The following is a 57671-nucleotide window of genomic DNA, read 5'->3' on the forward strand; positions in this document are numbered from 1 at the left end:
GTTCTTCCTTTCTCGCGATAATCCGTTTGATGAACTAAGTTGGCCAAATCAATCATGAGGTTCATTGTGGGGGTAGGGACACCTGCAATGCGGCCAAATTCTGCCAGTGGCACCAAGCTCATGGGGACATCTTCAGAAATATACCTGGCAAAGGGATCTTTAGGTGCTTCAATGCCTCGGTAGCTTTCTTGTTTTTGCACGGCTTCATAAATAGACGTTCCACTCATATGGGGAATTTCGTATACGTCTTCCAGCCATTCAATGCATGTCATGGTTTTTACGCCCAGAGTATCTGCTATGGCGACTCGTTCCGCGTCTATTTTCTCCAAGACGTTGCTGACGCAAGGTGTAATGCCGTCCATGTAGTATTCGAAAAGCTCTTTCCCTTCTATTCGAGCGATATTCAGCAGAGCAGGGGTTGGGTGGAAAATGGCGCCAATGTTGAGGAAGCTTGTTTCAAGTACATTCTCAGCGGCAATGAACTGGGGGAAGTAAGGTTTCAGTTCCTCAAGTATCTCTGGTGTTTTATAAGCAGGCAGGGCGGCAAGTGCCATCTCTTTTTTTACTTTGTAAATGGTTGCTTCCGCCAAACCTGTTTTGCGGCAGGCATAGATGAGAGATTGAGTTTCTGCCACAACAAAATTAGCGTTGGGATAAGTGCTTTTGACAGTCATGTAAAATTCTATGGCTCCAGCTGTACGTCCGGGGTTTAAGATTATTTTTTGTCCAGATGTTAAATAAGGGGCCATCTTTTGGGCAAGTTCTCTGTGTGCAAAGGCTGGAGTTACTATTAAAATAACATTGCATCCATCGATGGCTTCTTCAATGTGGGTTGTTATGGTTTTAAATTCAGCAAAGCCAGTGGATGAAACACCTTTTAACATAACCCCGCCAGCTTTTTTAACATCTTCTATAGCGGCTGGAAATTTGTCAAAGATATTGACGTGGCACCCTTTTAAAGACAGGAAAGCACCCATGCTTAATCCACCATTTCCAGCACCAAGTACAGCGACCTTATTCAAGAAAATTCACCTCGTCTTTAGATACAAGTTTTTTCTTTTTTGTAATTAATTGATATAAAAGAATAGTTGATAACAGAACCAGGCCGAAAAGATCACCAATCAAGCCGGGATCTATGAGGAGTATTGCTGCTACTCCAGATACAAGTCGTAAGGGAAGAGAAAGAGACCCTATAAGGTAGCCTTCCAGGCAAGCGGAAAGAGCTACAACACCTATTGTGGCAGTAACAGTAGCGACGGTAGCTGCTCCAATTGTTGTATCGAGTAATAATATTCTGGGAGACAGGGCGAAGATGAAGGGCAAAATAAAGGCTGAAGAAGAAAGTTTCAGGCCTTGCAGAGCTGTTTTTACAGAGTCAGCTTTTGCAATAGCTGCTGCGAGGTAGGAACTCAGAGCTACAGGAGGCGTAACAGATGCCATGCATCCGAAGTAGAAGATGAAAAGGTGAGCGGCCACTATTGGAACGTTCATTTTTACGAGGGCAGGGGCTACCATGGATCCTAAAATAATGTAAAGTGCTGTAGTAGGCATGCCCATTCCCATAATAATAGATGCCACCATTGTCAGGATAAGGGCCGGGTAAAGTTGCCCTCGTGACAATACGATAATGAAATCGGCGAATTTGAGGCCTAAGCCTGTTAAAGTGACGGTTCCTACAATAAGGCCTGCTACGGCGCAAGCTGCAATAACACTGAGAGATCCTCGTGCTCCTAGGTCAAGAGCTCGCAGGAAAGATGTAAGAGTGAGTCGTGTGGATTTTCTGAAAGAGCTGGTTATGATAACGATCAGCACCGCTGTGACAGATGCTTTTATAGGCGAATATCCGGCTAAGAGCATATAGACGATGCTGAGGGGAGCTAACAAGAGAAAGGCTCCATCTTTAAAGACTTTTGAGAAAACGGGAAGTTCGCTTTTGTTCATCCCATGAAGCCCGAGTTTTGCAGCTTCCATGTCCACCATAATAAAAACGGCAACATAGTATAAAATAGCGGGAATAGCGGCATGGACGATAAGCTGACCGTAAGGAACTCCTGTCATTTCGGCCATAATAAAAGCAGCAGCCCCCATAATGGGAGGCATAATTTGTCCGCCTGTAGAGGCTGAGGCCTCAACTCCTCCAGCGAACTCAGGCGTGTATCCTACGCTTTTCATAAGGGGTATGGTGAATGTTCCTGTCCCAGCTACATTTGCAAAGGAACTGCCAGAAATAGTCCCCATAAGGCCGCTTGCGACTACTGCTGCTTTAGCTGGCCCTCCGCGAAAACGTCCTGTAATTGAAAATGCCAGGTCTATAAAGGCCTGAGCTCCGCCTGTTTCTGTAAGGAAAGAGCCGAGAAGGATGAAGATGAATACAAACGTTGCTGTAACGTATATGGCGACGCCGTAAATTCCTTCGCTTGTTAAGAACATGTGTTCTATAACCCGGCTTACCTCATACTGACGGTGTCCTAATGTGCCAGGTATAAGATGCCCCAAGAAAGCGTAGAGGAGGAAGGCCACAGCTACTATAACGAGGGGCCATCCCATGGTTCGGCGGGTTGCTTCTAAGACAAGCACGATCATAATGGCTCCTATAACAATATCTCTTGTAAACGGGTCTCCCATGCGGAATACGATGTTCATATAGTCTAAGCAAAGGTAGGCACCTACAGCTATACTGAAAATGATAGCGGCAATGTCCCAAAGCGGAACTTTATTTTTTTGCTTGTCTGTTGCAGGGAAAATTAAAAAAGTTAGTGCCAGTGCGAAGGCTAGATGTATAGCTCTGTGTTGGAACTGGGGCAGCATGTGAACCCCTGAAGAATACATGTGATATAAAGACATGCATATAGCTAAGATGCTGCAAAGTTTAGCCGCGATGCCTGTGAGGTTTCTCTTTTTTTCAAATTTTTCGTTCAGAGCTTTTAACTTTTCTTCAGGAGTAAGATCTTCCTGTGTTTTTTTCTTGAAAAACATCGGATTCACCTCGTCTCAGATACTGAAGATACGTTATTTTTTCAACGGATATATCCATGCGTTCCATGTCGTTAAAGTACTTATATAAAGGTATTTCCCTTCGTCCGCTATCTAGGAACAGGCGAGGTTCAGCTATATAGCTTATTCTGAAAGGAAGAAAATCTAAGGGGATGTCGAGACCTGAGAGAACTAAAAAGTTATCCTTGAAGTGAATAGTCTCGGTACACGTAGAAGGGACCCCCCATCCCAAATCTTGTAACTTTGTTGCTACCACATGGATACGACCATCTTTGTGCACTTGGTAATACTCGTAAGCAGGTGTTAAATGGACTGAGTGTCGAATACTTGTGGCAAAAGAGTATCCTGAAGGTATTTTGTGTGTGTATAGAATCTGACCTGTCTCGTAGTTTCTTATGTCCAAAAGGAAAACAGGACAAAAGAAAAGAAAATAGATTAAGAGTGCTGTGTTTGAAAAAAAGAGGCTCACAAAGATGATTCTTTTCCTCATGTTTTCACCGCCTATTGAGGAGAGGGGTGCCTTTAGGCACCCCTCTCTTGAGTTATTTTTGATTACTCAATAACCCAACCAGTTACGTCTACTCCTTTTTCGGTGTAATATTTTGCGGCGCCGGAATGAAGGGGGATAGACATGGCGCTGAGGGCGGTTTCAAACCTGATCATCTTCCCTTGGGCGTGAGAGTCGGCAATGATATCTAGGTGATCAAAGAACGCCTTGGTAATTTGATATACGACCTCTTCGCTAATGTCTTTGCGGACAATAAGAAGGGCGGGGCTGGCTACAGCTGGAATATCGTTATCGACACCACGGTATGTTCCTCCTGGAATAGTGATCATCGTGAGATATGAGCGATCTTTTAAAAAGTTTTGCATAACATTTGCATCAAGGGTAAGCAGGTTGATATCAAGGGTTGTAGAGGCATCTACTACTGCTGAAGTAGGGATTCCTGAACCAATGATGGCACAGTCAATAAGGCGGTCTTTTAATGCGGTAATAGCCTCGCCAAAGTTTAAAAACTGAGGATTAAACTTGTCATAGCTTAGACCGTGAGCTTCAAGAACCATTTTTGCTGTTCGTTCTGTTCCGCTTCCAGGGGCTCCTACTGCGACTTTTTTGCCGGCTAAGTCATTAACGCTTTTTAGATTCGAATCTTTTAGAACAACGAACTGGAATATTTCTGGATAGAGGCATGCAATACCGCGAATGTTATCGACAGGTTCTTTTTCGAAGGGGGCTTGGCCACTGTAAGCGCCGTAACTTGTATTGGAAGCCCCCATTATCATTTCGACTTTCCCTTCACGGATCATTTTCAGGTTTGCTACTGAAGCACCTGTTGACTCGGATGTAACCTCTATGTCAGGTACATATTTAGTAATAATTGAAGCAATAGCTGATCCGATAGGGTAATATGTTCCTGCTGTTCCTCCTGTCGCAAGAGAGTACCGTTCTACTGCCATAACTGAAGATGACATTCCAAGAACAAAAAACAACGTGAGAAAAACAATAGCAGCCTTTACGTGCGTTCTCATGCTTGTTCCCCCTTATAGTATGATATTGTTACTTTAAAACTGCACATACATTTCGATAAATATAATCAGCCCGCCGACATACAATGCGATGTTGCTACTTTCAACTTCCAAAGAAGTCAATATATTTTTAAACCTAATCGTCTTGATATACTGATTTGTCAATCTTTTGATATTTATATATGTCAAAATAATTGAAATTGATATTTTGAAATTCAGACGATACAAACTATAATTTTAGAAGGGTAGAAAGTCAACCCAATATACTGTTTATTTATTCAAGTATGCATTATCCAATAAGGAGGAACATTATGCACAATAGGAAGCAAAAAGTTTCTGTTGTGGGAGAAAACATAAAAAAGGATTTATTTGAATATATGCAGGAGGCGAGCCAAAGTTTTCCTTCTCAGCAAAAAGCTGTTTGTGACTACATTCTTGCCCATTATCAACAAACAGCTTTTATGAAGGCGGAGGATATTGCTCTTGCTACAAAAACGAGTACTGCCACGGTTCTTCGTACGGCGGGAAGTTTGGGGTTTAAGAGCTATACAGCCTTAAAAGAGGCGCTTCAGCAGGTTCTTTTCGCTTCAACGACGCCGCCACCTCTCGACAGACTTCGGGAAAATATAGCAGGGAATTCGGAACTAAATGTGCTTGAACAAGTTATAAAAGACAACATTCAGAGTTTGCAGGGATTATATAGCCAACATTTGGCAGAGAGTTTTCCTCAAGCAATTCGGATTATGCGGAAAGCGTCAAGAATATATATTTTAGGGTTACGTTCAACCCGTGGCCTTGCCGTATATCTTCATGCCCTTCTTCACCAGTTGTTTAGAAACATGTATCTTGCCGATGCCTCGGGATCTGATAATTTATTTGATGAATTATATGACATGACTCAAGATGACGTTTTGATCGCTTTAATGGCGGGGAGCCCTCACTATACGAAACGGACTATTAATGCCGTGAAATATGCTCATGAACGCTCTATCCCTATTATATTGATCACAAACAGCCTTTCGAATGTGGCCGTTCCTTTGGCATCTGCCGTCCTCTTAGCCCCGCAGAATACAAGTCATTATTCTACGGTAACTCTTGTAACGATTATTGATGCCCTTGTTTTTCAACTCGGTCGTGTCAAGGCAGAGGACGCCCGTCCAAAGCTGGAAAATCTAGGTGATCTGTTGTTAAGAAATGATATTTCAGTTTAGCGAAAAGCGGAATTTAAAAATCACAGGCAGAAAGAGCTTGTATTTTGTTGAAAACTTCTTCTATTTCTTCGCGTGAATATTTTTCTGGTTTCCACATTTCAACTCCTCGTATGGTGTCTTCTAGAGTACAAGGAGTTTTGTTTTTCATCACATATAACACAGTTCCTATTAACTCAACATTAGGAAAACTGTGATCACCTTCTAGAAGACGTTCACGAAAGATATCTAATTGTTTTTTTATAGACTGAATATCTTTTAAAGAATCAAAGTCATCATCCCTAAATCTCTCCCCTTTACGATAAGAGGAATTTTGTATATCTATTTCATCAAACATTTCAAGGGTATCAGCGTCTTCCATGATAGCGGAAGAAAAAGGTCCATATTTATATCCTGCAAAGCAATATCCCGTATCTATATCTTGAGTGTTTAGGAAATAGATAGCTTTTTGCACAAGTATCTTTTGTGCTTCCATTCCGTTTTCGTTAAAATAATGAATAACAAATTTCAAAAGAAGTTTCCCCATCTATCGTCCCTCCTTAATTCCTTAAGTTGAGGTCTCTTCATAGCTCTATTGTCTAAGAAGCGTTTTTATATCTTGTTCTTTACTGGAATTTGAATAAATACGCCACAAGAGCGGCGTTGTTTCGGAAAAAGCTTTAAAAATAGGCGAATACTCAGCCAGAGGAAGAACAAGATTTTCTCCTGACCTGGATATGACGTGAAAATCTTCCTCATCCTTTTCATCTGTATTTTGGTTTGAGGAAAGTTTATGAATTTTGAGGTTCTTCTGTTTCACAAAATAATCGTTGTTGAGCTTAAAACCTTCCTTGCGAAGTTTTTCAAGGGACACCCAATATTCCTTTTGCTTTTCTTTATCTGAAGAGAGTCCTTCTTTAACCATCTTAAGGTGGTTATTACGTTTCAGACAAGAAACCCAAAAGTTACTTGCATCATTATTGAGCTCGCACAGGATGGAATAGTCATCGAAAGTAACGAACCAATCCATATCCAGAAAGTCTATTTCTTCTGAATAGCTTTTATTAATGGTAACATGATTTTTAAAGTTCGCAAAAGATCCTTTATTGTTCTCTTTTTTATATGCAATATATTGTTCCAGAGCAATATCATACCCCATCCTCGTTCTGTGGAAAGGTACCTGTAAATTATAGTGATACCGAGCAAGAATAAACTCTTCTAATATAGGTATATTGTCAATTACAATGTTAAATGCCAGGGAAGGCATTGTTGTACGTATTTTTATTGACGAAAGATATCGATTATAGTCGTAAACTCCATACTTTACGCCGCAATAGTAAGAGTCCCTTCGTAAATAATCGGCTCTATCGGCGTCAAAATGCCCAGAGATAATGCTCTTTAATATATTGTCTTTTGAATTGGGGATTTCTTGGGGATCTGCTTTGATTAAGTTGGCAACTCGAGAGGGGTTTACGTTGTTTTCTTTAATAAATTCTGATATCTCGACATGTTTTTTGATAATATACCTTCCAATGTTTTCATGTCGAGCTTTATCGAGTAATATTTCTTCGCTGGCGTGAGAAAATGGCAGATGACCAATGTCGTGAAGTAACGCAGCAAAACGAAGAGTTTTTAAAGCACATAATAACGTTTCAGAATTATCCCACTCTAATTTTTTTAGTTCATCCCTGTTATTTTTAGCCATGTCATTGTACAGACAAGTAAAAATATCAGTAGCCGCTTGAACAACCCCAATGGAGTGTTGGAAGCGAGAATGTTCTGCTCCCGGGTATACATATTTTGTAAGTGCTAGTTGATGTATGCGTCGTAGTCGCTGAAAAATAGGAGTGTCTATAATCTTTGTCTCATCTTCAGATAACTCTATATAACCATACAAGGGGTCTCGAAAACGATGCTTAAGTTCTAGTGCCCGTAATGCTTCATAAATCACTGTTTCTGCCTCCTTGCTTCGCTCTTTACATGTATATGCGCAAAATACACTTTAAGTATACTATTAAATTAAAATTGATGTTATTTGAATAGCGCAATAATGGCCCTATAATGCTGTATTTTTTATTGAGCAACAGTAGGATGAAATAAAACATTGAAAAGGTCATCAGTTTTCGGTAAAAGTAAAGTCTCCCAAGCTAAATACTCTCCGTGGCTACGAGGAGAAACGAGGGTGCATGGAATGACTCAGAGGAAGCGAAGCTGAGTGGTGTGTTCTTTGTAACAACCCCTTCACAGTACTTTTATGTATTATTTACAAAGATGTAACCATACGTAAACTCCTTTTCTGTAAGGTATTAAGCAAAGAATATCTACATTGAGGGGGTATTATGTTGCGTAAGTTTTTTTCTCGTAAACTGGCAGTTGTTGCTTTGACGTTACTTTTAGGGCTAATCGGGGGAGTTAATAGTGCAAGTGCCCAAGCTCCGCGCTATGTTTTTTATTTTATTGGTGATGGAATGGGCGCAGCACAGCGTCAGGCGGCAGAATATTATTTGAGGGCTGAAACTGGAGTAAAAGATATAAAACTTAGAATGAATCAGTTCCCAGTGGCAGGTATCAACACGACTTATTCCGCAGATTCCTTGGTAACAGATTCTGCCGCGGCCGGAACAGCATTAGCGGCAGGGTATAAGACGAATAATGGCATTATTGCTCAACTTCCAGATGGCACGAATGTGAAAAGTTTGGTGGAGGCAGCGGAGGAGAATGGGATGGGAACAGGTCTTATAACAACAACGCGAATAACTCATGCGACTCCTGCTGTTTTTGCTTCCCATAACTCAAATCGTGATGCTGAAAATGAAATAGCCCTTGACTATCTTGATAGCGGAGTGGATTTTTTTGCTGGCGGAGGATATCGCCATTTTGTTCCCCAAAACTGGGAAGGCGGGAAATCAAAGAGGAAAGATGATCTTAACATTGCGGAAAAGTTTAAAGGCCAAGGGTATCATGTTTTCCTGACAGAAAAAGATACTCAAAAATTTAGAAACTATAAACCAAGTGGGCAGGAAAAAGTCTTTGCGGCCTTCACGTACAGCCACTTTCCCTATGAGCTTGATAGAGAGGATAACCACACTCCAAGTTTGGCAGAACTGACGGCGAAAGGGATTGAAGTGTTAGAAAAATATAAAGAAGGTTTCTTTTTAATGGTAGAGGGCGGCAGAATAGACCATGCCTGTCACGCCCATGATCCAGCGGGGTCTATCCACGACACGTTAGCATTTGATCAGGCAATAGACGAAGCGTACTCTTTTTACCGGAAATATCCCGATGAAACGTTGATAGTTGTTGTAGCAGATCATGAAACAGGCGGTTTTGGGCTTGGGTTTGGTGATAATTATTTTTTGAAAATGGATCAGCTTTTTAAGGCAAAGGTTACGACGGCGGATGTATTAAATGAGGGTGTGGGGAAATATGATAAAGATAGGAAGAAGTTCTTTGATTTTATTGCCACCAACCTTGGTTTAGATAACTTATCCCTTGATGAGAAAATAAAAATTGAACAGGCAATGGATCTCATAGACGGCTCTCAGAAAGATGCAATTGCAACGTATGCGGGGTATGATTCCGTGGCTATCACAGTAACTCACATTATGTCTGAGCGGGCAAATATGTTCTGGACCACCTATGCCCACTCTGGGACAACAGTGCCTCTTTCAGCCATTGGAGTTGGCGCCGAAGCTCTTGGCGGATTTAAAGATAATACAGAAGTAGCAAAAACCTTATTCTCCATTTTGGAATTCAAACCTACTAAAGTGGCATCTACCCATCCGATCAGTTTGCCTAAAGTTATTAATTATTAAAATATAGGCTTTGAAGATATAGCCGGGGCTTGTCCCTGGCTATATCTTCATTAATACTAGAATGGAGTGTATAAATAGTGAAGAAAATAAAAACTTCATTACTTTGGGGCGTTTTGTTTCTCGTTCTTATGGGATTTTGGATATATGAAAACAACAGAAATAGTAACTTTGTTCGGGCGGTGGTTTTAAGTACAGATAACAGCGATGTGATGCAGTCTGGAATAGCAAGGATAGGGAGCCAGGAATTGCTTTTGAAGGTTGTTGATGGGAAGTTTAAGGGACAAGATGTTGTTGGGTATAACAACTTGCTGGGAAACTTGGATATAGATGCCTTTTACACGCCGGGAGATACAGTAGTTGCTGCATTAAGGGAAGACCATGGGAAAGTTATTGACGCAAAAGCTGTTGATCTCTACAGGCAAAGCTGGGAATTTATTCTTTTTGGTTTTTTTGTTTTTTTGCTCATTATTTATGCTGGGAATACAGGGCTAAGGGCAATCTTTTCTTTTATAGCTAGTTTATGGATTATATGGAAAAATCTTATTCCAGGGCTTTTGGCTGGAGAAAATCCGTTGCTTTTGTCGAGTGGTATCTTGTTTATGCTGTCGGCCATTATTATTTTTTCTGTTGCAGGGTTTACGCGAAAAGGGTTGTCTGCTTTCTTGGGAACAGCGGTGGGATTATTTGTCACTATTGGAATTACAGCCTTTTTTGGCGATAAACTTGGGTTGCTCGGAACAACTCTCCCTTATTCTTCCACACTTTTATTTAGTGGAAATATTGGGCTGAATATGAAGCAAATTTTTTGTGCTGCTATTGTAATAGGCGCTTCTGGAGCAGCTATAGATATAGGTATGGATATTGCTTCTGCCATGGCAGAAGTAAAGAGTAAGAAACCTGAAATAATGTGCCGAGAACTCATTCAGTCAGGATTTAATGTAGGGCGTGCTGTTATCGGAACTATGACAACTACTTTTTGAATAAAAAGCCCTGCTATTGCACAATTTGAGACCTGGCACCATAATGAAATAGAGGTGATGCTCTATGAATTTCGACCCCTATCGTTATCAATATCCTTCCCGTAGAAATGTTGTCTATGGTTCTAAGGGGGTGGTGGCTACGTCTCATCCTTTAGCGGCCCAGGCAGGCCTTGAGATTTTGAAGCAAGGCGGCAACGCCGTTGATGCAGCTATAGCTACTGCGGCGGCTTTGACTGTAGTAGAACCTACTAGTAATGGCCTTGGCAGCGATAATTTTGCCATTATTTGGAAAGATGGGAAGCTCCATGGTATCAATGGAAGCGGTCGATCCCCTCAATCTTTTGATTTGGAAGCTTTTCGAGGGAAACATTGGCAGACTGTTCCAGACTTCGGGTGGGCTTCAGCTACAGTTCCTGCCGCTCCTAAAACATGGGCCGTTCTTGCGAAGTCCATGGGGAATCTGCCCTTAACTGTGTCTATGGCACCCGCTATTTCGTATGCTCAGGATGGTCATGCAGTAGCAGTAACTACTGCTTTTAATTGGAATAGGGCTTTTGAAAAGTACCGCAAAATTTTAAGTGGGAAAGAGTTTGCCTCGTGGTTTAAGACGTTTTCTCCTGCTGGTCGGGCTCCAAGGCCTGGGGAACGATGGATTTGCCCTGATCAGGCCTACACGTTAAAAATGATTGCTCAGACTGATGCAGAGGCTTTTTATAGGGGTGAAATTGCGGAGAAAATTGTAGCCTTTGCTCAGCAGACAGGTGGTTTTTATACGGCAGAGGATTTGGCTGCGGTGGAGCCGGAGTGGGTTGATCCTATTTCTGTGAACTATAGAGGTTATGATGTATGGGAAATTCCCCCAAATGGACAGGGCATTATTGTATTAATGGCTTTAAATATTCTAAAGGGTTTTGATTTTACTCACCGTGATGACCCCGAAACATATCATAAGCAAATTGAAGCTATAAAATTAGCATTTGCCGATGGGTTCCGATATGTGGCAGACCAACGCTATAGCCGTGTTCCTGTCTCTGAAATGATTTCAGAAGAATATGGAGCCTCACGTCGAGAGTTGGTAACAGATAAAGCTCGTATGCCAGAAGCTGGGCGGCCCGAGGCATGTGGTACGGTCTACCTTTGTACGGCTGACGGTGATGGGAATATGGTCTCCTTTATTCAAAGCAACTATGCTGGTTTCGGTTCAGGTATTGTTATTCCCGGAACAGGCATTGCCTTAAATAACCGTGCGAGGGGATTTTCTTTAGACCCTCACCATCCTAATGTGCTGGCCCCGGGGAAACGTCCATACCACACTATTATTCCTGGATTTTTAACAAAAGATGGGAAACCTGTAGGTCCTTTTGGCGTGATGGGTGCATTTATGCAGCCACAAGGCCATGTGCAGGTTCTTATGAACACTATAGATTTCAGTATGAACCCCCAAGAAGCCCTTGATGCTCCAAGGTGGCAGTGGATAGAGGATCTGGTAGTGGAGGTAGAGCCAGGTTTCCCTTCATGGGCAGCACAAAAGCTTCAACGGATGGGGCATCATGTACGTTGCGCTTTAGACTCGAATAGCTTCGGGAGAGGTCAGATGATCTTGCGAACGGAATACGGTACTTTTGTTGGAGCCACAGAACCCCGCACTGATGGATGTGTTGCTGCGTGGTAGCAGTATATGATTTTATAGCTTTATATGTGAGATACCCCCTTCTTTTTGTCCCTTCAATAGTTTAGTTATGGTAAGGTAGATCTTTTTATTATAAAAATAGACCTATTGATATTTTTTTATAAAAAGTCTACTATTAGTATAGGTTGTGTTAAAGGATTTTTGCTATAAAGGAGTTAAAAACCAGTGTTGTTTGAAGTTTAGGCAGGTTTGTAAAGGGGGGAGTGATATGGACAACCAGGTGATAGGTTATAACATTCGACTTTGGCGAAAACAGAAGCAGTTGACTCAGGCACAACTTGCAGATATTGCGAGCATTTCGGTACAAGCTATAAAAAAAATAGAGTCAGGTCAGACGATGCCGAGATCGAATACTCTTCGTTCGATTTCTAAGGCTTTAAATGTGAAGATTCATGAACTCATTCGTCCTGTTCCGGAACTTCAAGCTATTCGATTCCGCTCGTGCAGAATGAAAAACTCAGTTCGAGAGTTTGTTATTGCAGATATTGCTCGTCGCCTTGAAGACTACACGTTCCTCGAGAAAATTCTTGATCGGTCAATTCCTTCTCATGTGGGGGAATTACGAACTCTTTGTTCGAAGAGCGACCTTTCTGGTAGTGCGGAAAGAGTTAGAGATACCTTAGGTTTTCAATTAGAATTTCCTATTCTAGATATACGAAACTATCTTGAAGCGGCAGGAATTAAAGTATTGACGATAGAATTCTCTGTGGATAATTTTTTTGGATTATCTATAGGGGAGGAAGATGGTGGCCCGGCAATTGTAGTCAATGTCAGCAAAAATATTACTGTGGAGAGACAGATATTTAGCTCTGTGCATGAACTAGCCCATCTATTGCTGCACCCAGCAGCTTATAATATCCTTCTTTTGGAAGAAAAGAAGAGTGAGGAAGCAGAGGCTGACGAATTCGCCGGGTATTTTTTGATGCCTGATGCTGCTTTTAGAGAGGCATGGGAAGATTCTGCAGGGCTGTTAGGTTTGGAGCGAGTACTGAAGGTTAAAAGTTTGTTTGGTGTTAGTTATAAGACTGTTTTATACCGCCTTATAAAATTAGGCGTTACGGATCAGTCAGTATGGAAGAATTTCTCATTACTTTTTGAGTCTAAATTTAAAAGAAAGCTTGGTTATTGCGAAGAGCCTTTTGCTCTCAATCCTTTCCTTTTTTCTGGAGAGAGACTTCAAGGTTTAGTGCGAGAAGCGTTGGAAAAAGATGAGATATCTTTAGATCGGGGAGCAGAGATATTACGGATTTCCTTTGAAGAAATGCGAGATCTCTGCCGTAGTTGGAAGGCTGTTATATGAAGCCAAAGATAAAATCTCTTCGGCTTCTTATTCTTGATGCATGTGTTTTGATTGATTTTTTGAAAGTAGAACCTTCTTTATTGGTGGATATTTCGCAATGTATTGGCTCGTTGCATGTAGTTTCTTTTGTCCTTGATGAGGTGCCGCTTATTGCTTCAGATGAGGAAGCAGCAAGATTAGGGTTGAAGGTTATTAATCCTGAAGTTGACGATATATACGGAGCATTAGATAAATCTGGAAGAACGTCTTTTCAGGATGAGTTATGTTGCTTAACGGCTAAGAGGCAAGGTTTTGTCTGTGTTACTAACGATAAAGCACTTCGCAGACGATGTAAAGAAGAAGGAGTGTCTGTGTTACGAGGTTTGAGGCTTCTCATAGAGCTTTATCGAGCAGGAGGGATTGGGAAAAGGAAGGTTCTTCAAATTGCTGAGAATATAAAAGAAAATAATCCTTATCATATAACAAGAGAAATAATGAAAGATTTCGAGGAAGAAATCGAAGATATATAGAAAATTGCGACAGGTTTTGATTTATGAAATACTTGATATGCCCCTGATGGTGCCCCATATAAATATTTTCAAAATTCAGTATAATTATGAGTGGTTAGAAAAAAACTCTAGCTTTGGAGGGATATTATGACACGTTTTTGGATCGTGATTTCTTTTTACCTAGCGATTTACGGTGTCATGACGTGGTATGTCCTGTCTTTTACGGCTAGAATTTTTTCTCTGAGAGGGTGGGGAGTTTTAGTCCTCTCTCTTTGGGGTGCTTTTATGGTGGCTTGCCCTCTTATATTACGTCTTGGCGAAAAGATTGGCGGGAGCATTTTGCGTCATGCCCTGGCGTGGGTAGGGTATGTATGGATGGGTTTTATATTCCTTTCTTTTTGCGGCTTGTTAGGGCTTATTTTGCTTCGTCTTATTTTGTGGTTTGCTCGGTATCCTCTGAGTGATTGGGGAATCCGATGGATTGGAATAGGGATAATTTTTCTATCCATTGGAACCTGTTGGTGGGCCTATAGAGAGGCTCTCGATATTCATCCTCGCCATATTGTAATAGAGAGCGATAAACTACCGCCAGAGTGGCCTGTTCTCAAGATTGTTCACATCTCTGATATTCATTTAGGCCTACTTGTTCGGGAGAAACGATTATCGAAGATAATAGATCTTGCGATAGGTGAAGATCCTCACGTAGTGGTTTCTACAGGAGATATTGTAGATGGGCAGATGAACGGAAGAGTGGGGGATATAGAGATTTTCCATCGCCTGTCTCCTCCGTTGGGGAAGTTCGGAGTTATTGGCAATCACGAGGTCTATGCGGGATTAAAACAGTCTGTGGCTTTTACGGAAGAGGCAGGTTTTCGCCTTCTTCGAAATGAATGGGTGGACGTTGGACCTGTTATATTGGTGGGAGTGAATGACCCTGCTGTATCTATGGTTGAAGAAGTGCATGCGACGGAATATAAATTATTGGCAGAAATACCCCGTGACAAGTTTTGTGTGCTTTTGAAACATCAACCTCTTGTGCGTGAAGAGACCTTGGGCTTTTACGATCTACAGCTTTCTGGTCACGTACATGGAGGGCAGATTTGGCCTTTCAATCTTATTACAACATTGATTTATCCTATGACATCTGGTCTTCATGAACTCCCGAGGGGCAATATGCTAGTAGTGACAACTGGGGCTGGAACATGGGGGCCTCCCATGCGTCTTTTTGCCACCCCTGAAATTACCGTTATTCATATACAAAAAAAGTAGAGGCCCCTGGGGGAGAGGCCTCTGCAGAAAAGGGAGATTATTTGACTCATAGGGCACACACAACAGGAGGATTGGTACTTGATACCGTTGCGATGCTGTGTGACTATATATTAGTAGAAACGTGCCAATGAGACCCCGTCACTTTTACGGGAATATAAATAGGGGAAATTACGTATTTATTGAGTGAAGGGTATAATTTATGACATAAGGAGTATGTTTTTACCTCAGAGTAAGGACGTGACATAATGAACTCTTCAGTGAAAGTGCCTTCCAAAATTCTTGGTGTCCTTGGTGGAATGGGGCCGGCTGCTACAGCGGAATTTTTGCGGCTTTTAGCCATAAAGGCTCCGGCGAGAAGTGATCAGGAACATCCGAAGCTCTATGTTCTGTCGAATCCGCAGATTCCAGACCGCAGTAGTGCTATTTTAGGTAGGGGAGAAGATCCTACGCCCTTTTTGAAAGAGGGGTTGCTCTCGTTGGTTCAATGGGGTGCTCAAGTTCTGACTGTCCCTTGCAACACCGCTCATTTTTTTATCGACACATTTCGAAAAGAATTGCCAGTGCCTTTGATTCATATTGTAGAGACTACAGTGGGCCTAGCTGCTGAACGGAGCTCTGAAGGAGCATGGTTGCTGGCCACCAGTGGCACTAAACAGAGCGGTATGTACGAGCGTTATGCAGAAAAAGTAGGGTATCCTTTCTTTTTCCCTACTGACGAAGATCAGAAAAAGGTTCAGGAAAGCATTGTTTTAGTAAAAGCAAATCGCCTCCGCGAGGGAGGGGTATTGCTGCAAGGGGTTGTGGAGAGGCTATGGAAGGAGAGACATGTTCCTATTGTAGCTGCATGTACTGAGTTGCCCCTGGCCTATGACGCTTCTGATCTGCCTGAAGAGGGAATGATTTCAAGCCTCGGAGCTTTAACAGAGGCCTGTTTGCGAGAGCTTTATAGCGAGAATAAATAGATAGTCGATTTCGATAAAAAATGAAAAAGAAGCCCCTGACACAGGCGTGTTGGGGGCTTCCCTTGCAGAAATTTCTTTCCCAATCATAAACAATGGTAATGATAGGAGCCTAGTCTTTGTTGTGTTTTCCTAACCCCTTGCTTTCTCTCTCTTTATTTAGGGATCCGGACTTTAACTGTTTTGAGAGGATTTACAACTTGGCTGATGTGCAGATCGCAGGCAATGCTTGCAAACATATACGCCCGTTCCCACGTCATTCCTCTCTTTTCGCAAATGAGGGTCACAGCTTCGTCTAGCGCTATGCGAGTGGCCTCTTCCAAAGTTTGGGCGCTGGCCAGAACAAAGTAGGCATCTTTATTTTCTAATAGGGGGGTGATGAGCCTCCTGCCCTTTTCCAGTTCTACAGTGAGGGTCACTTCCCCTCTAATTTCTACTCCCGTTCCACAGACTTCTCCATCCCCCATAATGGCATGGAGGTCGCCGAGAGCAAGTTTTCCTCCGGGGACATATACTGGAAGCCGTAAAGTAGCCCCCTCAGTCATCTGAATAGTGTCTAGATTCCCGCCATGTGTGCCAGGGATACCACAGGCTATTTCTCCTTCTGCGGGAGCTACTCCAATAACGCCTATCATGGGGCGAAGAGGTAGTTCCAGACCGCAGAAGTGCCCTTTCCCCTTTTGAATAGAGACGATTTCTGTATGGCTTCCTGTAACTTTATCTCCCAGAGGCCCCCATCCAGGGAAGAGTTCCACTACTCCTTGCGTGTCCAGTTCTATCTTTTCTATTCGGATTACAAGCACATCTCCAGGTTCTGCCCCCTCTATCCATATGGGGCCGGTAGCTGGATTGACAATGGAGTAGTCAAAGTCAGAGGAAAGGCGGTGTTCCGGCAGTGTAATCTTATGGCTGAAACAGTCTTCTGTTTCAAATACAATTCGGTCACCAGGCTGAACGTGCTTTACGGCTTCATGAGAGTTCGACATGGCATAGATGACCTGATCTCTTTTAATATGATGTTCCATATCTTTTATTGCCCTCCTTTTTTAGGGGGATTGAGTATGTTCCATACTTCTCGACCGTTCATAAGGCCTCGAGGCTTGAAGATCATAATGATCACTAAAAGCACTGCCATTAAAACGTTTACGAGGCCAAAAACAGGCGGAATAGAGAGCCCCATACATGTAAAACCTTCCTGGAGCGGAGCTAATAGCTCTGTTCCGATAGTAAGAATAGCTGTCCCGATAAGAGGGCCTGAGATAGTTCCAATGCCCCCTATAGCGAGCATGGCCACTAACTGGAAAACATAGACAAGACTAAAAGCCTTGGGGTTCATGGTGAGGACAAGATGTACCCATAAAGCGGCACCAATGCCCGTAATGAAACTTCCAATGGCGAAAGACATTATTTTATATCGTACTACGGGAACACCCATGACGCTCGCGAGTTCCTGATCCTTTGATATGGCAATTAATCCACGACCGAAACGAGAGTTGACGAGGCGATGGGTGGCGTAAATAACCACAAGAAGGATACCATAGGCCCACCATATGTTGGTGAAGGCGGGAATATTTCGAAGCCCCATGTCTCCGTGAGTAATCCCGCGCAGATTTTCTGCCAAGTTCCCCATAACGATATTAATTCCCATAGAAGCGAGAATAAAATACTGTCCTTCGAGACGGAAAGCGGGGAGTAATAATATAACGCTGGCTATAACCGCTAAAATTCCTGCGATGAGAAGGGCCAGGGGAAAGGCTACCTGAATTTGTTCCAGCCAAAGAGGAAGGTGAAGCACTGCTTTTTTATAGGCTGGAGGCAGAGTCAGGATAGCTGTGGCATAGCCGGCTACCATCATGGTTCCGCCGAATCCGAGAGAGAATATGTTTGTATAGCCATTAGTGATGTTGACCCCTAGAGCAACGATACAGGTAACGGCCAGTAAAATAACTAGTCGAAGGTAGTATCCCCTCAGAAATGTGTTGGCGAGGAGGAGAAGGATGCCGAGAAGGATCAACGAACCGAGGATAGTTGTAGTTTTCTTATTCATGTCTTCGCCCCCTACTCTATCTTAATGTTAGGTCTAAAGAGACCAGATGGTTTGATGAAGAGAATCAAAAAGAGAAGTGCCCACACAAAGAGTGGACGTATCGCTGACCATGCAGGAGGAAGAAAGGCAACGAAAAGCACCTCTCCGAGGCCTATAATGTACCCTGCGATAGCGGCTCCAGGTATGTTGCCGATGCCTCCCAGAACTGCGGCTATAAAACCGTTGAGACCGATAATATACCCCATGCTCGGATTCACAATTCCAAAGCTGATTCCATAGGATACTGCCGATATGCCCGCAAGCCCTGATCCGATAATGAAAGCCAAAAGCACCAATGTCGCGCTATTGACGCCTACAAGCATTGCTGCGTTGGGGTCATAGGCGATAGCTCGCATGGCTGTCCCGACCTTGGTATATTTTATAAAGAGAGTGACAGAGATCAGGAGTATGCCGGTTATGGCGAGGATCCAGAGGTCTTTCACATTGAGGAACAATCCGCTTTTCGTGACGATAATACCCTCAAGAAATTCTGGGGTGGGAAAGGCTCTCCGTCCATCGCCGAAGATCATAACGAAGATATTTCGAAGTCCGAGAGATGCTCCGAAAGAGGCAATGAAGACGGTGAGGACCTCGGGGCTTTTTTTCAAACAGGGGCCGTAAACCAGCTTTTCGATGAGGAGTCCGGCTAGTACGGCTCCCCCTATGGCTCCTATGAGCCCTGTCCAGAAGGAGGCGGCAGCATTCATAATCAAAAGATAGGAGCAGAAAGCTCCGATCATGAATATCTCTCCATGGGCAAAGTTTATAAGCCCCAAGATTCCGTATATCATAGTGTAGCCAATGGCTAGAAGGGCTAAAATACTGCCATAGGAAAGGCCGTTAATAAGCTGCTGAAAAAAGTAGAGCACACCCATAATGTTATCTCACCCCCAGATAGGTTTCTTCTACGTAGGAATCTTTTGCAAGGCTGGCGCTATCGCCAGATAAGTGTATTTGCCCGCTTTCCATAACATAGGCCCGGGAGGATATTTCGAGGGCGAGTCGTACATTTTGCTCCACAAGCAGGATTGATGATCCCTGCTGGCTGATTTCCTCTATCTTTTCGTAGATCTGATCCACTACAACTGGTGCAAGGCCGAGGGATGGCTCGTCGAGAAGAAGCAGTTGGGGTCTGGTCATAACCGCTCTTCCTATAGCCAGCATTTGTTGTTCCCCTCCGCTGAGAGATTCTGCCAGCTGATCTCGCCGGTCCCAGAGTTTGGGAAACAGTTGGTAGACCCATTCCAGCTGTTCTTGATACAACGCCTTTTCTTTGAGAAGGTACCCTCCCATTTTTAGATTTTCATAGACAGAGAGGTTCCCGAAAATATTACGGCCTTCAGGGGAACATCCGATGCCGAGAGGTACTATCTTATAGGGAGGTAAAGATGTGATGTCTTTGCCTTTGTAGAGAATAGTACCTTTTGTTACGGAAAGTTCACCGGTAATACATCGAATGGTCGTAGTTTTTCCTGCCCCGTTAGGTCCTACAAGGGCTACAACCTCTCCTTCTTTTACCTCCAGGTTAATGTCGTGAAGGACTTCGGCCTTTCCATAGCCTGCAATAATGTGATTGAGCTTTAACATGCTGCTTCCCCCTTCTTTTCGGCACAGACAGCCTGCTTTTTCCAAGCTTTTTGCCCGAGATAGGCAGTGATAACCTTCTCGTTGTTTTGAACTTCAGAGGGGGTTCCTTGAGCAATGAGAGCACCTTGGTTCATTACAATGATCCGCTCACTAATTCCCATAACCACTTTCATGTTGTGTTCTACAATAATAATGCCCATTGGGGATTCCGAATGAATCATGCGGATAATGCGAATTATTTCGTCGGCCTCAGCAGGGTTAAGACCGGCAGCTGGCTCGTCAAGAAGAAGCACTTTGGGCTCGAAGAGGAGAGCTCGGGCCAATTCTGCCTTCTTTTGAATACCGTAAGGCAGGTCGTCTATGACAGTGGCGGCATATTGGTCCATATTCAACAGCCCAAGGACGTGATGTATTTTCTCTTCTATTCGCTTTTCCTCTTTTTTATATTTTGAAGTGAAGAAAAAAGCGTCTTTGAAGCTATAGCGCAAAGAGAGATGAAAGGCGATTTTCATATTCTCCAGAAGGGATAGTCCCTTCATGAGCCGAAGGTTTTGAAAAGTGCGCACGATGCCTTTGGCCGTAATGCGGTGAGGTGGATTGTTGGTTATATTTTCTCCATCGAGTTCTACTGTCCCCGATGTAACTTTCAGGACTCCGGTAAGAAGGTTGAATACTGTGGTTTTACCGGCTCCGTTGGGACCGATGAGGCCTAAAAGCTCCCCCTGCTCAAGTTGGAAGCTTAGACTGTCCACAGCTCGAAGTCCGCCAAAGCTTTTTGTCAAATTTTGAACGTTCAGCATACCATCAGCTCCAGACGTATTATGAATAGGCAGAGGCTGTGTTCCAGCCTCTGCCAGAGATGTTTTTATAGATCTTCCGGGTAGATGATGTCTTTATAGACTCTCTGTCCGCCCTTGAACTCTTTAAAGACGACTGGTTTCAGAGGAACTCTCGGATACTTCACCATTTGGGGATCTGGATACGAAATGGGCATGGTGGTTTTTACGAACTTGTGGCTTTGAATTGTATCTCTCAAAGCTACTCTCTGTTCTTCAAGAGACATGGAATCCCATTTTTCTTTCCCGATGGTTTCAATGGATTCCAGCATAATATTGACGGCGTCGAAACCGAGGCACTCAAAAGCGCCGGGCTCGTTGTTGTATTCCGCTCTGTAAGCCTCCACAAATTTCTTGGCATTTTCCGTAAGAGGATATTCTGCTGCAAAGTGGGTAGAGACAATGGCACCCTCTATAGAGGGTCCACCTACCTCTACAACGCTCTGGTCGTCAGCACCGTCGGTAAGAACTATAGGAAGCTTGATGCCGAGTTTTTCTGCCTGTTTTGCGATAATAGGCCCATCTTGTGGGAATGGGGGTGTAATAACGATGCCTTCAATCTTTTCTTTCTCTATGACTGTTTTTAGGCGAGTGAGCTGGGCCGTAAAGTTTACGTCGCCAGTTTGATAGATTTCCTGATGTGCAATCGCCGCGTCATCTTTGGTGTAGGCTTTGAAAGCATCCATAAAGAAATTTGAGAGGTCGGTACTATAAGCGCTGGCATTGTCCCAAATAACAGCTACTTTTTTCCATCCCAGGGTATGGGCGCAATATTTAGCTACAGCTTGCCCCTGATAGTTATCTCCAAAGGGAGTCATGAAGATAAAATCTCCAATGCTGGGAATAGTTGGCGTTGTAGCCGTACCGTCAAGGAACACGGTTTTCCCTTCTTGGAAAATGGGGCCGGCAGCAGATACAAGAGAGTCATCGGTCAGTCCACACGCAGCTATTACTTTGCTCTCTTCCACCAAACGGATAGCGGCATTTGAAATAACCGTGGTGTCGCTCTGTCCGTCAATGTTTTTGAGCTCTAGTTTATGACCGATAACACCTCCTTGCTCGTTAGCAAGTTTTACAGCAAGCTGAGTTCCGCGAAGGCCGGCTTGCCCCAAGGGAGCTGCAATCCCTACCTGGCTCCATATAGAGCCAATGACAATGGGACCTTCCTCTGCACTGGCTATAGTTGCCGATGCGACAAAAAACGTGAGAACAAAGAATAGCGACAAAATCTTGCGAATGTTTCTTCCCTTCATACTGAATGCACCTCCATGAGAGTATGTGTGTATAGCTTATGACATAGCTTTTGCTGACGTCGCCCAGCAAAACTTTTTATTGGTAAACAGAAAAATAATTTAGAGTGCTTACATACGAGAAACTTTTGTTATGAAACAACACAGTAAAACTCGTAATTTATTAGAAAGACTCTTTAACGTTATAAAGTAAAAACAGGAACTATCGGGTTGATGTTGACAGAGAGACACACGTGCTTGTTGTGCACGTGCATGTGGTAGTGTGAGTAGTAGTTGTTGAAAGAGAGAGCTGGATAAATGAAGTTGTTGCTAATTTGAAAGAGGAAAAACAATCTTGGGAAACCAGTAGAGGGTGAACACAAAAATTCCACAGCTTCTTCTGTAGCGATTTCTGCTGCGAAAACACGCTTAACATGCTGGGAAAGGCTATATCCGCTGCTTGTAAAAGACAGAACCAGCGCTGCATTGAAAAAACCTCGCTTTCAAAATGAAGTTATATTGAGAATAAGAGTCAAAAACATAAAAAATAAATTCCCAACTTTTAAATATACATACAGTATAAATAAGGAAGACGTTTTGTCAAATTTAAACACTTTCGTTTGCGAAGCATATGCTTCTTGAAGTTTCTAGAAAGAGTTTTTATTGTGGTTCTTATGGTAGAATGAAAAAACATTTTGGCAGAGTAGGCGACTTTGCGTTAAGTGCTTAGGGATGGGACGTTGCCCTGAGACGAAAAGCTTTCACCAGCTTGCGGTAGGCCGCCGCGTTCGCTGTCACATCGATACGTTACTCCTTTGATGTGGCAGACCTGCCCGTAAAGGAGGCGTTTGCTTTTGAAAAAACAGCAAGGTAATTTGTTTAAGTATCACTCTTCAACTCGTGAGATTGTCTATATCTCTCTCCTCGTAGCTTTGAATATTGTACTAACCCGTATTGCGAGTATTCGAGTTCCCATGGCTGGTGTGGAAATGGTGCGAATCGGTTTTGGCGCGTTGCCTGTTGTCTTTGCTGGAATCTATATGGGACCTCGTGCCGGAGGGATTGTAGGGGCACTGGGGGACGCTATTGGATTCTGGATCAATCCTATGGGGCCGTATATGCCCCATTTCACTCTCACAGCAGCACTTACAGGAATTATCCCGCCTCTGGTCTTGAAGTGTTTTAATACCAAGGGAGACTACACCTTCTGGCAGCTTCTTGTGGGGATGGCTGTGGGGCAGACCATCACGGCGGTGTTGTTGGTTCCCTATTTTATGCAGTCTCTTTATGGAGTGCCAATGATAGTTACTATGATTCCTCGTATCCAAACTCAGGTGATTCAGGTCCCCCTTTATGCTTTTTTGGTGAAGAGTATAGCGAGAAGAGTGTCTATTGCCTTTGGTTAAAAAATGAAGGCTTGAGACAAGGAGTCAGTTAAAAAAACGTCCATTTGATCGTGAAAAGAGCCGTTTTAAAAAACGGCTCTTTTTTTGTGGGAAAGTGGATGCATTATACGAACCCAAATATATTTAATGTTTAAAAGAAAGATGATATACAATAGTTGTAAAATTTAAACCTTTTGGGGGGAGGGGAAATAATATTGACCATTCGAAAAAAACTGTTAGGCGTCAGTATTTGTGTCCTTATTCTCTTTTCCATGGCGCTGTTTGTCGTGAACAGAAGAAGTGAGCGTTTTTTTGTTCGTTACCTTGAAGCATCTGGTATGGAGATCATCGCGGCTGATGCTCAAATTGTGGGATCTTTTTTTGAGAAATACGAGAATTTTATGGATGCGGCAGCCTCTGCTGCAGAGCAATCTTATCGCCTTGATTCTATTTTAAAGCCTGCTTTGGAAGAGATGACGAAGAAAATGGCAAAGGATGGAGTTATGGCGGTGTATTTGGGGACGGAAGATGACGGGCGTTTTATTGTAGGTGGCGATTGGGTTCCGCCAGATGGGTGGGATCCTCGCGAAAGGCCGTGGTACAAGCAGGCATTGGAAGAAAAAAATACTATTTTTACCCGCCCATACATTGATTCTATCACTGGCAATGTAGTGACTACAGCGGCAACTCCAGTCTATGAGGGACCTAAATTAATCGGGGTTGTTGGATGTGATGTCGACATTTCTACTTTAAGTGATTTTGTTGCTGGCTTGAAAATTGCGGGGGAGGGGTCGGGTTTTCTCTTAACCCCTGAAGGATTGGTGATGGCAAGTTTTCATAAAGAAGATGTTATGAAGGCCAATATGGCGACTCATCTTCAATTTCCCCAATCTCTTCGAGATATAGCCAATCGCATGATTAACGGGAGCTCTGGAATGGATAAGTTTATACAGGATGGAGTGGAGCAGTACGCATTTTTTGCCCCCACCCGCCATGGTTTTTCATTGGGCATTACCTTCCCCACATCGACGATAAAAACTCAAGTCGGAGCTATTACTCGTCAGCTACTTTATATTGCTGGCGGTATTTTTTTGCTTCTTTTGCTTGTTTTAAGGTGGATTTCTGTGGGGATCAACCGTTCTGTAGATATGTTGACATCTGATGTAAAGAAATTAGGTCAGAAAAACCTGGCTATTCGGTGCCTCACAAAAGGGAATGATGAGATGAGCATGATTGCCATGGAGTTAAACAAGATGGTGGACTCGTTGGGGAATGCTATGACTATAGGTCGCCGCCAGGCTCGACAAACTTTAGATAGTTCACAGACTCTTGGTGCCCTTTCCGAGGAGACATCTGCTTCCATGGAAGAAGTGAAAGCTTCTGTAGATGAGGCAGAGCAAGCCATTCACTCTATCCTTCAGGCGGCTACTTCCGTTTCAAAAGTGGTTCACTCTTCGGAAGAGACAGCTCAAGATGTGGCAAAAGAAACCCAACAGATAGCGTCGTTGACAGAACAGGCGGCATCTCTTACTGAAAAAGTGAGAGGGTTAAGTTCTTCTGTTGTGCAAAATATAGATAATGCAGTGCATCAGGCAAGGGTGAATGGTGAAGCTTCACGTCAGTTATTAGATTCTATTGGCAAAGTAAAAATTTTTGTGGAAACTATCACTAAAATTGCTGATCAGACAAACCTTTTAGCGTTGAATGCTGCTATAGAAGCGGCTAGAGCAGGGGAGGCCGGTCGTGGGTTCGCTGTTGTGGCTGAAGAGGTCCGAAAACTCGCAGAAGAATCTGCAGAGGCGGCTCAGCAAGTTCGCTCCATTACCGATGTAATAGTGGCTGATACTGGCAGGACAAATGATGCTGCAGAAGCGATGGTGGGCATTCTTCAAGAGGCATCTCAGCGTATAGAGGGAACCCAGACAGCTGTAGGGGAGACAAGCGCTATGCTGCCTCAGATTAACGAAGCAGTGCAGAATATAGTGACATTGTCTCACGGCCAGGCAACAGAGGCCCAAAATCTAAGGCAGAGTACTGACGAATCTACCCGGCGTATCCAGGAACTGCTGGAAACTGTCCATCAGATCAGTCAAGCCTTTGAAGATACAGCTCGGGCAGGGGAACAATTGGCTGTAGAAGCTCAGAAGTTGTCTTCTCAGGCAGAAGAGACTCAGAACATTATGGAAGAATTTAAATTGGAAGATCAGAAGGGGCTTATGGTTCAAGCGTAGGTATTGTTTAAAATGCCCGCGCAGTCTCTGCAATGAAGTCTCGGTATGCGTATGCCCCAAGCGCAGGTTCCGTTTAAGATATCCTGCGTGGTTGCCGCAACGAGGGCTCTACATACGTATGGTTCGAGCGCACGTGCTGTTTAGAAATGTCTCTGAGCCTTGTCTCCTCTAATAGACAAGGCTCAGAGATTTTTATATGCTTAATTTTTTTGAGTGGGGAGCTTTATTTCAAATAGTGTTTTTTCTCCATTCGCCGTGACGAGAGCTATATTTCCTCCATGGGCTGTAAGAATTCTTTTGGCAATAGCTAATCCAAGACCATACCCACCAGAGCCCCATTGTCCTCTAGCTCTGTGAGAGTCGCCACGGCGAAATCGTTCGAAGATGAAAGCGGCAGTTTCCTGGGAAATTCCAATGCCGTTATCTTCTATCTGAAGAATCCACCATCCTTCTTGATGGGAAAGAGAGACAGAGATCTCCCCTCCTTTTTCTGTCCCGAATTTCTCTCGAACATATTTTATAGCGTTATCAAGAATGTTTCGGATGGCTCGAGAGAGATCCTGTGCTCGCCCCATTATCAACGCCCTTTCGGGGAGATCTGTTTGTATGGAGATATATTCGGCTAATGGATGATTTCGGCCTTCTTCTGTGAGAGATTGAAGGAGGCGAGAAAGGTCCAATTCTTCCTCCTTTTCTGAGGGGGGCTCGCTTTCCAGCCGAGAGAGGAGGAGCAGATCGTCCACAAGGCTGGTCATGCGCTCCTGTTGATGAATAATGGAATCGAGATAGCGTCCTATTTCTTCGTTTTGTTCGTACTCTTCCTGTAAAAATTCAGCGGTAGCACGAATAGTGGTAAGGGGGGTCTGAAGCTCATGTCCCGCATCGGCAATAAAATCTCGTCGAGCCTGCTCAAGTCGAATTTCCTCTGTAAGGTCGGCAATAACCAGGAGCGGACCACTGCCAGTTTGACGAGCATAAATGCTTAAATGGCGGCCTTCTTGTTCGGGCATTTCTGCTTTAATTGTCTGTTCTTTTCCTTCTTTTGCCTCTTGGAGCAGGGGGTACAGTTCCGCCAACGTGAGAAAACGTTCTATAGGTTGGCCTGGAGTCATAGTGGTTCTGATCCCCAGCAATGTTTGGGCTATAGTGTTGGAATAGCGAAGCCGGTTGTCATTATCGAGGAGAATGACTCCTACAGGCAAGGCTGCGATAATACGAGAAAGAGTGTCTCTCTCTTTCCCAAGGTCTTCCAGAGCGTTTTTTAGACGAGACGACATTGTTTGCAGAGATTCGGAAAGACGTTGAAGTTCCGGATCTGCCATGAGAGGAAAACGGACATCTTTGTCCTCTGAAATAGTATGTGCTGTTGCAATAATACGTTCCAGAGGAGTGAAAAAACGTCGGACGATCCAGAAACCAACCATAATAATCAGAAAGGCAATGATGATAATATACGAGAGAAATTGCAGTTTGGCCTGAAAAATTGTTTCTTTGAGGGTTGTAAGAGGATAGGCCATGCGTATGAAGTATGTTTTGTCGTTGAAGAAAAATTTTCGTGCCAGATAGACCATATAGGCCTTGAGAGAATGGCTGTAACGAGTGGTGCTGCCTAGCCCCTCTTTAGTTGCCTGACGTATTTCCGGTCTTCCTTTATGGTTATCAAGGGTTTCCGCATCTGTTGCGCTATCGAGGATTACCCGCCCATCCTGGTTGATAATAGAGATGCGGCTTCCGAAAATATCCGACCACTGTTGAAGGTTTCGTTGAAAGGCGGAGTATCCGTTATCTTCTATTACTTGTGTTATGGCGGCGGTATGTCTCGACAGCCTGTCTATGGCATCAGAAATAAGCCGCTCTTTCATAATGCTCGAAACAAGAAACCAGCTTATTATGAAAGCCAAAACGGTGACGAGGGTAAGCACCGCGGTTACTTTTCCCTTGAGGGTGTTCATGATTGTTTCTCCCAGGTGAGGCGATAGCCGCGGCTTCGAAGGGTCTGTATAGTGAGGGCGGGTTCTCTTCCGTCCTCGATTTTTTTACGAAGTCGTGAAATATGGACGTCTACAGTTCGCGTATCTCCTCCATAGAGGTTCCAAATCCGGCCGAGCATTTCGTCTCTGGAGACAGTGCGTCCAAAACGCCGGGCCAAGAGTTCGAGGATACGAAATTCTGTGGGGCTGAGGTCGAGAAGTGACTGCCGCAAGATTGCTGTCTGACTTTCGAAATCAAGAATCAAATCTCCTTCCTCCACTCTTTGTCGGCTCTCATCTGCTATTTGGACACGGCGCAAAATGGCCCCCACTCGAGCTGTTAATTCAGCAAGGGAAAAAGGCTTTTTAATATAATCATCTGCCCCGAGGTCTAGACCTTCCACTACGTCTGTTTCCTCTCGACGGGCGGTGAGCATAATAATGGGGATAGAGGCCGTTTCTTTGTTGCTTTTCAGACGACGACAGACTTCCCACCCATCCATTCGAGGAAGCATGAGGTCAAGGATAATAAGATCTGGCTTGGCTGTAAAAGCCATATCAAGAGCCGTATCTCCGTCTGCGGCATTAAGGGTGTCATATCCACGGCGTTTTAAGGCTTGAGAAACTATTTCTTGAATTCCTTTCTCATCATCTACTACAAGAATACGCTGTCCATTCACCCTTATCGCTCCTTTGGCCTGCGGTATGTGGAGGCTTTAACGGTCTTCCCGGTAATAATGTAAATGACCCGTTCTGCTATATTCGTAATGTGATCTCCTGCTCGCTCCAGAGTTCTCGCCACGTTGAGAAGTAGCGTTGCCTGCTCTATACGTTGGGGGCGTTCCATCATGAGCAGAAGTAATTCGCGCATAATCTGTTTTTCAAGGTCGTCAATAAGGTCGTCTAAAGGGAAAACGCGAATAGCCGTAGCTTCGTTTTTAGATTCCAAGGCTTCTAAGGTCTTTTCCAACATTTCAGAGAGAATGTCTACCATTCGGGGGATATCGATGAGAGGCTTCATAAGCTCTTTATCGGCTACTTCAATGGCGGCTTTTGCGATGTTGGTGGCATAATCTCCTACTCTTTCCAGGTCTACCGCCATGTGCATAATGGAAGAAACAGCACGTAAATCTTCTCCGAGTGGCTGAAAACGAGCAGTGAATTGCATGCAAGCCATATCAAGTTCTGCTGCGAGATCATCTATTGCGTCATCTCGGTTAATAATTTCGCGAGCCACGGCTGCGTTCTGATTCTTTAGAGCCCAAACAGATCTGGTGAGAGATTCTTCAGACATTTTCCCCAGTCGAGTGAGCATTCGTATAAGTTCTGTAAGATCCGTTTCGAGTTGTCTTCTTGTATTGATTTGATCCATAGACTTGTCACTTCCTTCCAGAAAAGATCAGATTCCTTTTAGCCGAATCGACCGGTGATGTAGTCTTCTGTGCGTTTATCCTCTGGCGATGTGAAGAGTTTGGGGGTCTTCCCGTATTCTACAAGATCCCCTGTAAGAAAAAATGCAGTGTAATCCGATATTCGAGCGGCTTGCTGCATATTATGCGTCACAATAATGACAGTGTATCTTTCTTTGAGGGTTCGTACAAGTTCCTCGATACGGGCTGTGGCCATGGGATCGAGAGCGCTTGTGGGTTCGTCCATGAGGAGAACGTCAGGTTCTGTGGCAATGGCCCGGGCAATGCAGAGACGCTGTTGTTGGCCTCCAGAAAGGCCGAGTCCAGATGTTTTTAATTTGTCTTTTACCTCAGCCCAGAGAGCGGCTCCGCGAAGACTTTGTTCTACTATTTCGTCAAGATGATCTCTGTTTTTTACTCCATGGATGCGAGGACCGTAAGCCACATTATCGTAAATAGACATGGGGAAAGGGTTAGGTTTCTGAAACACCATTCCTACCCGGCGTCGAAGAGCTATGACGTCAGTGTCGCCTGAGTATATATTGGTATTATCCAGATAGATTTGTCCCTCAATTCTAGCTTCGGCTATAAAATCGTTCATTCGATTGAGGCAGCGAAGGAAGCTGCTTTTCCCGCATCCAGAGGGGCCGATAAGGGCTGTAACGGTCTTCCCATATATTTCCATATTGATATTTTTTAAAACTTTATAGTCACCGTAGTAAAGGTTTAAATCTGAAACAATAAGTTGAGGTCTATTCATGGATACCGACTCCTTGTCCATAAACTATTGCCCCCTTTGTCTGAGGCGGGCTCGCATCATGACTCCCACAGCACTCATTCCGAGAACAAGGGCTAAGAGGACAAGCACTGTTCCGTACTGGATGGGGCGAGTGAGTGTAATATCTGTCCCTTCTGTAGCGAGAACCATAATGTGATAAGGCAGAGCCATGACTTCATCGAAAAGACTTTGGGCCACGTTAGGCGTGAAATAGGCGGCTCCGGTAAAAATAATGGGAGCTGTTTCTCCGGCGACCCGCCCAATACTGAGTATGGCCCCTGTAATAATTGTGGACGAAGCAGCTGGGAAAACAACCTTTCTGATGGTTTGCCACTTAGTGGCCCCGAGAGCGTATGAAGCTTCTCGGAAGTCTTTGGGTACTGCCTGAAAGGCTTGTTCTGACGCAGTAACAATAAGAGGCAAGGCCAAGCATCCAAGAGTGAGGCCTGCTGAGAGCAATGATGAGCCGAAACCTAGAAGAATAACGAAGAGAGAGAGGCCGAAGAGGCCAAAAACAACAGATGGAACTCCAGCGAGGGAACGGATAGCCAGACGAATCAGAAATGTAAATTTATTTTTCTTCGAGTATTCCGATAGATAAAGGCCTGTTGCGATTCCTACCGGCAGAGCAAAAAGCATAGAGACAACCACTAACTGTAACGTGCCTATAAGGGGGGTACTGATGCCTCCTCGAGTCATATTTTCCCTTGGGGGTTCCGTTATAAACTCCCAGGAGAGGGCCTGAACTCCATTTACAAAAATAAAAGCAATGATGGAGAGAAGTAAAATTACCATAGTCGTAATGGAACTCCAGAGAAGAAGAGTCATGAATGTGTTGGAGAGTTTTCGACGATTCATGAAGCCTGCACCTTCCTCTTATTCTCTATCCAGCTCGAGAGAATATTAATGGCCAGCGTGATACACAATAAAATAAGGCCGGCAAAAAAAAGAGCATGGTAGTGCGGTGAACCCACAGGAGTTTCTCCCATTTCTGCGGCTATTGTGGATGTGAGGGGCCTTACGGGGTCAAAAAGTGATAGGGGGACAAGAGCTGCTCCTCCAGCGGCCATGAGAACTACCATGGTTTCACCCATGCCTCTCATAATGCCTAAAAGACATGCTGATAGAATGCCGGGAAGGGCTGCGGGAAAAACCACTTTGCTGATAGTTTCCCAACGGGTGGCTCCTAATGCGAAAGAAGCATCTCGAAGTTCTTTTGGAACTGCGGAAAGGGCTTCTTCCGCAAGTGACCCTACAATAGGGATAATGAGGATCCCCAATAAGAGAGAGGCATTGAAAAGGTTAAGACCGGAAAGGATATTGAACCGTTCCTGAAGCCACGGAGCTATAACCACCATACCCAGAAAGCCCAAAATAATGGATGGAAGGAAACCAAGAAGCTCAAGGATGGGTTTTAGAAAAGAACGGGCTCTCTGCGAGGCTATTTCTGAAATAAAAATGGCGATAAAAAGACTTATAGGGAGAGCCAACACGGATGAAAGAATAGTAACGGTGATAGTCCCTACAATGAGAGATAGCATACCTAAGGCTGGGGGAGTTTCTGTGGGATACCAGTCTGTTCCCGTAAGAATTCCTTTGAGTGAGACTGATTTTAATACAGGAAGTCCTTCCTTGATCAGGAAGAACAGAATAAATAGCATAATAAAAATGCCTATAGAGGAGACGACGGCTATAACCATAAAAGGTATATTTTCTTTTTTCATGTACATCACATATCCTCTTTTTCTATAAGTAGTAGTGTCCATGTTTCCTTTCCTAACACATGTTTCTCGTTTTCTCTCTTAATCATTAATCAGTAGAACAAATACGCTCCTTCCTCCCTATACTTTAGCGAGCAGGAATTCGCCCATGGGAGGATGGGCGAATTCCTTGAAGGGGGGCTTCTAGGTTCTGGTAGCCCGGTTCCTAGGAGGTTGTTTCGCTATTGCTGATTTTGCGCTTTATTTAGTATCGAAGGGGGACAAATCCCGATTCGGCGACGATTTTCTGCCCCTCGCTGCTGAGTACGAAGTTGATGAAGTTGAGTGAGGCTCCTTCTGGCCAGCCGCGAGTGAACATGTAGAGGTACCTTGAGATGGGGTAGGTTCCGTCAAGAGCGTTTTCTATTGTCCCGGCTATTTCGTTAACGCGTATACTCCTTACCGAGTTGTTGAGATATCCAAGGCCGATATATCCAATGGCGTTTGGGTTTTTAGCTACAGTCTGCACCATTGCTCCGTTTGAAGCGACGACAAGGGCTCTTTTGTCCACTCTCTCCTTGTGAAGCACTTTCTCTTCCCATGTTTCGTAGGTTCCGGAACTCGTGTCCCGGCTTACGACGGCAATAGGCTTATCTGGTCCGCCGAGTTCCTTCCAGTTCTTGATGTCTCCCGTATATATTTTTTTCAGCTGTTCAATAGTAAAGTTTTCTAGCGGGTTTGAGGGGTGAACGATAGGTATGAGCGCATCCATAGCTATGGCGAAAGGTACAGGATAGGCTCCTTTTTCTACAGCGGCCTTTACTTCTTCATTTTTAATGAATCTGGAGGAGTTTGCTACGTCAGTAGTGCCATCAATAATGGCTTTGATGCCGTTTCCACTCCCTCCACCTGAGACCGTTATGCTTACGTCAGGATGACTTGACATGTATTTCTCCGCTGCGGATTGGGCGATGGGAAGAACAGTGGTAGAACCTTTGAGCACTAGCTCTGTTGCGAAAGCGACACCGCTCATGAAAAACGCGGTTAAAAGTCCTATGACGACACCTGCTTTTTTCATTTTCAGAAGACCTCCTTATGTTCTCGTCAAGATTTTGTTTTGACAGTTCATAGTATAGAGGCCTGATGTAACAGAGGTATTTCATCATTGTAACAAGAATGTAAAAGTGAAACGCCATATAAATTTCTCGAGTAGACGCGATAAAACTTATCAAGAGCCAGCTTGAGCCCCGATACAGATGGCTAGGATAAAGAACGCTAGCTTTGAACAGGAGCGCTCGGCAAAAGATTATGTAGGGGCGCTTGGGTGGAGTATGGCAAGAGGATACATTAAAGAGCAAGAAGAGAAGATGAAGGGGAAATAAACCCATATATTACGTTTATACTTTCACTTTCCTTTAAAAGCAAGAGGATACACTTCATCTTATTGCTTTTTAGGGAAGAACATGGCTTAATATAAAGAAGTAATTGCGGTTCGCATTACGGTTAGGTTATCCGGAATGCGGAATAGGAGGATGTCTGCATGGGAAATATCCGTGGATTAAAATTAGGATGCAATGATTCTGTTGCAGCTCTAACGGAGGATGGAGCAAAGGGGGATACCCTACGCCTTTTGGATGGTTTTCAAATAGAGTTGAAAGAAAATATTCCTGCAGGTCATAAGGTAGCTTTAACACAAATAGAATCGGGCGAGACAGTATTTAAATATGGCTGTTCTATAGGGCGAGCCATACAAAGGATTTATAAAGGTGGATGGATTCATACGCATAACCTTACCTCCGCCCTGGAAGTTGAATGGACGCCTCAATGGAAATATTGCTCCCCGTCATTGAAGACGAAAATTCCCCAACGATCCTTTATGGGGTATCGGCGAGGGAAATATGGAGTGGGCATACGAAATGAGCTATGGGTTATTCCCACTGTCAGCTGTATCAATGATTTGCTTCGAACCCTTATTCCTCGCTATAGTCCGGCTCCATGGATAGAAAACGTAAGAGTATTAGCACATCCCTATGGTTGCTCCCAGTTAGGCGACGATTTTGAATATACGCTTCGAGCCCTCTCCAGCTTGGCTTTTAATCCAAATGCCGCTGGTGTTTTATTTGTAGGCATGGGGTGTGAGAATCTCCAGATTTCCTACCTTAAAGAGCGTATGTCACATCACCCAAATGTGGCATATACCGTACTTCAAGATGAAGCTGATGACGAAAGGGCCCTTTTTCCCAGGCTTGATTTCCTCGCTGAAAACTCTGTTCGTACGCGAGCAGAATGCCCTCTTTCCGATCTTGTAGTAGGGGTGAAATGCGGGGGAAGCGATGCTTTTTCGAGCCTTACGGCGAACCCACTTGTAGGTCTTTTCACTGATTACCTCTCTTTCTGGGGGGGAACAACTTTAGCTACAGAAATTCCCGAAATGTTTGGGGCCGAAGAAGCAATTACATCTCGTATCGAGGAAGAATCAGTGTTTAACAGTTTTGTAGAGATGATCCATTGGTTTAAAAATTATTTTACTTCTTACAACCAACCTGTATACGAAAATCCTTCTCCAGGAAATAAAGTTGGTGGCATTACGACCCTCGAAGAAAAATCTTTGGGGGCTGTGGAAAAAACAGGGTCAGGACCTGTCACTGATGTTTTATGGTATGGCGAGAGAGCGACACGCCCAGGAGTTGCTATTGTTTTTAGCCCTGGGAACGATCCTGTTTCCGTAACATCTCTCGCCATAAGTGGTGCTGTTTTAACCCTTTTTACAACAGGTCGTGGAACTCCTTACAGTTCTGTGATTCCTTCCATAAAAATAGCGACAAATACCGCTCTCTACGAAAAAAAACACCGTTGGATTGATTTTAATGCAGGAAATCTCATCGAAGGCGAAGGTTGGGATAATGCGCTTTCTCGCCTTGTTACCATGGTGATTGACGTTGCCAATGGCCGATCTACTTGTAACGAACGTCTCAAAGTTGGGGAGATTGGTTTATTTAAAAACGGAGTCATTCTTTAAAAGAATACTCGAGAAGAAGGGGGATGGGGGAGGGGGAGAAAACGGCAATAGGTGTACTCGGTGACGTATGGGTTACGTTGGTGCATATTTAATACCGTTTAAGGAGGCTGTTTGGAGTGAATACGAAGCGTTTTATGCGTATAGCTATGCTGGCAACAATTTTAACGGTGGCTTTTTCAGGTTTTGCATTGGCGGCAACGACTCTCAAAATTGCCAACTACTTTCCTGTAGATCATCCAGCCAACCAAGTTCTTAATGATGTGTTTAAAGCGCAGATAGAAAGCAAGAGCAACGGGTCTCTTAAAGTCCAGATTTTCCCTAATAGCCAGCTCGGTGCAGAGCAGGAGTTTGTAGAGGGAGTTCAGTTGGGAACCATTGAGATGGCTCTGACAGGCAATCTTTGGGAGAATACGGTGGATCTTTTTAAATTACTTCAGCTCCCGTATATGTTTAACAGCTATGAGCATGCTGATGCTGTTTTTAATGGCCCTATAGGGGAGAAGATTTACGAAAGTCTTAAACCTCTGGGAGTTAAAATTCTTGGCGCTTTCCCGAGAGGATTCAGAGTTGTTTCTAATAATAAACAACCTATCAATTCCATTAAAGATTGTAAGGGTATTAAAATGCGGGTATGGCAGGGTGAAGTTATTATTAAACTAATGCAGGGCTTTGGGTTCAGCACAGTTGTTATGCCCATGAGCGAGGTCTTTACGGCTTTGCAGCAGGGAGTTGTACATGGACAGGATAACCCCTTGATGACCTCTTATTTCTCTGGCTGGTATGATGTGCAAAAGTATGTTGCTATGACCAACCATATTTTCGGTTTCCAGTATTTTGTTGTTAACCAAAAGGTTTGGGACAAACTTTCCGTAGAGGAACAGTCTATCGTTATGGATGCTACCAAAGCTTCCATTGCAGAAATTACCCGTCTAACGAAAGAACAGGAGAAAGATGTTCTTCAGAAGACTATCGACAAGGGCCTTGAAGTTACATACCCCGATTTGAAACCTTTTGTCGAAAGCGCCCAGCCTATTATTGCTAATTACATAAAAAGCTGTCCCGAGGCAGAACCTTTTGTTAATGAGATTCGAGAGATCGGGAAGCAATTCGAGAAATAGAATGCATCTGTTTTTTTAGCAGGGGGAGGCCTAAAGGGGCCTTCCCTTGCCATGAAATAAAGATCAAAGCCCGTGGTTTGAATTATTAGGTGAGAGGAGCTTGTTCTCATATGAAAAAAATGGCCATGGCTCTGTACGAGCTCATGTACCGTATTGCTGATGGACTTGCGATTACGATGCTAGTTGTTATGGTGTTATCTGTGTTTACGAACGTAATTTTCAGGTTCTTTTATATGGCTTTCCCGTGGGTGGATGAAGTCAGTCGTTTGGCTTTTGTGTGGATGTCTTTTATGGCGATAGCTTCGGGGTTGAGAATTGGTCTTCATCCAGCCTTCGATGCTTTATCGGAGCGATGTCAAGGCGTTAACGGAAAAATTTTACAGACGGCTATAGATGTCCTTATCGTTGTTTTTTTGCTTTTTCTTCTTAAGGGGGGCATTGATTATGTCTCTAAAGTCTATGTGCAAAAAACGTCAATACTGGTTATTTCTGTAGCGTGGCAATATGCAGCAGTACCGGTAGCCACTATTATGATGCTGTTAGAGATGGCCCGTCAGCTTGTTTGTATATGGGCGCCTGAAGAATTGGAGGAAGCCTAAGATGGGAGTGCTATTGGCTTTTCTTGGATCGTTGATGGGATTTACCATTGTTGGTGTTCCCATTGGTTTCGGTATTGGTTTAGCCGCGTTAATTCTGATGCTTGTTACTGGAACTTTGGAACCTATGGTTTTGGCTCGTCGGATGATAACTGGGGTTGATGTTTATACTCTTTTGGCTATCCCTTTCTTTATGTTGGCTGGGGAGATTATGAACAAAGCAGGTTTGGTTCACGATATCCTTATGTTCGCTAACGCCCTTGTTGGCCGCGTTCGTGGCGGATTGGCCTATGTTAATGTTATAGCGAGTATGCTTTTCGCAGGTATTAGCGGTTCCGCAGTTGCTGATGCGGCAGCCTTAGGGTCTCTTGAAATGCCTATGATGGAAAATGGAGGGTACGATAAGAACTTCTCCGCAGCTATTACAGCAGCATCATCAGTGATCGGCCCCATTATTCCGCCAAGTGTTCCCATGATTATCTTAGGGTCTATCGCGCAGATTTCCATCGCTAAGCTTTTCCTTGGCGGGGCTATTCCTGGAATACTGATTGGTATAGCTCTTTTGTTTGTATCGTACGTGATATCGAAGAAACGGAACTACCCACTCAGCGAAAAAGTTGGATTCAAGGAGTTTTTAGGAGTCTTTAAAAAGACTATTTGGGCATTGATTCTCCCCGTTATTATTCTTGGGGGGATTCTTGGGGGGATTTTTACTGCTACAGAGGCTGGCGCTGTGGCTGTAATTTATGCTGTGATTGTGTCTTATTTTCAGTATGACGTTAAGTGGTCGGCATATCCTGAAATTTTAAAGAGTGCTGCTTTGAATACTGGCGTTGTTATGCTGGTTTGTGCTTCTGCTATGGCTTTGACATGGTTTTTGGCTGTAGCTCAAGTTCCACAGCTCCTTACGAATGTTATTATGAATATAACTGAGAATAAGATGATGTTTTTGCTGATTCTCAATATCCTCCTCTTTTTGGTGGGGATGGTTATTGACCTCACTCCGGCCCTGTTTTTACTTGTTCCTATTCTCTTGCCCGTATGCCGGTCATATGGGATTGATGATATCCATTTTGGGATCATCATGGTAACAAACTTGTGCGTAGGGCTTATTACTCCTCCTGTCGGAACTGTTTTATATGTTACGAACTCTATTTCAAAAATTTCTTTAGGCGATCTCGTAAAATCTCTGTGGCCAATGTACATTGCTCTTTTTGTAGTGGTGTTGCTGGTAACGTACATTCCACAGTTAGTTTTATGGTTGCCTTCTTTTATGTAGTGGGAAGGTGAGAGAGGTGACGGTGTATGGCACAGAAAGATAAAGTGCTTGTATTGCAAAAGGCAATTTCAATTTTAGAAGATCTTTCGGACCGTAGTGAGCCAGCAGGTCTTACTGAAATTGCGAAAGCAACAGGGCTATCAAAAACAACAGCATATCGAATTCTTTCTACTCTGCAGGATAGCAATGTCCTTTTAAAAAACTCTCATGGGCGTTATCAAATAGGTCCGGTTGTGGTGAAGTGGTCAGCTGCCTATAATCGTCGGTCTGGGTTGCTTGAGATGTCGAGAGATGTTTTGGAAGGGATGCGAGACTATTCTGGAGAGACCATACACCTTTTTGTCTTTGAAAATGGTCGAGCCTACTATCTTGAAAAGCTTGAAAGCCCCAGCCCGTTAGTGATGCGTTCGCAGGTAGGAGTAGAGTTGCCTCTCTATAGTACAGCTGGCGGAAAGGCGATTCTCTTTGCCCTCCCCTCTAATCAACTTGATGACTATTTAGCAAAAAATGTTTTAGAGAGACGCACTCCGAATACAATAACAGATCCAGACAGACTTAAAGAGTTTCTAAAGCAATATAAATCTCTAGGATATAGCGAGGAGATACAAGAAAACGAGGAGGGCATTCGTTGTGTAGCAGCTCCGGTTGTAGATGGGAATGGATATCCTATTGGAGCTGTAAGCGTATCGGCACCTGCCTATCGATTCGATGATAAAAAAGCATCGGTAGTGGGACGAAAGCTGGCACAGGAAACGGCGAAGATTTCTTTGCGTATTAGTCGACGACATATGGAAGGAAACAAGGAGGCATAGCAAGTGGAGTATCTTCGAAAATATGAAGTCCTTTCTGCGGTTCAGGAACAGGGGATCGTAGGCATTATTCGTACAGAAAGTGTGGAAAAGGGAATAGAGATGGCAGATGCCATGTTTCATGGCGGCCTTAAGGCTATAGAAGTTTCTATGACGTTTCCAGGAGCTCTTGACATTATGCGTACAGCTGTAGAACGGCACAGAGATAATGACTGTTTTATTGGAGCTGGTACTGTGGTGGATGAAGCCACGGCTCGAATGTGTGTTGTAAATGGTGCCGAGTTTATAGTTTCTCAAAGTTTACATCAAGAGGTGGTTCAAACCTGTAATCGGTATGGCCTTCCAGCAATACCGGGCATTGGAACAGTTACAGAGCTCATGCGGGCTCTAGAGCTTGGTGTAGATGTAGTGAAAGCATTCCCAGGAAGTGTATTGGGGCCAAAATTTATCAAGGCAGTTCATGGCCCTGTTCCCTATGCTCATATCATGCCCGTAGGGGGAGTGTCTCTTGATAATTTGGAAGAATGGTTTAAAGCTGGAGCTTTTGCTGTTGGGCTTGGTAGCGCTTTAACAAAACCAGCGGGATCAGACGGAAGCTACGAAGCTGTTTGCGAGGCTACAGAAAAAGTTTTGAAAGAGATTGCCCGGATTCGAGGTTCTATGAAATAAGAAAGGAATGGTTTGTTATGGCGAAGTTTATTACATTTGGTGAAATTATGCTGCGGCTCACCCCGCCAGATCACGAAAAAATTTTACAGACGCCTCGCTTTGTTGCCACCTTTGGTGGTGCGGAGGCTAATGTAGCTGTGGCTCTTTCAAATTACGGAGAGGATGCGGCTTTTGTTACAGCTGTCCCAAAGAATCCTCTTGGAGATGGAGTGATGCATGAACTTCGCAGCTTCGGAGTGGACACTCGTTTTATACGTAGAAGCGGGGAAAGACTTGGGCTTTATTTTACGGAGACGGGGTCGTGTATGAGACCTTCAAAGGTTATTTATGATCGTTCTCATTCTGCCATTGCAGAGGTGAAACCTGGAGATTTTGATTGGGATGAGATTCTTGAAGAAGCTGCATGGTTTCACGTAACAGGCATTACTCCTGCTATTGCTGAGGGGACAGCAGCAGTAACCCTTGAAGCGCTGAAAAAATGCAAGGAGAAGGGAATTACTGTTTCTTGCGACTTGAACTATCGAAAAAAACTTTGGAAGTGGGGCAAGAAACCCCTTGAAGTTATGCCCGAACTTATGAAATATGTAGACGTGGTTATTGCCAATGAAGAGGATTGCCAGAAATGCCTGGGGATAGAGGCAGATATTGATGTAACTTCTGGCTCTCTTGATGTAGCTACATATAGAGCGTTGAGCCAGAAAATGCTCACCCTCTTCCCTGGAGTGAAATATTTAGCGGTGAGTCTTCGTGAAAGTATAAGCGCTGATTGGAATAATTGGTCGGCTCTTTTAGCTGAGCGCGGGGAAGTGTATGTAAGCCGCAAATATGAGATTCGCCACATTGTAGATCGTATTGGAGGAGGAGACTCTTTTGGTTCCGGCCTTATCTATGGCTTGAACCACTTTGATACGCCTCAGGAAGCTCTGGAGTTTGCTGTAGCGGCATCAGCATTAAAGCATACGATCTATGGCGATTTCAATCGCGTTTCTGTTGATGATGTTATGACTCTCGCCGGCGGAGATGCTAGCGGCCGTGTTCAGCGTTAGAGACTGTAAAGGAATCTCATTATGAGCCATATAGCGAAGTTCGAGCTCTTTAAAGTTCCTCCGCGTTGGCTTTTTCTTAAGATAACGACAGATGATGGCGTGACAGGCTGGGGCGAACCAGTAGTGGAAGGTCGAGCTTCTACTGTAGCTGCCGCCGTTCGTGAAATGGAAGAGTATCTTATTGGTCGCGATCCTACAGAGATAGAAGATATTTGGCAAGTTCTTTATCGTGGCGGATTCTATCGGGGCGGTCCTATTCTTATGAGCGCTATTTCTGGTATTGAGCAAGCGCTGTGGGATATTACCGGGAAAATATATGGTCTTCCCGTTCATAAGATACTTGGTGGGGCTGTTCGTCAAAAGGTACGAGTTTATTCTTGGATAGGAGGAGATCGTCCTTCAGATGTGGCAGCTCAAGCCCGAGAACGATATCAGGCTGGGATGACGGCTATAAAAATGAACGCCACAGAAGAGATGGGATGGATCGATAGTTATAAAAAGGTGGAAGAGGTTTTAGCCAGAGTTCAGGCCATACGAGATGTCCTTGGCTATAAAATTGATATAGCCCTTGATTTTCACGGCCGTGTCCATAAAGCCATGGCCAGGGTGCTTATGAAAGAACTGGAGCCCTATCATCTCATGTTTGTGGAAGAACCAGTGCTTATCGAGAACCGTGAAGCATTGATAGAGCTCCGCCGCCATGCTTCTATGCCTATAGCTACGGGGGAACGTAATTTCGGTCGGTGGGATTTCAAAACGCTGCTTGCCGATGGCGCCGTAGATATTATTCAACCCGATGTAAGCCATGCTGGCGGAATTCTGGAAGTAAAGAAAATCGCCGCTATGGCAGAGGCTTATGATGTAGCAGTAGCCCCTCATTGCCCTTTAGGACCTATTGCTCTGGCAGCGTGTCTGCAAGTGGATTATTGTACTCCTAATGCTTTTATTCAGGAGCAAAGCCTCAACATTCACTATAACGTAGGAGCGGATCTTCTTGACTATCTGGAGAATCCGCAGCTTTTCGATTATAAGGATGGTTTTGTAGGGGTATTAACAGAGCCTGGATTGGGTATTTCTATTGATGAGGATGTGGTGCGACAGCGCTCAGATGAAAGGTTGTGCTGGAAGAATCCGGTATGGAGAATGGAAGATGGTTCCATTGCTGAGTGGTAATGTGAGCATCAGTGGCACTCTCCTCTCGATTCCCTCGCTCTTCTTGTCAAAAAGGACGGGTGTTGAGTAGCAAGCCAGGTTATGTGTAAATTCAGCCTCATACTTTCGAGTTCTTAAGTTAAGTAGCTACGAGGATCAAACGTGAATGCTTTTGCTAGAGATACGAAAAGGGGGTTGCCTTTTAAAGGCAACCCCCTTTTTTAGTCTGCCACTCTGTGAAAAAGTTTTTAGAAGGCAGGAACGACTCCACCGTTATATTTAGAGAGTATGAAGTCTTTGACTTTATCTGACTTTAAATGCTTTAAAAGTATTTGAAATTTGGGGTTATCTTTATCTTTTTCCCGAACGGCAATAATATTGGCGTAAGGGGATTCTGATCCTTCAAGAAGTATTGCGTCTTCCGTTGGTTTAAATCCAGCTTCTATGGCATAGTTCCCATTGATAACAGCACCGTCCACATCTGGAAGAATTCGAGGTAATTGGGCTGCTTCGATAGGTTTGAATTTAAGTTTCCTGGGGTTTTCCACTACATCTCGTTCTGTAGCCTCTAGTCCTGCTTTGTCAGAGAGGGTGATAAGACCGTTGGCTTGAAGAAGAAGAAGGGCACGACCACCGTTAACACTGTCGCTTGGAATAGCTATAAGGGCCCCTTCTTTCAGTTCATCAACAGTCTTTATTTTTTGAGAGTAGAGACCGAGGGGTTCTACGTGGATACCGCCTAAAGAGGCCAATTTAGTGCCGTGACTTCCATTGAAATTTTCGAGGTAGGGGAAATGCTGGAAAAAATTGGCATCAATCTCTCCGTCATCTAGAGAGAGGTTCGGTTTTACGTAATCAGTAAATTCAATGATTTCGAGAGTAACATTTTCTTGTGCCAGATCGTCTTTAATGACCTGCAATATTTCTGCATGGGGTACTGGAGAAGCTCCGATTTTAATAATTTCTTGAGCCAAGCTTGCAGAAGGTACTAAGGATATACAAAATAACGCAAAAATAGTAATAAAACGTGCTGATCTCTTCATTTTCAAACCTCCATTTTAAGAATAGTTACTTCTGGTACTTCTTATGCTTTTTTATCCCCTAGCGGTTCCTTGATAGATATAGAGCGGTTCTATTCCCCGCAGCTTGAACTATCTGCACAAATAATATGATGACAACTACTGCGGCTATAAGTACGTCTGTTTGAAAGCGGTGGAAGCCGTAACGAATAGCTAGATCTCCCAAACCGCCACCTCCGATGGCTCCTGCCATGGCTGAATAGCCAACAATGTTAATAATGGTAAGGGTCTCTCCCAACACAAGACCGGGCAGGGCTTCAGGTATCATGACCTTGAACACAATGTCTTTGGGGCTTGTCCCCATGGCTACAGCAGCTTCAATAAGTCCTTTGTCCACCTCCTTTAAAGAGCTTTCTACCACTCGTCCTACGAAGGGAGCGGCTCCGATAGAAAGCGGAACAATTGATGCTGTTGTTCCAATAGTTGTTCCCACAATCAATCGGGATAGAGGAAACAAAACAATCATGAGGATAATGAAGGGAAACGATCGACATACGTTTACGATCCCATTCAAAACCCCATAAAGCGGTTCATTTTCGAGAAGCCCCCCTTTTTCTGTAACTACAAGAGCTATCCCCAACGGGAATCCGAGGAGCGTAGCAAAAAAAGTAGAGAATAAAACCATATACAAGGTTTCTAACGTAGGTGTAGCAAGTAAGTTAAGGAGCGAAATCCATTTATCCATTCCAAATCACATCCACTTCCACATTTTGTGCTCGTATGTAGGAAAGGGCAGAGTTTATCTGCTCGGGGTTGCCGGCAAGTTGAACTGTTAAATTACCAATACGACTACTATGAAGATGGTCGATTTCGCCGGCAAGTATGTTAATTTCTGCGCCGCTTTTTTTTATAGCTTGAGAAATTACAGGTTTTTCAGCCATATGACCGTTAAAAGAGAAGGTAACAATGGGGCACCCAGCCTCTCTTGGAAACTTCTCGTGGGAATATGTGGTGCGAGGTAAATGAGAAAGAAACTCTCGGGCTGTTGCCGATTGAGGCCGCATAAAAACGTCTTTAACAGGGCCTATTTCCACAACTTCCCCTTTTTCAAGCACTGCTACGCGATGGCATATCTGACGAATAACTCCCATCTCATGAGTTACCAAGACAATCGTAATTCCCATTTTGCTGTTAATCTCTTCAAGGAGAGAGAGGATAGACTGAGTTGTTTTGGGATCAAGGGCGCTTGTGGCCTCATCGCAAAGAAGTACCCGAGGGTTATTGGCTAAAGCCCGTGCGATGGCAACTCGTTGTTTTTGCCCGCCACTTAACTGAGAGGGGTAGCTTTGGGCCTTGTCTGTAAGGCCTACTAGCTCGAGCATTTCATATACTCTCTTTTCCATAGATTGGCGAGACCATTTCCCTATTTCAAGGGGGAAGGCTACATTTTGAAAAACGGTCCGAGAGGTGAGGAGGTTAAAATGCTGAAAAATCATGCCAATATGTTTGCGAAGAGCTCGTAGTTCCGATGTGGAAAGAGAGGTAATATCTGTTTCATCGATAAAAATTTTACCGCTAGATGGATCTTCCAGGCGATTAAGAGTTCGGAGAAGAGTTGATTTCCCGGCCCCGCTTAACCCTATAATTCCAAAAATTTCTCCAGACTTGATCTCAAAACTAATATTATTTAGGGCTTTAAACTCGCCATTTTCAGAAATAAAACTTTTTCCTAAGTTCTGTATGTTGATCATCGCTTTTCACCTGCCTTTAAAATTTTAAGAAATTTAAGCCATAAAAAAGGCCGGACCTTCACAATGAAGGCCCGGCCTGATTTATGGTCAACAAACAGCGCTAAACTGCGCCGACCACACCAGGAGGGCCGCCGCACATGCACATCATCATGCTATTCATAGCTATTACCATGATTATATTCATGCTATTCCCTCCTTATTTCTTAAAGGTGTGATGCGCAAATTGTGGCATATGATATATGAAATATGGTGCTGTGTCAACCTCAAGGGTCACCGAATACCTCCAAATGACAATGTGCCACCCCATGTTTTTCCAAGATGTGAGAATAACGATTAGATTACTCTATGAGTTAGCGCTTAAAAACAACAAGAATTTTTCTTATTTCTCTACCAGATGGAGGGCAAATCCAGATATTTGTTTGTCCAGGTAGATTGCTTTAAGTTTGCCATCCTTCCTTTTTGCCGTTTCTGGAAGGGTATGAATGCCTTGTCGTTCAAGATATGCGATTGCACGTTCTATAAAGTTTGTGCTAATAGCTATATGCCCTTTTTCACCGAGATATGGTTCTTTCATAAATTCAAAGCTCGTTCCAGAAAAAATGGAGCTGTTGCCATTTTTTACAGGGAAGTGGAACATCTGTTCGAAAGTTGACGCTTCCTTGAGGGCTTTTTCTTCGCTGATCTCATTAATCCCTATGTGGGCAAGAGAAAAGTTCAGCATGGACAAAACAGTCTGTTGTACTAACTTTGCAATTTCAGTAAAGGCGCCAGCAGCTAGAAGGTCGCTTTTTACCATCCAACTACCACCACAAGCGTGGACAGAGGGAAGAGACAGATAGCTATTGAAGTTTTCAGCATTGACTCCACCTGTAGGAATAAACTTTACACCTTTATAAGGGCCGGACAGGGCCTTGATCATCGCTACCCCTCCAGATGCTTCTGCAGGGAAAAACTTAAGTATAGATACGCCTCGTTCTAAACCCATTTCTATTTGCGAGGGAGAATTGACTCCAGGCGTAATTGGAATTTCATGCTCTATGCAGTAGTCTACCACTTCAGGATTAAAGCCAGGAGAAACGATGAAGGCTGCCCCTGCACCTACCGCTTTTTTTACCTGCTCTACAGAAAGAACAGTGCCAGCTCCTACAAGGAGTTTAGGCAAGTCGCTTGAGAGCCTTCGAATTGATTCTTCTGCAGCGTCAGTTCGAAATGTAACTTCAGCTACAGGAAGTCCTCCTTGGAGTAACGCTTCTCCAAGGGGCACAGCCTTTTCCGGGCTGTCTATTTTAATAACAGGGACAAGGCCGCATAGCCCAATATGTTCGAGCACTTTATTCATTGCTTACGTCACTTCTTTCTTTATCAGGTTCAATCGAGGGCATGATCCCCTTCTCAAGGGTGCGTACTCCAGAGAAGAGGATCCCCTTGTTTTTATCGTTGGGTAACAGGCGTAAGCTTGTACTCTTTGGCAAAATCTTCAAGCATGGCAAATGTAGCATCGTCAAGCTCTACACCTTCCTGAAGAGAGGTGCGCCGTCGTGCCGCTTCTTTTTGTCCGTGAGTATAAATTTGTTTTTCTCCAGGGAGAGGGGTGCTGTTCCGAAGAGCTCTTAGAATGTCTCCCACGTAGGTTTTGATGGGCTCGGGATCTCCGAAGAGATCAAGACGGAAAGCCGAGAAGAAGTGTCCAACATTGGCATCGGGCTTTATGAAAATGTCTCGGGTCCAACTTCCCATAGAGAGGGGCGCACAAAGCAGTTCTACCAGAAGTCCGAGGCCATATCCCTTATGCCCGCCCATTTCTTCTGTGGAGCCACCTAAATATATCTGCCCACCTAAAGGGGTGGCTGGATCAGCGAGAAGTTTGTTTGCTTCCTTGGCGCAGGTGATAGGTCGTCCTTCTTCATCAAGAATCCATCCCTCTGGGAGGTCTTTATTTCTATGTTTATAGACTGATATCTTCCCTCGGGCTGCAGTAGTGGTAGCCATATCTAGAAGGAATGGGTCTTCTTCATCAGATGGAATTGCAACTGCGATGGGGTTTGTGCCAAGCATACGCTGCCGTCCGAGAGCAGGTACCGAGCAACGGATGGTGTTTGTAAAAGCTCCTCCTACAAAACCTTCTTTTGCGGCTTGTTCTGCCCAAAGACCGGCCATGCCGAAGTGATTGGAATTACGAACGGCTACGTAACAAGTTCCATTTTTACGAGTTTTTTCGAGACATATATCCATGGCAAATTTGGAAATATGAGAGCCTATACCGTAATGACCGTCAATAACAGCGGAAATAGGAGTCTCGTGAACAACTTCTGGTTGGGCTTCAGGGTGTACGTGGCCGCTCCCTAACTCGTTCCTGTAGACTTTCAGGCGGGTTACACCGTGAGAAGGAACACCTCGTGCGTCGGCTTCGGTCAAAACTTTTGCGGTAATTTCTGCCTTGTTTCGGGGATATCCTATCTTTTCTAATACATCGGCAGAAAAACTACGTAGGGCTTCATACCCTACACGTTGAAATGTAGAAGACATTTTAAGCCACCTCTCCTTCTTATTTTATAAAATTCATTAATGTAAAGCTCCTTTTTCTAAAACTTCTGAGGACATAACACATGTATATAAAGGGAGAAAGAGAAAGAAGTCAAGGTTTTTTATCCGTTTAACGGACCGCTGGTTCGCATATTGGATAAATATTCTTTGTAATCAAAGATTTCTAGGGATTCCAATGTATTAAAAAATATTTTTGCTGGATTTCCCTTTTTCATTCTTAAATAGCGCAACAAGTGATGAATGATGCATTTCCATTCTATGAATGGAGAAATAGGACGCAACTGTCTCTAAAAAGAGACAGTTGCTATGTGTTATTACAACCAACATTTTCCGGAAATGCTGGTTTATGCTGGTATTTTACCATATATTTACTTTGTGAAGAGATGTTGTTTTTTAACTGTCATAGTGGTATGATACAGCGTGCCAAAAAATGATTGACCTTTTATAAAAGGGCGGGGATAGAGTGAATTTATTATTAGATACAACGAGTGACATCCCGTTAAATCAGCAGATTAAAGTTCAATTAAGATATTTGATTTTAAGTGGAGAGTTGTCTCCTGGTATGCAAATTCCCAGTGTAAGAGAGCTCGCTGCTTTTTTGAAAACGAATAGGAATACGGTCGCAAAGGCTTATAGGGAGTTGGAAGAAGAGGGGTATCTTGATATTCGTCAAGCTGCAGGTACTTATGTGGCTCAAAACCTTGATATACCTCCTCGTAAAGAGACGAAAGAGTTTGTATCCGTCTTAAAAAAAGCAATGCAGCAAGCATCAGAGTTGGGTTTTAGTTCTGAAGAGTTCGTGAATATGGCCCAAATGCTTATGCTGAAAGAGAAAAATAGCGGGTCTAATGTAAAAGCTCTTTTTGTAGAATGTAATCCCTTTGCCCTTGAACAATATGTAAAAGATTTAACAAATGCTCTCGCCATTACGGTGGAAGGGGTCTTGCTAGACAGCCTGGTAGAAAAACGAGTTGAAGAGAGTTTTTTGGATTCTTTTGATGTGATCATTACTACGGCTGGACACTACCCGGAAGTGAAGAGAGTTTTAGGCAGTCGCCAGAACATTTATGGCATCAACCTCGGCCCATATTTGAAGGTGGTGGAACAACTTCTGGAATGCCCTAAAGATATGAGGATCGGCGTGATATGTATGTCTCCTCGTGGTGGGAGTGAAGGTTTGAAGTCATCTCTTCTGAATCTGGGCATTAAGGGAGATCTTATTACCGAAGGGTACTCTAGTGATGATGATATTAGACGGGTTGCGGCTGTCTCAGATATTCTTGTCGTCTCTAAATTTGCGCTTATGCATAAGAAAGATGTCTTTGAAAGGATGGGGAAGCGAGTTATTGAATATGAGAATGTGCTTTCCGAGTCCTCTATAGAGATTTTACGAAAGATTATAGAAAAGATCGTAAGTCATAAGAGTTGGGCTTAAGGAGGTCTGTTCATGCGTGCCATCCATATTGATCGAGATACGAAGAAACTCATAGCTGTGCTTAATCCTGGTTCTACGTCAACAAAGGTGGCACTGTATTCTGATAGGGAATGTCTTTTGGAGCGTTCAGTTTCTCATTCCCCAGAAGAATTGGCAGCAGATGTCTTTGCTCAAGTACGTGTAAGACGACAGGTTGTAGAGGAGCTATTTGCAGAGGTAGGGGTGTCAGCTAAGGATATATCTGCAGTAGCAGCAAGAGGTGGTCGGCTTCGCCCTATCCCCTCAGGGGTTTATAGGATGAATGGCCAAATGATAGAGGATAGTCTTAATGGGACATCGGGGAAACATGCTTCTGCGCTAGCGGTACTTATAGGGAAAGAGCTTGCTGCAGCTTCTAAATGTCCTGTTTTTGTAGTAGATCCGGTTTCGGTGGATGAATTTTTGCCAGAGTCCCGGCTTTCTGGACTGAAAGATATAGAACGTAAGTCTTTAGGGCATGCTTTAAATAGCAAGGAAGTTGCCTTCCGTGCAGCCTGTGACCTTGGGAAATCTTATGAGGATGTAAACCTGGTTGTGGCTCATCTAGGCGGTGGAACTACTGTTAGCGCACATAAAAAAGGCCAGATGATCGATCTTGTGAATGATTTTGAAGGAAGTTTTACTCCAGAACGGGCAGGAGGCCTTCCCACTCTGGAGCTAGTAAATCTCTGCTTCTCTGGTAAATATACGAAAGAGCAAGTAATGCGAAAGATAGAAGGAGAGGGAGGCTTTTATTCCTACCTTGGAACAAAAGATATGCAAGAAGTAGAAAGACGGATCGAAGAGGGAGATTCTCAAAGCGCATTAGTAATGAATGCTTACCTCTTGCAACTGTCAAAAACAATTGGGAGCCTTATGGCGGTTCTTTCCTTCTCTGTGGATGCTCTTTGTGTTACTGGAGGAATTGCACATTCCTTGAAAGTTACTTCCTTTTTAAAAGAAACTTTTTTGCCTGTCGCTCCAGTGTACATCTACCCAGGAAGCTTTGAGGTAGATACTCTGGCCAGGCGTGTATTAGGGGTGCTCAACGGTCAAGAGAGTCCCAGAATCTACCCAGGAGGCGAAGAAGAGTGAAAAGTTTTTTAGAATTAGAGAATGCTCTCCAAGAAAAATCAAATCTTGGAAAGATAACGTTCGCTGTCCCATGTCCCTATGAAGAAAGCATTTTAGTAGCTCTTTCCGAAGGAACGAGGAAGGGCTTTTGTAAGGGTGTCCTTGTAGGGGATTGTAAGAAAATAGAAGAAACAGCAAAAAAATCTAATATTGAGCTGACTCCTTTCGAAATAGTAGAAGAGAAAGAGGATGCTGTAGCTATCGAGCGCTCTTGTGAGCTCTTAGAGGATGACGCTGTATCTTGTTTGATGAAAGGTCTTGTTCATACAGGGGCTTTCCTTAAGGGAATTTTGCAACGAAAAAATCTTTTGACAAGTTCTTTGCTTACTCACGTAGCTGTATATGAAATTCCCGATCGCGATCTCCTCTTCGTTTCTGACCCCAGTATTATGGTTCAACCCACTATCGAACAGAAAAAAATCATTATTTTAAATGCCCTGCATGTTATGAGACAAATTGGCATATCCCATCGTCGAGTGGCGGTTTTGTCTAGTGTAGAGGCTCCCGCTCCTGCGGTTCCCTCTTCGGTAGAAGCTTTTGAGATTGTTCGTGATCTTCGCCCTTCCCTGTCACAGGAAGAATATATAGAAGGCCCTTTAGCATTAGATAATGCTTTCTCCCTTGAAGCTGCCGCTTTAAAAGGTCTGTCTGGTCCTGTTGCAGGGAAGGCGAATTTGTTTATTGTCCCTTCTCTTGATGCGGGTAATATCTTTTGCAAGGGGTTGACATATATCGGTAATTTCCCATCGGCGGGAATTGTGGCTGGCACTCGAAAGCCCGTAGTTCTGACTTCTCGCTCAGCTGGAAAGGAAGAGCGATACCACTCAATGCTTCTTGCTTGTTTAATGGCTTAACTTTAAACAATACGACTTTTTTACAGAATGAAGGAGGAATGTACATGAAGCTACTGGAAAATATGCCTATGGAGGGAGCACCATACTTTAGCGATGAAAAATGGGTTTCTCCCATGAATTTCATGCCTGAAGTAAAAGGAAAAGAGACTTCTGAATCTGTTTATATCCATGATGTAACCCTTCGCGATGGAGAACAGACGTGTGGCTTGAACTGGACTGAAGACGAGCGAGTGGACATTGCAGTTGCCCTTAATGACCTTGGCGTAAAAAGCATTGAGGTGGGAATGCCCATCATTTCTGACGATATTGGCCGAGCCATTGCCCGTCTGGTAAAGATGAACTTGAAGGCTGAGCTTATTCCTTTCTGCAGAGCTCGTCGTGATGATATTGAGAGTGCTGCTAAGACAGGTGTTGAAAAAGTCATTATAGAACACGCTGTTAATCCTTATACAGACTATTATGCCTATCACGTGGATACGGAAAAACTCATCGATCGTATCGTCAGTAATATTGAGTATGCAAAATCCCTTGGCTTGAAAGTTACCTTTATGGGATGGGATGTAACCCGTGGCACTCTTGAGTACGCCAAGAAAATCTATAAGGCCGTAGTCGATGCGGTACATCCTGAAGCAGTAGTTTTTACAGATAGCTTTGGTGTGGCCACTCCTCATGCCGTTTATCGCGCCGTTCGTGAGCTTAAAGAAGAACTGAAGATTCCCGTAGAGTTCCACGTGCACAACGAGTTCGGCATGGCCATGGGGTCTGTTATGGCTGCTGCCTATGCCGGTGTTTCGGGCATTCATTCTTCTATTAATGCTTTAGGCGAACGAACAGGAAACGTAGCTACAGAAGAGGTTGCGGCAGCTTTAGAACTGTTGCTGAACATCCATACAGGTATCGACCTGAAGAAAATAGACAGCATTACCAAGATGGTAGAGAAAATAACACAGATTCCTATTCACAGAAATAAGCCTATAACAGGTACGCGCCTATTCTGGATGGAGTCTGGAGTTGTTGTACAGGCGAAAACTCGTCTGGAAGAAGCAGGGATTCAGGCAGCTATGTTCCCTTATCTACCAAGTGTGGTCGGCCGTGAAGAGGCAAATATCGTTATAGGTGGATCTAGCGGAAAGGATAGCATATCTCTGTTCCTTGATAAGCTTGCCCTTCCTTACGAGGAAGATGATCTTCAGCCTTTAACTGATCGAGTGAAAGCTCTTGGTCGGGAAAAAAGAGACGTAGTTTCCGAAGAAGAGTTTAAACGCTTGTACGAGGAGTATAAAAACGAGAAGTAACAAAAGGGGGGACGTCAAAAAAGAGAAACTGTCGTAACCCAATTCATAAGCATTACGTGTCATAGGTTGCAATATTGGGAGAAACAAAGAAGAACTCTGTAGGACTTGATCTTTACAAAGGAGGATCAACATACGATGAAACGCAGTGTACGGTTAATCGCAGCTCTTTTACTTGTTTTCTGCCTTTCTGGATCTGCCCTTGCTGCAGATACAATTCGGATAGCCCTTGTGGCTCCTTTTACGGGTCTGGGTTCCATCCTGGGAGATTTTATTAAAAAGGGTGCTCAGCTAGCTGTTGACGAAATCAACGCCAAAGGCGGCATTGATGGGAAACAGATCGAGATGCTTGTGTACGATGACCAGGCTAACCCCAGCACCGCTATGAACGTTGTGCGGAAGGTCATTAATGACGATGTGGTAGCTATTTTCGGGCCCAATATGAGTAGTGCTGTTCTCGGTGTCCACTCACTTGCGAAACAGTCCAAAATACCCATGTTGGTAGCCGCCACATCGCCAAACTTGGATTATAGCAAAACTAAAAACGATTATCTATTCCGCTTGAGAGCAAACGACGACGCAAGAGTTTCAGCCATTGTGAAGTACGTTGTTGAGAAGCTTGATGTGAAAAAACCCGGAATTATTTACGGTACCACTGACTATTGTACAGCAGCTTTGGCAGTAGCAGAAAGAGAGTTTAAGAAATATGGCATCGAAGTTGTGGCAAAAGAGCAGATGAAAGAAGGAGACAAAGACGCTACAGGTCAGCTTCTTAAGCTGAAGAACTCCGGATTCGATTGTCTCGTTGGCTTTACACATGAGCCAGAAGCAGCCATCTGCATCACTCAGGCTCGGCAGCTCCAGCTTGACGTACCTCTTATTGGTTTCTCTGCTTGGAGTGCTCCTGTCGTAAAGGATCTTGCCGGAGACGCTATGGTTGGCGTATATGCTGCTATGGGCTTTGACGAGAATGATCCTTCCCAGGCAGTCCAGAATTTCGTGAAAAATTATAGCGCAAAGTGGGATAACGAATCTCCTACAGATCCTGGTCAGGCTTATTATGATGGTATCTATCTCTTTGCAAAAGTTGTTGAAGCAGCAAAGAGCACTGATGGCCCGGCTTTGATCAAAGCTCTGAACGAAGTTCAGATTGATGGCGTACAGGGCATGATGAAGTGTGACGAGAATCATAACTTCACTAACTATACATTTATAGCACGTTATAACGGATCTATCTGGGAAAAACAATAGATTTTTGAGGCTGCTACATTAACAGCACCTCTTTGAATCGAAGTTAAATACGTGCCGAGAGCCGTTGCTGACTCTCGAAGAGGGGCAGCAACGGCATTTATTTCTTTAAAGTTATAGTGGAGGGAAACTTATGAACCTGAGCGATGTGGTTCAAAACTTAGTTAGCGGCATGTCCATAGGTTGTACATACGGACTCATAGGTTTGGGAGTTGTATTCCTGTGGCAGAGTATTGAACGGATTAACTTTGCGAATATTAGCTCAGCTATGTTGAGCGCCTATCTTTTTTATACGTTCTACTCAAGTTTAAAGTTGGGATTCGTACTATCCTTTGTCTTTTCAATAGCCCTTCTGGCTCTATACGGCTTGATGTTGCGTTATCTTATTTATGAACCCATCATCCGTCGAGGTGGAGCTAGAATGGAGTTTGTTGTGGCGACCTTGATGGTGTGTACTTTCTGGTTGACAGTCATCATTGTCATTTATGGGGGATTGCCCAAGCCATTCCCGCCAGTTTTCGGGTCTTCTGCGGATTTGGTTGAGGTCGGTAGCGTTCGTTTGCCGAAGTTCTATTTCTATATTTTTGCCGTGGTTCTTTTCCTGATGGCTTTCCTTCACTTCCTATTGAGAAAAACTTTAGTGGGGAAAATTTTCAGAGCTACTGCTCAGAACGGAACTGCCGCCCAACTCATGGGAGTTAACGTCAATCTTTCGAGATCTCTAGCATTTATGCTTTCTACCATGGTTGTTGGTATTGCCGGGATTCTTCTGGCTCCAGTCTATTTCGTTTCCCTGGAGTTGGGAGGCGGGAGCATTGGTGTTAAAGGTTTTGCCTCGGCAGTTATGGGAGGATTGATGGATCCCTATGGCACCCTTTTAGGTGGAGTTGTTTTGGGCATTATAGAAAACTTCTCAACCCTGTTTATCTCTTCAACGTACAAAGATGTCATCTCTTTCTGTATCCTCGTTCTTGTTCTCATAGTAAGGCCCAGTGGAGTCTTTAACTGGACTGGTAACAGGGATAAGTAGGGGAGGAGGCGTAGAATATGAAACTTTCACGTAAATTTTTTATTATAATAGGGGTATTGTTGCTCCTTAGCTATCCCATGGTAGAGACGAAAGATTTTAGGGTTTTCCTTACGAATAGGGCGCTGCTTCACGCTATTCTTGTTTCGGGGCTTGTTTTCCTAACAGGATTTGCTGGGCAGATATCCTTGGGACAAGCGGGTTTTTATGCTATCGGTGCTTATGGGACGGCTCTTTTGACAACTCGCCTGGGTCTCCCTATCCCCGTAGGTATTGTTGGCGGTATCTTACTCAGCCTTGCGGCGGGACTGATTTTGAGTATTCCTTCTTTCTCGTTGAAAGCCTTCTTTTTGTCTCTTGTCACTATTTCTTTTGGGCAAGTTGTGTGGATGCTCGTTCTGAATGCGATTCCTCTTACAGGCGGGCCTGGCGGCTTGTTCGGTATTCCTCAGTTCCATATAGGCGAACATTTCTTTGATAACAGAGCCTATTACTATGTGTTCCTTGCCATTCTCTGTATTTCTATTCTTTTAATGTACCGTATAAAACACTCTTATATAGGTCGAGCCATGTTTGCCATTAATGACGACGAAGTGGCAGCAGAGTCTTGTGGCATCAGTTCGAAGAAGGCAAAGATTTTTGCTTTTGGTTTTGCTTCCTCTCTGGCAGGTTTGGCTGGAGCTCTCTATGCTCACTTTGCCGGCTTCCTCAGCCCGGAGCCTTTTACATTCGGAGAGTCTTCGAACTTTGTTGCTATGGCGGTAGTAGGCGGGCTAAAACACATGGGCGGTGGAATTATTGGCGGCGTAGGTCTTACATTTCTTCCTGAGCTTCTTAAGTTCAAAGGGTGGGAAACCTACTATATGCTTTTCACTTCCTTAATAGCGATTTTGTTCGTTGTTTTGCTTCCTACAGGCCTTGGCCCCTATTTTTCGAAACTTTTCAATAAGATTTTTGGCAGCAAGAACGATATGACGCAGACCTTGCATCATGTAAGGGGGCTGAACCGATGAGCATCCTTTTAGAAACTCAAAAAATGACAAAAGCCTTTGGCGGTGTATTGGCCAATAATGAAGTAGATATAAAGATTACAAAAGGGGCGGTAACAGCCCTTATAGGTCCTAACGGGTCAGGAAAAACAACATTTATTAACCAGGTATCAGGAGCTATGAAGCCTACGTCAGGCAGTATCCTTTTGGAAGGACAAGATATTACGAAGCTTGAGGGATTCCAGTACGCTCGCCGTGGAATAGCGAGAACCTTCCAGCGTATAAACCTTTTTAACAGCCTTTCTGTAGTAGAAAATGTGCTGACGGCCCGACGAAAATTTTTTGGATCATCGCTTTTTGATATTTTCTTTGCTACACCTCGGCTTAAAAAAGAGGAGAAGGAACAGTTTGACTATTCCATGGAACTTCTCAAGCTTCTAGGTCTTGAGAAGGAAGCTTTCGAGCGCCCGACCTCTCTGCCTTATGGGAAGCGGAGAGCTTTGGAAATTGCCAGGGCGCTGGCATTGGAACCCAAACTGCTCCTCCTTGACGAACCAGCAGCAGGTATGACGAAAGATGAGTTCAAAGATATTATGCAGATCATGCTCCTTCTTAAAAAGAAGGGAATCACCATGTTGCTTGTGGAACATACTATGGAGTTTATCAGAGAAGTGTCTGATTGGGTGTATGTTCTTAATTTCGGCCAAGTTATTTGCGAAGGGAAATTCGAAGATGTGGAGAAAGATCCTGATGTTGTCGCTGCATATCTGGGTGGGGAGGATATGGAATGAGTCTCTTATCGATCGAAAACCTCTCAGTAACATATAACGGAATTTATGCTCTCCGAAACGTAAATATTCGAATAGAAGAGGGAGAAGTCGTTTCGGTTCTTGGTCCTAACGGGGCTGGAAAATCTACATTACTGCGCACTATTTCCGGCTTGGTTCGACCTGAAGAAGGTGGGGATATTCTCTTTAGGGGACAGTCTATTCTAGGGTTGCAGCCTCATAAAGTTGCGAAGGCAGGTATAGCCCATGTCCCTGAAGGACGACAGGTTTTTCCTGAGCTCAGTGTCCAAGAGAACTTAGAAGTGGCGTCAGCTCTGTTGAAACCAGCGTCTAAAAGGGCTTCGGAAATTGAACAGGTTTACGAGCTCTTCCCCGAACTCGGACGTCGTAAAAAGCAGTTTGCCGGAACCATGAGTGGTGGAGAGCAGCAGATGCTGGCTATTGGTCGAGCCATGGTTTCTGGGAATGAGTTGATCATGGTAGACGAGCCTTCCATGGGACTGGCACCTGTTGTTGTTATTCGTATCTTTAAGACGTTGAAAGAGATTATGGAAAAAAGAAAACTTACACTTTTGCTGGTAGAGCAGAATGCCAAGCTTTCTCTTCCTCTCAGTGACAGAATTTATATCTTGTCTCAAGGCGCTATTACTCTTGAAGGCAGTGCAGAAGAGCTTAAAAATCAGGATACGATCCAAAATATGTACTTCGCAAAGAAGTGAGGTGGAGAAAAATGGAGCAACGCTACTCTTTAACCTATACCAAAGATAAAGAGTTGTCTTTTACTCTTCCAGAGGACGTTGTAGTGCAGCAGATGAAAAGTCGCAGCGGGGTGATTGCCAAAAGCCCGGAGGCTATTTGTCGAGCTGTCAGCAGTGCTCTGAATGCTCCATGCGGTAAATCTCTAGAAGAAGTTTTGGAAGAAAAAGGAGCTCCATTACTCTTAATTGTAGATGATCATACTCGTAGTACGCCTGTAAAAGAAGTTTTAGATGTTCTTGTTCCTCGTCTAGAACAGTGTGGTCTAAAAGACTCTGATATAAGCATTATTACGGCCAATGGAACACATAGAGAAATGATTCCGGAGGAAGTTGATGGGAAGTTAGGGGAGTACGGAAAACGTTTTAAGGTATATCAACATAACTGTTACGCCTCAGAGTCTTTAGAAAGTTATGGAGATCTTGATGGTATTCCTGTACTTTTGAACAAACACCTCAAAGAAGCTAGGACCATTCTTGCTGTAGGTTCTACAGTTCCTCATCGCTTTTGTGGATGGTCTGGTGGTGGAAAGATTATTACCCCAGGGCTGAGTGGGTATGAAACTATATTCCAGACACACTGCCGAGCCCTTCTTCGTGAGCAGATTGCGCCAGGCATGTATCCGAACTGGTTCCGCACTTTTATAGACGAAGTGGGACGAAGAGCTGGCTTAAGCTTTGTTGTGAATTTTGTTTCGGGAGCGGAGGGGTATTACGGAGTAGTGGCAGGAACTCCTGATAGTACTCTTATGGAAGGGATACGTATTGGCATGGAATACTCCTGCCAGGAGTTTGACGAACGATTCGACGTAGCTATTATCTCTTCTTACCCAGCTAGTCAAGATTTGTGGCAAAGCGGGAAAGGGTTTTATATTGGAGAGCATTTGGTGCCTGACGGGGGAGTAATTATTCTGGCTTCTCCTCTGATCGATGGTACAGGTGATCATCCAGAGTTTGCATCAGCTCTCCGTATGTCTGTGAAAGAGATAGAAAGTCTTCTCGCAGGTAGAAAAGTATCAGATCCTTTGGGGGTATCAGCTTCTTGTGCTATTCGAAAAATTATGGAAACAAAGACCCTCGTACTTGTCACAGATAACTGCCACGTGAAGAAGGAAGTGGAGGAGATTTCTGGTATTCCTGTCTGTTCTTCCATCGGTGATGCTCTTCAGTTGGTACAATCCAAAAAGATGCGTCGAGTGGCTCTTGTTCAGGATTTGTACGTGTTACCTCTGGAACGTAAAAAGTAAAAATGGGGTGAAGCTATGCGTTTTGCGTTTATGATTATTACTCCAGACGTTCAGGGAAGTCAGGTTACAGGAGTTCGGGGTCCTTTTGAAGACCTTTTCCCGAGGTTAAAGGAGTTAGGGTACCAGGGTGTAGAGGTGATGTTAAAAAATCCTTTCAATGTGGATTTTGATCAGATTTATAGCCTCTCTAAAAAATATGATTTGCCTGTCTGCTCTTTATGTACTGGAGAAATGTACGGAGAAGACAAAATCTCTTTGGGAGACCCTGATCTTGCAGTAAGACGAGAAGCCCTTAAGCGATTCAAGGCTTTAGTGGAGGCGGCAGCTCTTCTGAATACGCATGTGAGTATAGGAAGAGCGCGGGGGCGATTTGTTGATGGGGTTCCCAAAGAAGATACTCTGAGGTGGGTTCAAGATGGGCTTAGGGACGTTGCGGAACTGAACAGGGATGTTCACCTTTTG

At 43.9% G+C, this 57671-nt stretch carries 54 protein-coding genes and 1 riboswitch (1 of these 55 running past the window's edge); of the genes, 30 read left to right on the plus strand and 24 right to left on the minus strand.

Annotation, left to right across the window (positions count from 1 at the left end; genetic code table 11):
• The 4 genes from B3L97_RS05280 to B3L97_RS05295 all read right to left on the minus strand — a co-directional run.
• A partial coding sequence (locus B3L97_RS05280) for an NAD/NADP-dependent octopine/nopaline dehydrogenase family protein (protein ID WP_286934486.1) occupies positions 1-1022 on the minus strand: 1022 nt, incomplete at its 3' end.
• On the minus strand, positions 1015-2976 hold the full coding sequence (locus B3L97_RS05285; protein ID WP_286934487.1) for a TRAP transporter permease: 1962 nt from the start codon (positions 2974-2976) through the stop codon (positions 1015-1017). The genes B3L97_RS05280 and B3L97_RS05285, both read right to left, overlap by 8 nt.
• Positions 2936-3484, minus strand: a complete 549-nt coding sequence (locus B3L97_RS05290) for a DUF1850 domain-containing protein (RefSeq protein WP_286934488.1) — start codon at positions 3482-3484, stop codon at positions 2936-2938. Before B3L97_RS05290 ends, B3L97_RS05285 begins: the two co-directional genes overlap by 41 nt.
• Positions 3485-3546: 62 nt before the next feature.
• Positions 3547-4524, minus strand: a complete 978-nt coding sequence (locus B3L97_RS05295) for a TAXI family TRAP transporter solute-binding subunit (protein ID WP_286934489.1) — start codon at positions 4522-4524, stop codon at positions 3547-3549.
• A 308-nt stretch (positions 4525-4832) separates the two neighbouring features.
• Here B3L97_RS05295 and B3L97_RS05300 point away from each other — a divergent pair, with 308 nt between their 5' ends.
• Entirely contained in the window at positions 4833-5732 is a 900-nt protein-coding gene (locus B3L97_RS05300; protein WP_286934490.1) for a MurR/RpiR family transcriptional regulator, read from the plus strand.
• A 13-nt stretch (positions 5733-5745) separates the two neighbouring features.
• Here B3L97_RS05300 and B3L97_RS05305 read toward each other — a convergent pair whose 3' ends face one another.
• Together B3L97_RS05305 and B3L97_RS05310 are read right to left on the minus strand one after the other, a co-directional pair.
• The gene (locus B3L97_RS05305; RefSeq protein WP_286934491.1) at positions 5746-6255 is read right to left on the minus strand and encodes a hypothetical protein; all 510 of its coding nucleotides are present in this window, start codon (positions 6253-6255) and stop codon (positions 5746-5748) included.
• A gap of 45 nt (positions 6256-6300) precedes the next feature.
• On the minus strand, positions 6301-7659 hold the full coding sequence (locus tag B3L97_RS05310; protein ID WP_286934492.1) for an HD domain-containing protein: 1359 nt from the start codon (positions 7657-7659) through the stop codon (positions 6301-6303).
• 388 nt (positions 7660-8047) lie between these two features.
• Between B3L97_RS05310 and B3L97_RS05315 the strand changes: the two genes are divergently transcribed.
• From B3L97_RS05315 to B3L97_RS05345, 7 genes are all read left to right on the plus strand, one after another.
• Complete coding sequence (locus tag B3L97_RS05315; RefSeq protein ID WP_286934493.1) at positions 8048-9523, plus strand: alkaline phosphatase; 1476 nt, start codon at positions 8048-8050, stop codon at positions 9521-9523.
• 77 nt (positions 9524-9600) lie between these two features.
• Positions 9601-10503 carry a YibE/F family protein gene (locus tag B3L97_RS05320; protein WP_286934495.1) on the plus strand — a complete coding sequence of 301 codons (903 nt, stop codon included), beginning with the start codon at positions 9601-9603 and terminating at the stop codon, positions 10501-10503.
• 64 nt (positions 10504-10567) lie between these two features.
• Positions 10568-12175: a gamma-glutamyltransferase family protein gene (locus B3L97_RS05325; protein WP_286847547.1), complete on the plus strand. Its 1608-nt coding sequence runs from the start codon at positions 10568-10570 to the stop codon at positions 12173-12175.
• Between the two features lie 226 nt (positions 12176-12401).
• Positions 12402-13493 carry a helix-turn-helix domain-containing protein gene (locus B3L97_RS05330; protein ID WP_286847546.1) on the plus strand — a complete coding sequence of 364 codons (1092 nt, stop codon included), beginning with the start codon at positions 12402-12404 and terminating at the stop codon, positions 13491-13493.
• The gene (locus B3L97_RS05335; protein ID WP_286847545.1) at positions 13490-14002 is read left to right on the plus strand and encodes a hypothetical protein; all 513 of its coding nucleotides are present in this window, start codon (positions 13490-13492) and stop codon (positions 14000-14002) included. The genes B3L97_RS05330 and B3L97_RS05335 overlap by 4 nt, the downstream gene beginning before the upstream one ends.
• A 126-nt stretch (positions 14003-14128) precedes the next feature.
• Positions 14129-15250 carry a metallophosphoesterase gene (locus tag B3L97_RS05340; RefSeq protein ID WP_286847544.1) on the plus strand — a complete coding sequence of 374 codons (1122 nt, stop codon included), beginning with the start codon at positions 14129-14131 and terminating at the stop codon, positions 15248-15250.
• A gap of 245 nt (positions 15251-15495) precedes the next feature.
• Positions 15496-16212 carry an aspartate/glutamate racemase family protein gene (locus B3L97_RS05345; RefSeq protein WP_286847543.1) on the plus strand — a complete coding sequence of 239 codons (717 nt, stop codon included), beginning with the start codon at positions 15496-15498 and terminating at the stop codon, positions 16210-16212.
• 152 nt (positions 16213-16364) lie between these two features.
• On the opposite strand, the gene B3L97_RS05350 is transcribed toward B3L97_RS05345, so the two are convergent.
• From B3L97_RS05350 to B3L97_RS05375, 6 genes are all read right to left on the minus strand, one after another.
• Positions 16365-17234: an acetamidase/formamidase family protein gene (locus B3L97_RS05350; protein ID WP_286847542.1), complete on the minus strand. Its 870-nt coding sequence runs from the start codon at positions 17232-17234 to the stop codon at positions 16365-16367.
• A gap of 5 nt (positions 17235-17239) precedes the next feature.
• Positions 17240-18256, minus strand: a complete 1017-nt coding sequence (locus B3L97_RS05355; protein WP_286847541.1) for a branched-chain amino acid ABC transporter permease — start codon at positions 18254-18256, stop codon at positions 17240-17242.
• A gap of 11 nt (positions 18257-18267) precedes the next feature.
• A complete protein-coding gene (locus B3L97_RS05360) occupies positions 18268-19170 on the minus strand; it encodes a branched-chain amino acid ABC transporter permease (RefSeq protein WP_286847540.1) in 903 nt (300 codons plus the stop codon).
• Between the two features lie 4 nt (positions 19171-19174).
• The gene (locus B3L97_RS05365; RefSeq protein WP_286847539.1) at positions 19175-19882 is read right to left on the minus strand and encodes an ABC transporter ATP-binding protein; all 708 of its coding nucleotides are present in this window, start codon (positions 19880-19882) and stop codon (positions 19175-19177) included.
• A complete protein-coding gene (locus B3L97_RS05370) occupies positions 19876-20682 on the minus strand; it encodes an ABC transporter ATP-binding protein (RefSeq protein WP_286847538.1) in 807 nt (268 codons plus the stop codon). Before B3L97_RS05370 ends, B3L97_RS05365 begins: the two co-directional genes overlap by 7 nt.
• Before the next feature lie 65 nt (positions 20683-20747).
• Complete coding sequence (locus B3L97_RS05375; RefSeq protein ID WP_024821506.1) at positions 20748-21971, minus strand: ABC transporter substrate-binding protein; 1224 nt, start codon at positions 21969-21971, stop codon at positions 20748-20750.
• Positions 21972-22644: 673 nt separating this feature from the next.
• A riboswitch (THF riboswitch) is annotated at positions 22645-22743 on the plus strand.
• Positions 22744-22801: 58 nt separating this feature from the next.
• Here B3L97_RS05375 and B3L97_RS05380 point away from each other — a divergent pair.
• Both B3L97_RS05380 and B3L97_RS05385 read left to right on the plus strand, forming a co-directional pair.
• A complete protein-coding gene (locus B3L97_RS05380; RefSeq protein WP_286847537.1) occupies positions 22802-23353 on the plus strand; it encodes a folate family ECF transporter S component in 552 nt (183 codons plus the stop codon).
• Positions 23354-23547: 194 nt separating this feature from the next.
• Complete coding sequence (locus tag B3L97_RS05385) at positions 23548-25563, plus strand: methyl-accepting chemotaxis protein (RefSeq protein ID WP_024821508.1); 2016 nt, start codon at positions 23548-23550, stop codon at positions 25561-25563.
• 200 nt (positions 25564-25763) lie between these two features.
• Here B3L97_RS05385 and B3L97_RS05390 read toward each other — a convergent pair whose 3' ends face one another.
• The 7 genes from B3L97_RS05390 to B3L97_RS05420 all read right to left on the minus strand — a co-directional run bounded on the left by B3L97_RS05390 (position 25764) and on the right by B3L97_RS05420 (position 32498).
• Complete coding sequence (locus B3L97_RS05390; RefSeq protein ID WP_024821509.1) at positions 25764-27515, minus strand: ATP-binding protein; 1752 nt, start codon at positions 27513-27515, stop codon at positions 25764-25766.
• Positions 27512-28213: a response regulator transcription factor gene (locus tag B3L97_RS05395; protein ID WP_024821510.1), complete on the minus strand. Its 702-nt coding sequence runs from the start codon at positions 28211-28213 to the stop codon at positions 27512-27514. Before B3L97_RS05395 ends, B3L97_RS05390 begins: the two co-directional genes overlap by 4 nt.
• Positions 28214-28215: 2 nt before the next feature.
• Positions 28216-28905: a phosphate signaling complex protein PhoU gene (phoU, locus tag B3L97_RS05400; RefSeq protein ID WP_024821511.1), complete on the minus strand. Its 690-nt coding sequence runs from the start codon at positions 28903-28905 to the stop codon at positions 28216-28218.
• Positions 28906-28943: 38 nt separating this feature from the next.
• On the minus strand, positions 28944-29723 hold the full coding sequence (gene pstB / locus B3L97_RS05405; RefSeq protein WP_024821512.1) for a phosphate ABC transporter ATP-binding protein PstB: 780 nt from the start codon (positions 29721-29723) through the stop codon (positions 28944-28946).
• A 3-nt stretch (positions 29724-29726) separates the two neighbouring features.
• Positions 29727-30578, minus strand: coding sequence for a phosphate ABC transporter permease PstA (gene pstA / locus B3L97_RS05410; RefSeq protein WP_286934496.1), 852 nt, complete (start codon positions 30576-30578; stop codon positions 29727-29729).
• Positions 30575-31444, minus strand: a complete 870-nt coding sequence (gene pstC, locus B3L97_RS05415; RefSeq protein WP_286847550.1) for a phosphate ABC transporter permease subunit PstC — start codon at positions 31442-31444, stop codon at positions 30575-30577. Before pstC ends, pstA begins: the two co-directional genes overlap by 4 nt.
• 241 nt (positions 31445-31685) lie before the next feature.
• On the minus strand, positions 31686-32498 hold the full coding sequence (locus B3L97_RS05420; RefSeq protein ID WP_286934498.1) for a phosphate ABC transporter substrate-binding protein: 813 nt from the start codon (positions 32496-32498) through the stop codon (positions 31686-31688).
• 178 nt (positions 32499-32676) lie between these two features.
• Between B3L97_RS05420 and B3L97_RS05425 the strand changes: the two genes are divergently transcribed.
• From B3L97_RS05425 to dgoD, 9 genes are all read left to right on the plus strand, one after another.
• Entirely contained in the window at positions 32677-32802 is a 126-nt protein-coding gene (locus B3L97_RS05425; protein ID WP_286934499.1) for a hypothetical protein, read from the plus strand.
• 158 nt (positions 32803-32960) lie between these two features.
• On the plus strand, positions 32961-34439 hold the full coding sequence (locus B3L97_RS05430) for a UxaA family hydrolase (protein WP_286934501.1): 1479 nt from the start codon (positions 32961-32963) through the stop codon (positions 34437-34439).
• A 116-nt stretch (positions 34440-34555) separates the two neighbouring features.
• Complete coding sequence (locus B3L97_RS05435) at positions 34556-35557, plus strand: TRAP transporter substrate-binding protein (RefSeq protein WP_286934502.1); 1002 nt, start codon at positions 34556-34558, stop codon at positions 35555-35557.
• A gap of 110 nt (positions 35558-35667) precedes the next feature.
• Positions 35668-36156, plus strand: coding sequence for a TRAP transporter small permease (locus B3L97_RS05440; RefSeq protein ID WP_024821518.1), 489 nt, complete (start codon positions 35668-35670; stop codon positions 36154-36156).
• 1 nt (position 36157) lies between these two features.
• On the plus strand, positions 36158-37432 hold the full coding sequence (locus B3L97_RS05445) for a TRAP transporter large permease (protein ID WP_286934503.1): 1275 nt from the start codon (positions 36158-36160) through the stop codon (positions 37430-37432).
• Positions 37433-37458: 26 nt separating this feature from the next.
• Complete coding sequence (locus B3L97_RS05450) at positions 37459-38244, plus strand: IclR family transcriptional regulator (RefSeq protein WP_286934505.1); 786 nt, start codon at positions 37459-37461, stop codon at positions 38242-38244.
• 3 nt (positions 38245-38247) lie between these two features.
• The gene (locus B3L97_RS05455) at positions 38248-38910 is read left to right on the plus strand and encodes a bifunctional 2-keto-4-hydroxyglutarate aldolase/2-keto-3-deoxy-6-phosphogluconate aldolase (RefSeq protein WP_286847529.1); all 663 of its coding nucleotides are present in this window, start codon (positions 38248-38250) and stop codon (positions 38908-38910) included.
• 17 nt (positions 38911-38927) lie between these two features.
• Positions 38928-39956, plus strand: a complete 1029-nt coding sequence (locus B3L97_RS05460) for a sugar kinase (protein ID WP_286847528.1) — start codon at positions 38928-38930, stop codon at positions 39954-39956.
• Between the two features lie 21 nt (positions 39957-39977).
• Positions 39978-41129: a galactonate dehydratase gene (gene dgoD, locus B3L97_RS05465; protein ID WP_286934507.1), complete on the plus strand. Its 1152-nt coding sequence runs from the start codon at positions 39978-39980 to the stop codon at positions 41127-41129.
• A gap of 227 nt (positions 41130-41356) precedes the next feature.
• Here the strand turns inward: dgoD and B3L97_RS05470 are convergent, their stop codons facing one another.
• From B3L97_RS05470 to B3L97_RS05490, 5 genes are all read right to left on the minus strand, one after another.
• Positions 41357-42151, minus strand: a complete 795-nt coding sequence (locus B3L97_RS05470; RefSeq protein ID WP_024821524.1) for a MetQ/NlpA family ABC transporter substrate-binding protein — start codon at positions 42149-42151, stop codon at positions 41357-41359.
• A gap of 58 nt (positions 42152-42209) precedes the next feature.
• Entirely contained in the window at positions 42210-42872 is a 663-nt protein-coding gene (locus B3L97_RS05475) for a methionine ABC transporter permease (RefSeq protein WP_024821525.1), read from the minus strand.
• Positions 42865-43878, minus strand: a complete 1014-nt coding sequence (locus B3L97_RS05480) for a methionine ABC transporter ATP-binding protein (protein WP_024821526.1) — start codon at positions 43876-43878, stop codon at positions 42865-42867. Before B3L97_RS05480 ends, B3L97_RS05475 begins: the two co-directional genes overlap by 8 nt.
• 379 nt (positions 43879-44257) lie before the next feature.
• Positions 44258-45217, minus strand: coding sequence for a bifunctional 4-hydroxy-2-oxoglutarate aldolase/2-dehydro-3-deoxy-phosphogluconate aldolase (locus tag B3L97_RS05485; protein WP_286847525.1), 960 nt, complete (start codon positions 45215-45217; stop codon positions 44258-44260).
• A gap of 92 nt (positions 45218-45309) precedes the next feature.
• Complete coding sequence (locus tag B3L97_RS05490; protein WP_024821528.1) at positions 45310-46404, minus strand: Ldh family oxidoreductase; 1095 nt, start codon at positions 46402-46404, stop codon at positions 45310-45312.
• A gap of 481 nt (positions 46405-46885) precedes the next feature.
• Here B3L97_RS05490 and B3L97_RS05495 point away from each other — a divergent pair, with 481 nt between their 5' ends.
• The 11 genes from B3L97_RS05495 to B3L97_RS05545 form a co-directional block, all read left to right on the plus strand.
• Positions 46886-47857 (plus strand): GntR family transcriptional regulator, encoded by a 972-nt coding sequence (locus B3L97_RS05495; RefSeq protein ID WP_024821529.1) that lies wholly within the window; start codon positions 46886-46888, stop codon positions 47855-47857.
• 12 nt (positions 47858-47869) lie between these two features.
• Complete coding sequence (gene buk, locus B3L97_RS05500; protein ID WP_024821530.1) at positions 47870-48970, plus strand: butyrate kinase; 1101 nt, start codon at positions 47870-47872, stop codon at positions 48968-48970.
• Positions 48967-49863, plus strand: a complete 897-nt coding sequence (locus B3L97_RS05505; RefSeq protein WP_024821531.1) for a phosphate acyltransferase — start codon at positions 48967-48969, stop codon at positions 49861-49863. Before buk ends, B3L97_RS05505 begins: the two co-directional genes overlap by 4 nt.
• Positions 49864-49907: 44 nt before the next feature.
• A complete protein-coding gene (locus tag B3L97_RS05510) occupies positions 49908-51158 on the plus strand; it encodes a LeuA family protein (protein ID WP_211235515.1) in 1251 nt (416 codons plus the stop codon).
• 135 nt (positions 51159-51293) lie between these two features.
• The gene (locus B3L97_RS05515; RefSeq protein ID WP_034326186.1) at positions 51294-52406 is read left to right on the plus strand and encodes an ABC transporter substrate-binding protein; all 1113 of its coding nucleotides are present in this window, start codon (positions 51294-51296) and stop codon (positions 52404-52406) included.
• Between the two features lie 130 nt (positions 52407-52536).
• A complete protein-coding gene (locus tag B3L97_RS05520; protein WP_024821533.1) occupies positions 52537-53433 on the plus strand; it encodes a branched-chain amino acid ABC transporter permease in 897 nt (298 codons plus the stop codon).
• Between the two features lie 17 nt (positions 53434-53450).
• Positions 53451-54443, plus strand: a complete 993-nt coding sequence (locus tag B3L97_RS05525; RefSeq protein ID WP_024821534.1) for a branched-chain amino acid ABC transporter permease — start codon at positions 53451-53453, stop codon at positions 54441-54443.
• Positions 54440-55210 carry an ABC transporter ATP-binding protein gene (locus B3L97_RS05530; protein ID WP_024821535.1) on the plus strand — a complete coding sequence of 257 codons (771 nt, stop codon included), beginning with the start codon at positions 54440-54442 and terminating at the stop codon, positions 55208-55210. Before B3L97_RS05525 ends, B3L97_RS05530 begins: the two co-directional genes overlap by 4 nt.
• A complete protein-coding gene (locus tag B3L97_RS05535) occupies positions 55207-55926 on the plus strand; it encodes an ABC transporter ATP-binding protein (protein ID WP_024821536.1) in 720 nt (239 codons plus the stop codon). Before B3L97_RS05530 ends, B3L97_RS05535 begins: the two co-directional genes overlap by 4 nt.
• A gap of 11 nt (positions 55927-55937) precedes the next feature.
• Complete coding sequence (locus B3L97_RS05540) at positions 55938-57209, plus strand: lactate racemase domain-containing protein (RefSeq protein ID WP_286934508.1); 1272 nt, start codon at positions 55938-55940, stop codon at positions 57207-57209.
• A 15-nt stretch (positions 57210-57224) separates the two neighbouring features.
• On the plus strand, positions 57225-57671 hold the 5' portion of the coding sequence (locus B3L97_RS05545; RefSeq protein ID WP_024821538.1) for a TIM barrel protein. The gene runs 699 nt beyond the window's last position; only the first 447 of its 1146 coding nucleotides appear in the window; it begins with the start codon at positions 57225-57227; the stop codon falls past the right edge of the window.

Origin of the sequence: Aminobacterium sp. UBA4834, from assembly GCF_002400205.1 — a bacterium.
Taxonomy (GTDB): Bacteria; Synergistota; Synergistia; order Synergistales; family Aminobacteriaceae; genus Aminobacterium; species Aminobacterium mobile.

Coding starts and splice junctions, on each gene's coding strand:
- B3L97_RS05285 (WP_286934487.1), bottom strand. CDS start 2,976: ATGTTTTTCAAGAAAAAAACACAGGAAGATCTTACTCCTGAAGAAAAG.
- B3L97_RS05290 (WP_286934488.1), bottom strand. CDS start 3,484: ATGAGGAAAAGAATCATCTTTGTGAGCCTCTTTTTTTCAAACACAGCA.
- B3L97_RS05295 (WP_286934489.1), bottom strand. CDS start 4,524: ATGAGAACGCACGTAAAGGCTGCTATTGTTTTTCTCACGTTGTTTTTT.
- B3L97_RS05300 (WP_286934490.1), top strand. CDS start 4,833: ATGCACAATAGGAAGCAAAAAGTTTCTGTTGTGGGAGAAAACATAAAA.
- B3L97_RS05305 (WP_286934491.1), bottom strand. CDS start 6,255: ATGGGGAAACTTCTTTTGAAATTTGTTATTCATTATTTTAACGAAAAC.
- B3L97_RS05315 (WP_286934493.1), top strand. CDS start 8,048: ATGTTGCGTAAGTTTTTTTCTCGTAAACTGGCAGTTGTTGCTTTGACG.
- B3L97_RS05325 (WP_286847547.1), top strand. CDS start 10,568: ATGAATTTCGACCCCTATCGTTATCAATATCCTTCCCGTAGAAATGTT.
- B3L97_RS05330 (WP_286847546.1), top strand. CDS start 12,402: ATGGACAACCAGGTGATAGGTTATAACATTCGACTTTGGCGAAAACAG.
- B3L97_RS05335 (WP_286847545.1), top strand. CDS start 13,490: ATGAAGCCAAAGATAAAATCTCTTCGGCTTCTTATTCTTGATGCATGT.
- B3L97_RS05340 (WP_286847544.1), top strand. CDS start 14,129: ATGACACGTTTTTGGATCGTGATTTCTTTTTACCTAGCGATTTACGGT.
- B3L97_RS05345 (WP_286847543.1), top strand. CDS start 15,496: ATGAACTCTTCAGTGAAAGTGCCTTCCAAAATTCTTGGTGTCCTTGGT.
- B3L97_RS05350 (WP_286847542.1), bottom strand. CDS start 17,234: ATGGAACATCATATTAAAAGAGATCAGGTCATCTATGCCATGTCGAAC.
- B3L97_RS05355 (WP_286847541.1), bottom strand. CDS start 18,256: ATGAATAAGAAAACTACAACTATCCTCGGTTCGTTGATCCTTCTCGGC.
- B3L97_RS05360 (WP_286847540.1), bottom strand. CDS start 19,170: ATGGGTGTGCTCTACTTTTTTCAGCAGCTTATTAACGGCCTTTCCTAT.
- B3L97_RS05365 (WP_286847539.1), bottom strand. CDS start 19,882: ATGTTAAAGCTCAATCACATTATTGCAGGCTATGGAAAGGCCGAAGTC.
- B3L97_RS05370 (WP_286847538.1), bottom strand. CDS start 20,682: ATGCTGAACGTTCAAAATTTGACAAAAAGCTTTGGCGGACTTCGAGCT.
- B3L97_RS05375 (WP_024821506.1), bottom strand. CDS start 21,971: ATGAAGGGAAGAAACATTCGCAAGATTTTGTCGCTATTCTTTGTTCTC.
- B3L97_RS05390 (WP_024821509.1), bottom strand. CDS start 27,515: ATGAACACCCTCAAGGGAAAAGTAACCGCGGTGCTTACCCTCGTCACC.
- phoU (WP_024821511.1), bottom strand. CDS start 28,905: ATGGATCAAATCAATACAAGAAGACAACTCGAAACGGATCTTACAGAA.
- pstB (WP_024821512.1), bottom strand. CDS start 29,723: ATGGACAAGGAGTCGGTATCCATGAATAGACCTCAACTTATTGTTTCA.
- pstA (WP_286934496.1), bottom strand. CDS start 30,578: ATGAATCGTCGAAAACTCTCCAACACATTCATGACTCTTCTTCTCTGG.
- pstC (WP_286847550.1), bottom strand. CDS start 31,444: ATGAAAAAAGAAAATATACCTTTTATGGTTATAGCCGTCGTCTCCTCT.
- B3L97_RS05420 (WP_286934498.1), bottom strand. CDS start 32,498: ATGAAAAAAGCAGGTGTCGTCATAGGACTTTTAACCGCGTTTTTCATG.
- B3L97_RS05425 (WP_286934499.1), top strand. CDS start 32,677: ATGGCTAGGATAAAGAACGCTAGCTTTGAACAGGAGCGCTCGGCAAAA.
- B3L97_RS05430 (WP_286934501.1), top strand. CDS start 32,961: ATGGGAAATATCCGTGGATTAAAATTAGGATGCAATGATTCTGTTGCA.
- B3L97_RS05440 (WP_024821518.1), top strand. CDS start 35,668: ATGAAAAAAATGGCCATGGCTCTGTACGAGCTCATGTACCGTATTGCT.
- B3L97_RS05445 (WP_286934503.1), top strand. CDS start 36,158: ATGGGAGTGCTATTGGCTTTTCTTGGATCGTTGATGGGATTTACCATT.
- B3L97_RS05450 (WP_286934505.1), top strand. CDS start 37,459: ATGGCACAGAAAGATAAAGTGCTTGTATTGCAAAAGGCAATTTCAATT.
- B3L97_RS05460 (WP_286847528.1), top strand. CDS start 38,928: ATGGCGAAGTTTATTACATTTGGTGAAATTATGCTGCGGCTCACCCCG.
- dgoD (WP_286934507.1), top strand. CDS start 39,978: ATGAGCCATATAGCGAAGTTCGAGCTCTTTAAAGTTCCTCCGCGTTGG.
- B3L97_RS05470 (WP_024821524.1), bottom strand. CDS start 42,151: ATGAAGAGATCAGCACGTTTTATTACTATTTTTGCGTTATTTTGTATA.
- B3L97_RS05475 (WP_024821525.1), bottom strand. CDS start 42,872: ATGGATAAATGGATTTCGCTCCTTAACTTACTTGCTACACCTACGTTA.
- B3L97_RS05480 (WP_024821526.1), bottom strand. CDS start 43,878: ATGATCAACATACAGAACTTAGGAAAAAGTTTTATTTCTGAAAATGGC.
- B3L97_RS05485 (WP_286847525.1), bottom strand. CDS start 45,217: ATGAATAAAGTGCTCGAACATATTGGGCTATGCGGCCTTGTCCCTGTT.
- B3L97_RS05490 (WP_024821528.1), bottom strand. CDS start 46,404: ATGTCTTCTACATTTCAACGTGTAGGGTATGAAGCCCTACGTAGTTTT.
- buk (WP_024821530.1), top strand. CDS start 47,870: ATGCGTGCCATCCATATTGATCGAGATACGAAGAAACTCATAGCTGTG.
- B3L97_RS05510 (WP_211235515.1), top strand. CDS start 49,908: ATGAAGCTACTGGAAAATATGCCTATGGAGGGAGCACCATACTTTAGC.
- B3L97_RS05515 (WP_034326186.1), top strand. CDS start 51,294: ATGAAACGCAGTGTACGGTTAATCGCAGCTCTTTTACTTGTTTTCTGC.
- B3L97_RS05520 (WP_024821533.1), top strand. CDS start 52,537: ATGAACCTGAGCGATGTGGTTCAAAACTTAGTTAGCGGCATGTCCATA.
- B3L97_RS05525 (WP_024821534.1), top strand. CDS start 53,451: ATGAAACTTTCACGTAAATTTTTTATTATAATAGGGGTATTGTTGCTC.
- B3L97_RS05530 (WP_024821535.1), top strand. CDS start 54,440: ATGAGCATCCTTTTAGAAACTCAAAAAATGACAAAAGCCTTTGGCGGT.
- B3L97_RS05535 (WP_024821536.1), top strand. CDS start 55,207: ATGAGTCTCTTATCGATCGAAAACCTCTCAGTAACATATAACGGAATT.
- B3L97_RS05540 (WP_286934508.1), top strand. CDS start 55,938: ATGGAGCAACGCTACTCTTTAACCTATACCAAAGATAAAGAGTTGTCT.